Annotated in this window: 52 protein-coding genes, 1 pseudogene and 1 riboswitch; of the genes and pseudogenes, 32 read left to right on the top strand and 21 right to left on the bottom strand. The window is 63.0% G+C overall.

Features of this window, described 5'->3' with window-relative positions:
- Both HU738_RS24660 and HU738_RS24655 read right to left on the bottom strand, forming a co-directional pair.
- On the bottom strand, positions 1-976 hold a 976-nt coding region (locus HU738_RS24660), incomplete at its 3' end, for a hypothetical protein (RefSeq protein WP_217871508.1).
- 10 nt (positions 977-986) lie between these two features.
- Positions 987-1,475, bottom strand: coding sequence for an Hcp family type VI secretion system effector (locus HU738_RS24655; protein ID WP_186604684.1), 489 nt, complete (start codon positions 1,473-1,475; stop codon positions 987-989).
- Positions 1,476-1,933: 458 nt separating this feature from the next.
- On the opposite strand from HU738_RS24655, the gene hemA reads away from it, so the two are divergent.
- From hemA to HU738_RS24625, 6 genes are all read left to right on the top strand, one after another.
- The gene (gene hemA / locus HU738_RS24650; RefSeq protein ID WP_176506873.1) at positions 1,934-3,211 is read left to right on the top strand and encodes a glutamyl-tRNA reductase; all 1,278 of its coding nucleotides are present in this window, start codon (positions 1,934-1,936) and stop codon (positions 3,209-3,211) included.
- Positions 3,208-4,290, top strand: coding sequence for a peptide chain release factor 1 (prfA, locus tag HU738_RS24645; RefSeq protein ID WP_054887462.1), 1,083 nt, complete (start codon positions 3,208-3,210; stop codon positions 4,288-4,290). The genes hemA and prfA overlap by 4 nt, the downstream gene beginning before the upstream one ends.
- Positions 4,290-5,120, top strand: a complete 831-nt coding sequence (prmC, locus tag HU738_RS24640; RefSeq protein WP_186604682.1) for a peptide chain release factor N(5)-glutamine methyltransferase — start codon at positions 4,290-4,292, stop codon at positions 5,118-5,120. Before prfA ends, prmC begins: the two co-directional genes overlap by 1 nt.
- Positions 5,114-5,869, top strand: a complete 756-nt coding sequence (locus HU738_RS24635) for a molybdopterin-synthase adenylyltransferase MoeB (protein ID WP_054887464.1) — start codon at positions 5,114-5,116, stop codon at positions 5,867-5,869. The genes prmC and HU738_RS24635 overlap by 7 nt, the downstream gene beginning before the upstream one ends.
- Positions 5,862-6,659 (top strand): glutamate racemase, encoded by a 798-nt coding sequence (murI, locus tag HU738_RS24630; RefSeq protein WP_186604680.1) that lies wholly within the window; start codon positions 5,862-5,864, stop codon positions 6,657-6,659. The genes HU738_RS24635 and murI overlap by 8 nt, the downstream gene beginning before the upstream one ends.
- 103 nt (positions 6,660-6,762) lie before the next feature.
- Entirely contained in the window at positions 6,763-7,281 is a 519-nt protein-coding gene (locus HU738_RS24625) for an acyloxyacyl hydrolase (RefSeq protein WP_186604678.1), read from the top strand.
- Positions 7,282-7,344: 63 nt separating this feature from the next.
- On the opposite strand, the gene HU738_RS24620 is transcribed toward HU738_RS24625, so the two are convergent.
- The 5 genes from HU738_RS24620 to HU738_RS24600 all read right to left on the bottom strand — a co-directional run bounded on the left by HU738_RS24620 (position 7,345) and on the right by HU738_RS24600 (position 12,424).
- A complete protein-coding gene (locus HU738_RS24620; RefSeq protein ID WP_186604676.1) occupies positions 7,345-8,043 on the bottom strand; it encodes an SDR family oxidoreductase in 699 nt (232 codons plus the stop codon).
- Positions 8,040-9,482 (bottom strand): deoxyribodipyrimidine photo-lyase, encoded by a 1,443-nt coding sequence (gene phrB / locus HU738_RS24615; protein ID WP_186604674.1) that lies wholly within the window; start codon positions 9,480-9,482, stop codon positions 8,040-8,042. The genes HU738_RS24620 and phrB overlap by 4 nt, the downstream gene beginning before the upstream one ends.
- Entirely contained in the window at positions 9,473-10,372 is a 900-nt protein-coding gene (locus HU738_RS24610; protein ID WP_186604672.1) for a MerR family transcriptional regulator, read from the bottom strand. Before HU738_RS24610 ends, phrB begins: the two co-directional genes overlap by 10 nt.
- Positions 10,362-11,330 carry a YbgA family protein gene (locus HU738_RS24605; protein WP_176506867.1) on the bottom strand — a complete coding sequence of 323 codons (969 nt, stop codon included), beginning with the start codon at positions 11,328-11,330 and terminating at the stop codon, positions 10,362-10,364. The genes HU738_RS24610 and HU738_RS24605 overlap by 11 nt, the downstream gene beginning before the upstream one ends.
- Before the next feature lie 107 nt (positions 11,331-11,437).
- Entirely contained in the window at positions 11,438-12,424 is a 987-nt protein-coding gene (locus tag HU738_RS24600; protein ID WP_186604670.1) for an NAD(P)/FAD-dependent oxidoreductase, read from the bottom strand.
- A 187-nt stretch (positions 12,425-12,611) separates the two neighbouring features.
- Here HU738_RS24600 and HU738_RS24595 point away from each other — a divergent pair, with 187 nt between their 5' ends.
- Together HU738_RS24595 and hemH are read left to right on the top strand one after the other, a co-directional pair.
- On the top strand, positions 12,612-13,517 hold the full coding sequence (locus HU738_RS24595) for a TIGR01777 family oxidoreductase (protein ID WP_186604667.1): 906 nt from the start codon (positions 12,612-12,614) through the stop codon (positions 13,515-13,517).
- A gap of 13 nt (positions 13,518-13,530) precedes the next feature.
- The gene (hemH, locus tag HU738_RS24590; protein ID WP_186604665.1) at positions 13,531-14,544 is read left to right on the top strand and encodes a ferrochelatase; all 1,014 of its coding nucleotides are present in this window, start codon (positions 13,531-13,533) and stop codon (positions 14,542-14,544) included.
- Between the two features lie 45 nt (positions 14,545-14,589).
- Here hemH and HU738_RS24585 read toward each other — a convergent pair whose 3' ends face one another.
- A complete protein-coding gene (locus HU738_RS24585; protein WP_176506863.1) occupies positions 14,590-15,855 on the bottom strand; it encodes a uracil-xanthine permease family protein in 1,266 nt (421 codons plus the stop codon).
- Between the two features lie 2 nt (positions 15,856-15,857).
- Complete coding sequence (upp, locus tag HU738_RS24580) at positions 15,858-16,496, bottom strand: uracil phosphoribosyltransferase (RefSeq protein WP_054887475.1); 639 nt, start codon at positions 16,494-16,496, stop codon at positions 15,858-15,860.
- A 160-nt stretch (positions 16,497-16,656) separates the two neighbouring features.
- Between upp and HU738_RS24575 the strand changes: the two genes are divergently transcribed.
- The 4 genes from HU738_RS24575 to HU738_RS24560 all read left to right on the top strand — a co-directional run bounded on the left by HU738_RS24575 (position 16,657) and on the right by HU738_RS24560 (position 18,571).
- Positions 16,657-17,214, top strand: coding sequence for a hypoxanthine-guanine phosphoribosyltransferase (locus HU738_RS24575; RefSeq protein ID WP_176506861.1), 558 nt, complete (start codon positions 16,657-16,659; stop codon positions 17,212-17,214).
- Positions 17,215-17,216: 2 nt separating this feature from the next.
- Positions 17,217-17,690: a WbuC family cupin fold metalloprotein gene (locus tag HU738_RS24570; protein WP_054887477.1), complete on the top strand. Its 474-nt coding sequence runs from the start codon at positions 17,217-17,219 to the stop codon at positions 17,688-17,690.
- A gap of 52 nt (positions 17,691-17,742) precedes the next feature.
- Positions 17,743-18,213, top strand: coding sequence for a hypothetical protein (locus tag HU738_RS24565; protein ID WP_176506860.1), 471 nt, complete (start codon positions 17,743-17,745; stop codon positions 18,211-18,213).
- Between the two features lie 67 nt (positions 18,214-18,280).
- Positions 18,281-18,571: a PA4642 family protein gene (locus tag HU738_RS24560; RefSeq protein WP_176506859.1), complete on the top strand. Its 291-nt coding sequence runs from the start codon at positions 18,281-18,283 to the stop codon at positions 18,569-18,571.
- 55 nt (positions 18,572-18,626) lie between these two features.
- On the opposite strand, the gene mqo is transcribed toward HU738_RS24560, so the two are convergent.
- On the bottom strand, positions 18,627-20,132 hold the full coding sequence (gene mqo / locus HU738_RS24555) for a malate dehydrogenase (quinone) (protein ID WP_176506858.1): 1,506 nt from the start codon (positions 20,130-20,132) through the stop codon (positions 18,627-18,629).
- Between the two features lie 605 nt (positions 20,133-20,737).
- Complete coding sequence (locus HU738_RS24550; RefSeq protein ID WP_176506857.1) at positions 20,738-20,971, bottom strand: hypothetical protein; 234 nt, start codon at positions 20,969-20,971, stop codon at positions 20,738-20,740.
- A gap of 145 nt (positions 20,972-21,116) precedes the next feature.
- Between HU738_RS24550 and HU738_RS24545 the strand changes: the two genes are divergently transcribed.
- Entirely contained in the window at positions 21,117-21,701 is a 585-nt protein-coding gene (locus tag HU738_RS24545) for a YajG family lipoprotein (RefSeq protein WP_054887481.1), read from the top strand.
- Positions 21,702-21,771: 70 nt separating this feature from the next.
- Here the strand turns inward: HU738_RS24545 and HU738_RS24540 are convergent, their stop codons facing one another.
- Positions 21,772-21,978, bottom strand: coding sequence for a hypothetical protein (locus HU738_RS24540; RefSeq protein WP_176506855.1), 207 nt, complete (start codon positions 21,976-21,978; stop codon positions 21,772-21,774).
- 161 nt (positions 21,979-22,139) lie between these two features.
- Between HU738_RS24540 and HU738_RS24535 the strand changes: the two genes are divergently transcribed.
- Positions 22,140-22,400: a hypothetical protein gene (locus tag HU738_RS24535; RefSeq protein WP_099814241.1), complete on the top strand. Its 261-nt coding sequence runs from the start codon at positions 22,140-22,142 to the stop codon at positions 22,398-22,400.
- A gap of 33 nt (positions 22,401-22,433) precedes the next feature.
- Here the strand turns inward: HU738_RS24535 and HU738_RS24530 are convergent, their stop codons facing one another.
- Entirely contained in the window at positions 22,434-23,603 is a 1,170-nt protein-coding gene (locus tag HU738_RS24530; RefSeq protein ID WP_082433693.1) for a 1-acyl-sn-glycerol-3-phosphate acyltransferase, read from the bottom strand.
- Between the two features lie 124 nt (positions 23,604-23,727).
- On the opposite strand from HU738_RS24530, the gene HU738_RS24525 reads away from it, so the two are divergent.
- The 4 genes from HU738_RS24525 (at position 23,728) to HU738_RS24510 (ending at position 25,700) form a co-directional block, all read left to right on the top strand.
- A complete protein-coding gene (locus tag HU738_RS24525; RefSeq protein ID WP_008096588.1) occupies positions 23,728-23,910 on the top strand; it encodes a CPXCG motif-containing cysteine-rich protein in 183 nt (60 codons plus the stop codon).
- Positions 23,910-24,170, top strand: coding sequence for a putative signal transducing protein (locus HU738_RS24520; protein WP_186604663.1), 261 nt, complete (start codon positions 23,910-23,912; stop codon positions 24,168-24,170). Before HU738_RS24525 ends, HU738_RS24520 begins: the two co-directional genes overlap by 1 nt.
- Before the next feature lie 15 nt (positions 24,171-24,185).
- A complete protein-coding gene (locus HU738_RS24515; RefSeq protein ID WP_176506854.1) occupies positions 24,186-24,806 on the top strand; it encodes an SOS response-associated peptidase in 621 nt (206 codons plus the stop codon).
- Between the two features lie 78 nt (positions 24,807-24,884).
- Positions 24,885-25,700, top strand: a complete 816-nt coding sequence (locus tag HU738_RS24510; protein WP_054887487.1) for a M48 family metallopeptidase — start codon at positions 24,885-24,887, stop codon at positions 25,698-25,700.
- Between the two features lie 38 nt (positions 25,701-25,738).
- Here HU738_RS24510 and HU738_RS24505 read toward each other — a convergent pair whose 3' ends face one another.
- The 3 genes from HU738_RS24505 to HU738_RS24495 form a co-directional block, all read right to left on the bottom strand.
- Positions 25,739-26,320: a TMEM165/GDT1 family protein gene (locus tag HU738_RS24505; RefSeq protein WP_176506946.1), complete on the bottom strand. Its 582-nt coding sequence runs from the start codon at positions 26,318-26,320 to the stop codon at positions 25,739-25,741.
- A gap of 22 nt (positions 26,321-26,342) precedes the next feature.
- A riboswitch (yybP-ykoY riboswitch) is annotated at positions 26,343-26,532 on the bottom strand.
- A 39-nt stretch (positions 26,533-26,571) separates the two neighbouring features.
- Complete coding sequence (locus tag HU738_RS24500) at positions 26,572-27,570, bottom strand: methyltransferase (RefSeq protein WP_186604661.1); 999 nt, start codon at positions 27,568-27,570, stop codon at positions 26,572-26,574.
- Between the two features lie 63 nt (positions 27,571-27,633).
- Positions 27,634-28,599 (bottom strand): 2-hydroxyacid dehydrogenase, encoded by a 966-nt coding sequence (locus HU738_RS24495; protein WP_186604659.1) that lies wholly within the window; start codon positions 28,597-28,599, stop codon positions 27,634-27,636.
- A 162-nt stretch (positions 28,600-28,761) separates the two neighbouring features.
- Between HU738_RS24495 and HU738_RS24490 the strand changes: the two genes are divergently transcribed.
- From HU738_RS24490 to HU738_RS24455, 8 genes are all read left to right on the top strand, one after another.
- Positions 28,762-30,444 (top strand): fatty acid--CoA ligase, encoded by a 1,683-nt coding sequence (locus tag HU738_RS24490; RefSeq protein ID WP_186604657.1) that lies wholly within the window; start codon positions 28,762-28,764, stop codon positions 30,442-30,444.
- 329 nt (positions 30,445-30,773) lie between these two features.
- Positions 30,774-32,660, top strand: coding sequence for a DUF1302 domain-containing protein (locus HU738_RS24485; protein ID WP_186604655.1), 1,887 nt, complete (start codon positions 30,774-30,776; stop codon positions 32,658-32,660).
- A gap of 25 nt (positions 32,661-32,685) precedes the next feature.
- Entirely contained in the window at positions 32,686-34,050 is a 1,365-nt protein-coding gene (locus HU738_RS24480; protein ID WP_186604653.1) for a DUF1329 domain-containing protein, read from the top strand.
- 244 nt (positions 34,051-34,294) lie between these two features.
- Positions 34,295-37,012 carry a winged helix-turn-helix domain-containing protein gene (locus HU738_RS24475; protein WP_186604651.1) on the top strand — a complete coding sequence of 906 codons (2,718 nt, stop codon included), beginning with the start codon at positions 34,295-34,297 and terminating at the stop codon, positions 37,010-37,012.
- 164 nt (positions 37,013-37,176) lie between these two features.
- Positions 37,177-38,784, top strand: coding sequence for a tetratricopeptide repeat-containing response regulator (locus HU738_RS24470; RefSeq protein WP_186604649.1), 1,608 nt, complete (start codon positions 37,177-37,179; stop codon positions 38,782-38,784).
- Positions 38,781-39,473, top strand: coding sequence for a sensor histidine kinase (locus HU738_RS24465; RefSeq protein WP_054887496.1), 693 nt, complete (start codon positions 38,781-38,783; stop codon positions 39,471-39,473). Before HU738_RS24470 ends, HU738_RS24465 begins: the two co-directional genes overlap by 4 nt.
- 325 nt (positions 39,474-39,798) lie before the next feature.
- Complete coding sequence (locus HU738_RS24460) at positions 39,799-40,443, top strand: MBL fold metallo-hydrolase (RefSeq protein WP_176506848.1); 645 nt, start codon at positions 39,799-39,801, stop codon at positions 40,441-40,443.
- Positions 40,444-40,552: 109 nt separating this feature from the next.
- Positions 40,553-41,278 carry a YiaD family glycine zipper/OmpA-like lipoprotein gene (locus HU738_RS24455; RefSeq protein ID WP_027918343.1) on the top strand — a complete coding sequence of 242 codons (726 nt, stop codon included), beginning with the start codon at positions 40,553-40,555 and terminating at the stop codon, positions 41,276-41,278.
- Positions 41,279-41,337: 59 nt separating this feature from the next.
- Here HU738_RS24455 and pta read toward each other — a convergent pair whose 3' ends face one another.
- On the bottom strand, positions 41,338-43,425 hold the full coding sequence (gene pta, locus HU738_RS24450; RefSeq protein WP_186604647.1) for a phosphate acetyltransferase: 2,088 nt from the start codon (positions 43,423-43,425) through the stop codon (positions 41,338-41,340).
- Between the two features lie 31 nt (positions 43,426-43,456).
- A complete protein-coding gene (locus HU738_RS24445; RefSeq protein ID WP_054887499.1) occupies positions 43,457-43,759 on the bottom strand; it encodes a DUF3565 domain-containing protein in 303 nt (100 codons plus the stop codon).
- Between HU738_RS24445 and HU738_RS24440 the strand changes: the two genes are divergently transcribed.
- The 3 genes from HU738_RS24440 (at position 43,758) to HU738_RS24430 (ending at position 46,100) form a co-directional block, all read left to right on the top strand.
- Complete coding sequence (locus HU738_RS24440; RefSeq protein WP_054887500.1) at positions 43,758-44,243, top strand: FKBP-type peptidyl-prolyl cis-trans isomerase; 486 nt, start codon at positions 43,758-43,760, stop codon at positions 44,241-44,243. The two genes, HU738_RS24445 and HU738_RS24440, sit on opposite strands and share 2 nt — an antisense overlap.
- A 144-nt stretch (positions 44,244-44,387) precedes the next feature.
- On the top strand, positions 44,388-44,870 hold the full coding sequence (locus HU738_RS24435; protein ID WP_186604645.1) for a glutathione peroxidase: 483 nt from the start codon (positions 44,388-44,390) through the stop codon (positions 44,868-44,870).
- Between the two features lie 126 nt (positions 44,871-44,996).
- On the top strand, positions 44,997-46,100 hold the full coding sequence (locus HU738_RS24430) for an NADH:flavin oxidoreductase (RefSeq protein ID WP_186604643.1): 1,104 nt from the start codon (positions 44,997-44,999) through the stop codon (positions 46,098-46,100).
- On the opposite strand, the gene HU738_RS24425 is transcribed toward HU738_RS24430, so the two are convergent.
- Positions 46,069-47,283, bottom strand: coding sequence for a glycosyltransferase family 4 protein (locus HU738_RS24425; protein ID WP_186604641.1), 1,215 nt, complete (start codon positions 47,281-47,283; stop codon positions 46,069-46,071). The two genes, HU738_RS24430 and HU738_RS24425, sit on opposite strands and share 32 nt — an antisense overlap.
- 157 nt (positions 47,284-47,440) lie before the next feature.
- Here HU738_RS24425 and HU738_RS26455 point away from each other — a divergent pair.
- Together HU738_RS26455 and HU738_RS26450 are read left to right on the top strand one after the other, a co-directional pair.
- A pseudogene (locus tag HU738_RS26455) lies at positions 47,441-48,184 on the top strand (PAS domain-containing protein); the annotation flags it as partial.
- 162 nt (positions 48,185-48,346) lie between these two features.
- Positions 48,347-48,778, top strand: coding sequence for a methyl-accepting chemotaxis protein (locus tag HU738_RS26450; protein WP_371870296.1), 432 nt, complete (start codon positions 48,347-48,349; stop codon positions 48,776-48,778).
- 46 nt (positions 48,779-48,824) lie between these two features.
- Here HU738_RS26450 and HU738_RS24415 read toward each other — a convergent pair whose 3' ends face one another.
- Both HU738_RS24415 and HU738_RS24410 read right to left on the bottom strand, forming a co-directional pair.
- Entirely contained in the window at positions 48,825-49,214 is a 390-nt protein-coding gene (locus HU738_RS24415) for a hypothetical protein (protein ID WP_186604639.1), read from the bottom strand.
- Positions 49,215-49,337: 123 nt separating this feature from the next.
- Positions 49,338-49,841, bottom strand: a complete 504-nt coding sequence (locus HU738_RS24410; protein WP_186604637.1) for a hypothetical protein — start codon at positions 49,839-49,841, stop codon at positions 49,338-49,340.
- A gap of 219 nt (positions 49,842-50,060) precedes the next feature.
- On the opposite strand from HU738_RS24410, the gene HU738_RS24405 reads away from it, so the two are divergent.
- A partial coding sequence (locus HU738_RS24405) for a DUF6861 domain-containing protein (RefSeq protein WP_367616183.1) occupies positions 50,061-50,544 on the top strand: 484 nt, incomplete at its 3' end.

Here is a 50,544-nt window from a genome sequence, read left to right as displayed (position 1 = left end):
ACTTTATTACTCGCTCATACAGAATTTCGCCCAGATATGCTCCTCCGTCACTTCCCAGCTCTCCGCCGATCATTCCTCCCAAGGCTCCGCCCCCTACGCCGCAAGCGATCGCTCCAGGCCCACCCGATGCTATTCCCAAGACCACGCTGCAGGCTGCCATGCCAATCAGTTTTCCACCGTATGCGCCAATTAGGCCTCCTCCCAAGCTTCCGGCAAGTGAACCACTCTCAACAACGGTAGCTCTTTTGCATTCTTCCTCTCTCCCTTCTGTGCATGCTTTTTTGATTGATAGGCTTGTGCTTGCGACCTCGAGCGCAACGCCTATATAGACGCCTCTCTTGATCAGGTTGGCAGCCTTGCTAACTCCTGCGACCTTATCGGCATACCCTGCGATCTCACCAGCGTTCAAATAGCTTTTCGTGGAAAGGCCAAGGGTTCTTTTGATGGATCCTTTGTTTCGCAAGCTAGCACCAAACGCGGCCATTTTGCTCAACTGCTCATCCAGCCTGGCGAACAGCGCCGCACGCCTGGCATAGAATTGTTCGCGAGCCTTGAGTGTCCCTGAGCTCATGTGCTGCTGATACAGTTTTTCAATTTCCAGCAGCGTGTCCTGGATGGCCTTCAGGTGCCTACTCCAACCCTCGCTAACCACGCCTGCGCCCACGGAGGCATGGGCAAGCAGGCTCTTCAATAACTCGAAATTATCCAGAAAAAACTCGTCGGCTCCTTGCCCGCTGCGCATCAGCCCCATATGCGTCTGGGTAGCCTTCGCCATCAGATACGCCTCCTGGCTGGTACACGAAGGCGTCGACCAGTCGCCGACAATGACCAGTTCTCCGCTCCTGACCACATTGTTGTAGATGTGAGCATTCAGAATATCGAACTTGCTGGCCGAATGCCCGCTAAGCGCAAGGCCTGCCTTGAGTGTGTGGTAATTCTGCATTTTGGGGTTGATGAACGCGCGGGCTTCGGTCATGGCATCTTCCTTATGCGTGTTTCTTGTTGCCGATGCGGTCCCAGCCGCCAGCGATGTTGCCGCCGCCGGATCCGTCGATGCGTTTCTGCTGGGTATAGGTGGTCTTGATTCGGCCGTAGTCGAGTTGCACTACTTCGATCGGTACGCCATCGGCAGCGCTTTGTGTGTAATCGGCAATGATCACTTCTTCGAGAATGATTTCGTAGTACTTGAGCTTGTCGCCGCCCGCGCGACATAGCGCGAGTTTAACTTCCTTGAGATGCAGGCCTGCACAACTGGCTTCCATCAATTTGCAGCTGGCACTGTCGAGAAACTTGGTGAACCGGAAGTTGCTGACAGCGGTGCGGCCCGAGGAGGCGCCACCGGCGGAACTTGCAGTTGCTGAGGTACTTTGGCTGACGCCAAAATCGTAGCCAGTGACTTCAATCCATTTGTTGTATTTTTCATCCAGGGCTTCACCTGGGATTTCGTCGATTTGTATATATGCGTCAAATGCCATGCTTACCTCTCCTTGGCAATCAGTTAGGGGGAATGAATGATTGGCGGGGAACTTGGTCTGGTCAGTGATTGGCAAGGCTAGGCAGCGATATCGGGGAAGGCAATAGAGGGACATCTATTTGGGAAATGGACTACAAGGTTGTGGATAACTTCGGTCCGGATGTGTCGGGAAGTTTCATTGACAGGTGTTTTTTGTAGGAAAAATTACCCGCAGGCCGTGCAGTCACTCGGGGTGAGCAGCCTGGTGAGGGGGGCATGAGAAATTGGCTGTGCCTGCTCCGGCCTCTTCGCGGGCATGTCGGGTCGCCGCACCGCCGCTCCCACAGGTTTCGTGCTTGCCTCGGTCGTCGGCAGGGGCTCCTCGGGGCCAGGCCTATCACGACAATAGCGAACGGTGGTTGTTCTAGAACCTGCGAAAGAGGACAATTATCGGCTTCTCGTCACAACCAGCGATCTTGCATGGCCTTTCTTGCACTTGGTATCAACCATAAGACTGCCTCGGTAGACGTACGCGAGCGCGTGGCGTTTACCCCGGAGCAGCTGGTAGACGCCCTGCAGCAGCTCTGCCGACTGACCGCCAGCCGTGAGGCGGCGATCCTGTCGACCTGCAACCGTAGCGAGCTTTATATAGAGCAGGACCACCTGTCGGCCGATGCCGTGCTGCAATGGCTGGCCGAGTATCACCGGCTGAGCCTGGACGAACTGCGCGCCAGCGCCTACGTCCACGAAGAACACGATGCGGTAAGGCACATGATGCGGGTCGCCTCCGGGCTCGATTCGCTGGTGCTCGGCGAACCGCAGATCCTCGGTCAGATGAAGTCAGCCTATGCGGTGGCGCGTGAGGCCGGCACCATCGGCCCGCTGCTGGGGCGCCTGTTCCAGGCCACCTTCAGCGCCGCCAAGCAGGTGCGCACCGACACCGCGATCGGCGAAAACCCGGTTTCCGTGGCATTCGCTGCGGTCAGCCTGGCCAAGCAGATCTTCAGCGACCTGGGCCGCAGCCAGGCCCTGCTGATCGGTGCCGGCGAGACCATCACCCTGGTCGCCCGTCACCTGCATGAACAAGGTGTGCGCCGCATCGTCGTGGCCAACCGCACCCTGGAGCGGGCGAGCATCCTCGCCGAGCAGTTCGGTGCCCATGCCGTGCTGCTGGCCGACATCCCGCAGGAGCTGGCCAACAGCGATATCGTCATCAGCTCCACCGCCAGCCAGTTGCCGATCCTCGGCAAGGGCGCGGTGGAAAGCGCGCTGAAGCAGCGCCGGCACAAACCGATCTTCATGGTCGATATCGCCGTCCCGCGTGACATCGAGCCGCAAGTGAGCGAACTCGACGACGTCTACCTGTACACCGTCGATGACCTGCACGAAGTGGTCGCAGAAAACCTCAAGAGCCGCCAGGGTGCAGCCCAGGCCGCCGAAGAGCTGGTTTCGGTGGGCGCAGAAGATTTCATGCTGCGCCTGCGCGAACTGGCCGCGGTCGATGTGCTGCGCGCCTACCGCCAGCAAAGCGAGCGCCTGCGCGACGAAGAACTGCAAAAGGCCCAGCGCCTGCTGGCCAATGGCGGCAACCCCGAAGAGGTATTGGCGCAACTGGCCCGGGGCCTGACCAACAAACTCCTGCATGCCCCCAGCGTGCAGTTGAAAAAGCTCTCGGCCGAGGGCCGCCTCGATGCGCTGGCCATGGCCCAGGAACTCTTTGCCCTCAACGAGGGCTCGACGGACAAATCCCCGCAATGAAAGCGTCGCTGCTGAACAAACTGGAGATTCTCCAGGACCGCTTCGAGGAACTCACCGCGCTGCTCGGTGACGCCGAAGTGATTTCCGACCAGACCCGCTTCCGCGCCTATTCCCGCGAATATGCCGAAGTCGAGCCGGTTCATGCCGCCTACAAGGAATGGCGCAAGGTGCAGGACGACCTTGAAGGCGCCCAGGCGCTGCTCAAGGACGCTGACCCCGACCTGCGCGAGATGGCCGTCGAAGAAGTGCGCGAAGCCAAGGAGCAGCTGGTCGAACTGGAGTCCAACCTGCAGCGCATGCTGCTGCCCAAGGACCCCAACGATGGCCGCAACGTATTCCTCGAGATCCGTGCCGGCACGGGCGGTGACGAAGCGGCGATCTTCTCTGGCGACCTGTTCCGCATGTACTCGCGCTACGCCGAGAAGCGCGGCTGGCGCCTGGAGATCCTCTCCGAGAACGAAGGCGAGCACGGTGGTTACAAAGAGATCATTGCCCGTGTCGAAGGCGACAACGTGTACGGCAAGCTCAAGTTCGAGTCTGGCGCGCACCGTGTCCAGCGGGTGCCGGAAACCGAATCCCAGGGCCGTATCCACACCTCGGCCTGCACCGTGGCCGTGCTGCCCGAGCCCGACGAGCAAGCGGCGATCGAGATCAACCCGGCCGACCTGCGGGTCGATACCTACCGTGCCTCGGGTGCCGGTGGTCAGCATGTGAACAAGACCGACTCGGCGATCCGCATCACCCACTTGCCCACCGGCATCGTGGTCGAGTGCCAGGAAGAGCGTTCGCAACACAAGAACCGCGCCCGCGCCATGTCCTGGCTGTCGGCCAAGCTCAATGACATGCAGACCAGTGCCGCGCAGAACGCCATCGCCAGCGAGCGCAAGCTGCTGGTCGGCTCCGGTGACCGCTCCGAACGCATTCGTACCTACAATTACCCACAGGGGCGGGTGACCGATCACCGCATCAACCTGACCCTGTACTCCCTCGACGACATCCTTGCCGGTGGCGTGGAGGCCGTCATCGAACCGCTGTTGGCCGAGTACCAGGCCGACCAGCTGGCTGCCCTGGGGGACTGATGACCATCATTGCCAGCCTCCTGCGCAACGCGCAGCTGCCGGACTCGCCCAGCGAACGCCTGGACGCCGAACTGCTGCTCGCCGCTGCCATCGGCAAGTCGCGCAGCTTCCTGCACACCTGGCCCGAGCGCATCGTCAGCAGCGAAGATGCCGAGACCTACGCCAGCTACCTGCAGCGCCGCCGGGCCGGTGAGCCGGTGGCCTACATCCTCGGGCAGCAAGGCTTCTGGAAGCTCGACCTGGAAGTGGCACCGCATACGCTGATTCCGCGCCCGGATACCGAGCTGCTGGTCGAAACCGCCTTGGAGCTGCAGCCCGCATCGCCTGCCAAGGTCCTCGACCTGGGCACTGGCACTGGCGCCATCGCCCTGGCCCTGGCCAGCGATTGCCCGGCCTGGCAGGTTACGGCGGTGGACCGCGTCGAAGAGGCCGTGGCCTTGGCCGAGCGTAATCGCCAACGGCTGGGCCTGGGTAACGTCCGTGTGCTGGTCAGCCACTGGTTTGGCAGCCTCGCCGGGCAGCGTTTCGACCTGATTCTGAGCAACCCGCCCTACATCCGTGCCGAAGACCCGCACCTGGGCGAGGGCGACGTGCGTTTCGAGCCCAGCAGTGCGCTGGTGGCCGGTAGCGATGGCCTTGATGACCTGCGGGTGATCGTCGCCCAGGCGCCTGAGCACCTGGTGCCGGGTGGCTGGCTGCTGCTCGAGCACGGTTACGACCAGGCGGCGGACGTGCGTGCCCTGTTGACCGCACAAGGCTTCACCGAGGTGGCCAGCCGCAAGGACCTGGGCGGCCATGAGCGTATTTCACTGGGGCGTCTGGCATGTTGAGCGATCAGGAACTGTTGCGTTACAGCCGGCAGATCCTGCTGGCCCAGGTCGACATCGACGGCCAACTGCGGCTCAAGCGCAGCAAGGCATTGATCGTCGGTCTCGGTGGCCTCGGCTCGCCAGTGGCGTTGTACCTGGCGGCTGCGGGCGTGGGTGAGCTGCACCTGGCCGACTTCGACACCGTCGACCTGACCAACCTGCAACGCCAGGTCATCCATGACAGCGACAGCGTCGGCATGAGTAAAGTGGATTCGGCGCTGCAGCGGCTGCAGGCGATCAACCCCGAGATCGCGCTGGTCGCCCACCGCCAGGCACTGGACCAAGACTCCCTGGCCGCTGCGGTGGCTGCGGTCGACCTGGTGCTGGACTGCTCCGACAACTTCGGCACCCGCGAGGCGGTCAATGCGGCCTGCTTCGCAGCGGGTAAACCCCTGGTGAGTGGCGCGGCGATCCGACTGGAAGGCCAGTTGTCGGTGTTCGACCCGCGTCGTGACTACAGCCCTTGCTACCACTGCCTGTACGGCCACGGCAGCGAAGATGAGCTGACCTGCAGCGAAGCCGGCGTGATCGGCCCGCTGGTGGGACTGGTAGGTAGCCTGCAGGCGCTGGAAGCGATGAAACTGCTGGCCGGCTTCGGTGAACCGTTGATAGGCCGCCTGCTGTTGATCGATGCCCTCGGCACGCGCCTGCGTGAATTGCGGGTCAAGCGTGACCCGGCTTGTGCCGTGTGTGGCAAACGCGATGGCTGATCGCTCGGCGCCGGTCGGCGTGATGGACTCGGGGGTCGGCGGTTTGTCGGTGCTCGCCGAAATCCAGCGCCTGTTGCCCAACGAGTCGCTGCTCTACGTGGGCGATTGCGGTCATGTGCCTTATGGCGAAAAGTCTGCGGACTACATCCGCCAGCGCTGCCGGCGCATCGCCGAGTTCTTCCAGGCGCAAGGTGCCAAGGCAATGGTCCTGGCCTGCAATACCGCGACCGTGGCTGCGGTCGGCGACCTGCGCGAGCTGTACCCCGACTGGCCGTTGGTCGGCATGGAGCCGGCGGTCAAGCCTGCTGCGGCCGCCACCCGCTCCGGCGTGGTCGGCGTGCTGGCCACCACCGGCACCTTGCAGAGTGCCAAGTTTGCCGCCTTGCTCGACCGTTTCGCCAACGACGTGCAAGTGGTCACCCAACCCTGCCCGGGGTTGGTCGAGCTGATCGAAACCGGTGACCTCGGCAGCCCGCAGCTGCGCCAGTTGCTGCTGGGGTATGTGCAGCCGCTGCTGGCCGCTGGCTGCGATACCTTGATCCTCGGCTGCACCCATTACCCGTTCCTGCGTTCGCTGCTGGCGCAGATGGTGCCCGCCGATGTGGCCATCATCGATACCGGTGCCGCCGTGGCGCGCCAACTGCAACGCCTGCTGGCCGCACGCGATCTGCTGGCGGCCGGGCCGGCGCGTGATGCGGCATTCTGGACCAGTGGCGAACCGCAGGCCCTGAGTAACATCCTGCCGGTGCTGTGGCATAAGTCGAACGTTGTGCAACGCTTTCAGTTGTAAAAAAAATGTGAAAACAGCTGAACTATCGTTGCCTTGCCGATTTCTACCGATTTGCCTGACACAAGGCGAACACTAATAACAGCATCAGGAAAGGATGTTTTTCATGAGGAAGCTGATCGGTTTGGCGGCCGCTGCCGCGTTTACTCTGGGGCATGTGGTGGCAGCGCAAGCAGCCGATGTATCGTTTTCGGTGGGACAGACCGGTGATTCCACCATGGTTTACCGACTGGGCCTGCAGTCCAACTGGGATGCGAGCTGGTGGCAGACCAGCGTCGGTCGGCTGACGGGCTATTGGGACGGCGCCTACACCTACTGGGAGGGCGACGAGACCTCGAGCAACCATAGCCTTTCGTTTGCCCCCGTGTTCGTTTACGAGTTCGCCGGGAATTCGGTGAAACCGTATATTGAAGCGGGGATTGGTGTGGCGGCATTTGCCCATACCGAACTCGAGAGCAACAAGTTAGGTTCGGCGTTCCAGTTCGAAGACCGAATTGGCTTCGGCCTGCGTTTTGCCGGTGGGCATGAGGTCGGGATAAGGGCGATCCACTATTCCAATGCGGGGATCCAGACCCCTAACGATGGTGTCGAGAGCTACAGCCTGCATTACCGCATGGCGCTCTGATGATTGCTGTACCGGCCTCTTCGCGTGCTTGGCCGCGATGAGGCCGGGCCTGAAAAACGCAACTTAGCGGGATAACGGCCACAGGCTGCTGATATCCAGGACTTCCAGCACCAACTCCGGTTCGCGCAACGCCAAACGAGCGATCAGTTCATCTGCCGCACTGTGCGGCGTCCAGGCATCCGGAACCGCCTGCACGGAGGTCACCGGCGTTTTCAGCGACTGCGGTGCCACCACGGTCAGGTCAACCCCCAGCCCTTTCAACGCCTGGCGCTGCTCACGCGACCACTGTGGCAGATTGTTCCAGCCCGCCGAAACCTGGGTCGGTGAGTAGAGCTGCAAGGCCGAATAACGATTGAAAATCGCCATGACCTGCGGCTGATGCCCCTTTGCCAGCAACGGCTGTGCACTGGCCAGGCAATGCTCGCCAGCCAGCTGGTTGTCATTGACGATGGCCTCGAACACATCGCTGTCCGCCACGTCATCGGCCAGGTAATCACTGGCCCCACCGTTGATGATCAATACGTCCAGCGAACACCAGGCATGGCATATCTGTTCTGCCGCCCTGGCGGCCGTGCCGTCTTCATGCAGTTGCCAAGGCAGGCGCAACAGCCGGCCACCATGGCGCACGGCCAGTGCGTCCAGTTCCTCGCTGCCTTTGCCACTTGCGGCAACCCGGTGCCCTTGCTCGAGCAACCGCTCCACCAAGGCCAGACCCAGTCCGTTGCTGGCCCCCGTAACCCAGAAACTACGCGAGTTATTCAAGATGCTGCCCTCTGATCCTGCCGGCGTGGTAGGCCCTTGAAGGCTTCCAGTGCACGCTGGCGACTGCTGCCGAGATCGACAATCGGACTGTGATACGAATTATTAGCAAAAAGATCCGCTGACTTCACGGGCTGGTGGATGGATTTTTCGTCCAGCCCGCGCAATTCCGGTAGCCAGTAGCGAATGAAGCGGCCTTCGGGGTCGAACCGCTGCGACTGGGAAACCGGGTTGAAGATGCGGAAATAGGGCACTGCGTCGGTGCCGGTGGAGGCGCTCCATTGCCAGCCGCCATTGTTGGCGGCCAGATCACCGTCTATCAGATGGCGCATGAAGTGCCGTTCGCCCAGGCGCCAGTCGATCAGCAGGTTCTTGCTCAGGAACATCGCGACGATCATGCGCAGGCGGTTGTGCATCCAGCCGGTGTGCAGCAGTTGGCGCATGGCCGCGTCAATGATCGGGAAGCCGGTACGCCCCTCCTGCCAGGCCTTGAAATCGTCTGGCGCATCGCGCCAGGGCAGGGCTTCGGTCTGGGGGCGGAAGGCACGATGCCTGGAGACCTGTGGGTAACCCGTCAGGATGTGCTTGTAGAACTCGCGCCAGAGTAACTCGTTGATCCACGTCTGCACGCCGCTGCTGCCACTGTCGAGCTCGCCGCGGTTGCTGGCCAGCGCTGCGTGCAGGCATTGGCGGGGCGAGATCACGCCAGCAGCCAGGTAGGCAGACAGTTGGCTGGTGCCAGGTTTGGCCGGGAGGTCGCGCAGGTGCGCATAGTCTTCGACCGTTTCATCGATAAAGCGGGCAAGCCGCGCCTGCGCCTGGTCCTCACCGGCGGGCCAGTAATCACTCAGCGCAACGGCGGGCTTGTCGAAGCCATCGATATGCTCTGGGATCGGGTCGCTGGCGATATCCAGTGGCTGCTGGCGCTTCACCCGCGGGGCCAGTGTCGGCAGGCTGCGGTGCAGGTGTTCCAGGCAGACCTTCTTGAACTGGGAGAAGACCTGGAAGTAGTCACCGTTGCGAGTCACGATGGTGCCCGGGCGGAAGAACAGCTGGTCCAGGTAGCTGTGAGCGCGCACGCCGGCATCCTGCAGCAGCTTGCGCGTGGCTGCATCACGCCGCTCCTCGTTGATGCCGTATTCGTCGTTCCAGTGCACCGCTTCGATGTTGTGCCGCCGGCACACGTCGAGCAGGGTTGCCGGCGCCTGGTCCCACGTGTCGATCTTGCGCACCAGCAGTGGAATGTTCAGTTGCTCCAGTGCCTGGCGCAGCTGGCGCAGGTTGCGCAGCCAGAAGTCGACCTTGCAGGCAGCGTCGTCGTGGGCCTGCCATTGGCCGGGGCTGGCCAGCCACAAGGCCACGGTCGGGCCGCGTTCGCAGGCGACGCTGAGGGCGGAGTTGTCGTCGATGCGCAGGTCGCTGCGCAGCCAGATCAGTTGCATGGGGCACTCGTCTCTACAGGCAGGCGCACATTGCCTTGCAGCACACGCAATGCCGCCTGCGGGGTATCGAACAGGAAAAGGTCGGGCAGATCGAAAGCGTTCAGCTCGGCGTGGTGCAGGGCGAGGGTGGCGCCGCCCAGCAGCTTGGTCACGCCGATGCCCTGCAAGGTCCGCTGCAAGGTGCTGGCATCGATGCGTGGGCCAAGGTGCATCAGCACGGCCCGAGGTTGCAGGGTGGTCACGGCCCGTTGCAGCTGCGCGCCGCCCACCGGTTGTTCAAACACCTCTACGGGGATGCCGTTGCTGCTTAGCAGCCAGGCGCACAGCCACAGGCTTGGGTCGAACGGGCGCTCGCTGTCTTCGCAGAGCAGCACGGCCGGCCCCTGCAACGATTGATTATCGTGATACACCCGAGCCCCTAGCTTGCTGCGTAGCCAGGTATGGAAAAACACCTGTTCGAGGCGCGCGTTGAAGTGGCTGCGCCAGCGCACCGCGAGGGACGCCAGCAGCGGCAGCAGCAACTGTTCGCACAGCGTCACGGCGGGGTACAAGGCCATCACCTGGTTCAGTTGCTGGTCGAGACTGCGTTGGGAAAGGTGGGCAATGGCTTCGATCAACTGCAGCTGGCGCGGCTGCCAGTCGCCCATCGGCGCACGCTCCACCGGTTGATCGAGCAGCTCACGAACCTGACCGACCGAAGCACCGCGTTCAAGCCAGCCGAGTATCGCCTGGACCCGTTCCAGCTGGTCTTGCCCATACAAACGATGGCCTTTGGCGGTGCGTTGCGGCTTGAGCAAGCCATAGCGACGCTCCCAGGCGCGCAAGGTGACCGGGTTGACGCCGGTGCGCCGGGCCAGCTCGCCAATCGGCACAAGCGTTTCAGACAGCATTGCGCAGCCCCAGGCTGTCGGGGTGGGGCTGCAGGTATGTCTGTTGTTGCAGGTAAGGATCGGGATGTTTGCGCAGGTGATGCTTGAGCAGCGTCAGTGGCACCACCAGCGGTACTTCACCTTGCTGGTACTGGCCGATCAGGTGCTGCAGCTCAGCTTTGTCCTGCTGTGTCAGCGAGTCCTTGAAGTAGCCGCTCAGGTGCTGCAGGACATTGCCGTGGGTACCCCGGCTGGCGCAACGCCGCAGCGCTTGCATCAGCTGGCTGAAGTAGCGAGGCCCGATCTGCTCGGGGTCATCCTCCCGACTCATGCTGCCCAGCAGGCGGCCGAGCTGGCGATAAGCCTGGGGATTGTTGGCCATCAGCAGGTACTTGTAGCGTGAATGGAAACGCACCAGGGCGCCACGGCTCAACCCTTGCGCCAGCAATTGCTGCCAGTCGGCGTAGGCGTAGACGCGGCTGATGAAATTTTCGCGCAGCACCGGATCGTGCAGGCGTCCTTCCTCCTCGACCGGCAAGTCCGGGCGACGGGCGCAGAAGGCAGCGGCATAGGCCCCCATGCCGCCTTGCGGCGCAGGATAACCGTTTTCCTGATAGACCTTGACCCGCTCCAGGCCGCAGGAGGGGGACTTCTGCATGAAGATGTAGCCACAGATGTCATCGAGCTCATCGGCCATCTGTTCGCCGTAGTTGCGCAGGGGGGCGGTCAGGTCGGTCTCCGGGTTGCGCGTGCCGACCACGGCGGGTCGCGAGGGGTCGCCGACCAGTCGGATCGGGTCGCGTGGCACGCCCAGGCCGATGGCGACCTCAGGGCATACCGGCAACCAATCGAAGTGCGCTTGCAGTTGTTCACGGCACAGGTCGGAAGCCTTGTGCCCGCCGTTGTAGCGCACGCTATGGCCGGTCAGGCAGGCGCTGATGGCGATACGGGGCTTATGTGCGGGTGCAGGATCTGGCATGGCTGTCTCCGAAAACTTGTACAAGGAATCTATCACGTACAAGTTAATTCCAGCACAGCCAGAAAGTTATGCAAACTAGTATTTTTGTATAGCGCTGCCGCGCGAGGTTAATCCAGGTGCTCCAACAGCCGCCGCGCAGCTTCCTGGCCACTGAGCCAGGCGCCTTCGACACGGCCTGACAGGCACCAGTCGCCACAGGCATAGAGGCCTTGGTCGGCATCGGCCAGCGCTCCCCATTCGTGATTGCTGGTTGGCCGCGCATACAGCCAGCGGTGGGCCAGGGCGAAGCTCGGGGCCGGGACCACGCAGCCGATCAGCTCGGCGAATTCACCCCACAGGTGCTCGATCACTTCTTCCTTGGCCAGGTCGATGTGCTGCCTGCTCCAGTCGGATGTGGCATGCAGCACCCAGGTATCGAGGTGTTCTTCGCGGCCGGGTTTGCTGCGGTTGCGGGCCAGCCAGTCGAGCGCGCTGCCTTGCACGAAGCAGCCTTGCATCGGCGTCTCCAGTGGAGCCTGGAAGGCCAGGGCGACGGCCCAGGTCGGTTCCATCTGCACCCCGGCTGCCACGGCCGCGAGCTTCGGCGTGGCGGCCAGCAATTGAGTGGCCTGGGGCGCGGGTACGGCGATCACCACGCGGCTGAACGGGCCATGGCTGCACCCTTCGGTGTCCTGCAGGTGCCAGAATTGCTTGCCGCGGAACACTTCGGCGATACGGCAGCCGAAGTTCACCGTGACGTCCTTGAGCAGGCCGCGGGTGATGGCGCTCATGCGCGGCACGCCCACCCAACGGGTCTGTTCGTCGGGAGACGGGGTCAGTTCACCGTCCCGGTAGTTGTACAGCTGCGGCTTCCACTGCGCGGCCCAGCCGGCAGCGACCCACTGCTGCACCTGCTCGACGAAGCGCCGGTCACGGGCGGTGAAATATTGCGCACCCAGGTCCAGTGCGCCGGCTTCGCTGCGCTTGCTGGCCATGCGCCCGCCGCTGCCATGGCCTTTATCGAACAAGTGAACGGACTGCCCGGCCTTCTGCAGGGCCTGGGCGGCGGACAGGCCGGCGATACCGGCACCGATGATGGCAATAGGTACTGTCATGATGGCCTCTTCGAACCTTGCTGTAGGCAGACTACGCTGTCAGGTAAACCTGTACAATGCACAATCTTTGTATAAGGTTATTCCGCTTCATAGGCAACTTGGCCTATGGTTATCCGAGAGCGATAGGTCTGGAAAAGTGCCTTGTTCTTAAAAATAGACCATGGCCGCACGCTGCGAGGACACAGCCATGCATATATTGCTGACAGGTGGTACCGGGTTGATCGGCCAGCACCTTTGCCAGTACTGGCTGGGCAAGGGGCATCGCCTGACCGTGTGGAGTCGGCGCCCTGAACACGTCTCGCGATTGTGTGGCAGCGGGGTGCGCGGCATTGGCCGGCTGGAGGATCTGGGCCCTGATGAGCAGGTGGATGCAGTGGTCAATCTGGCCGGAGCGCCGATCGCCGATCGGCCCTGGTCGGCCGCGCGGCGCAACCTGCTGTGGGCCAGTCGCATCACCCTCACCGAGCAGCTGCTGGCCTGGCTGGGCAACCGTGAACAGCGCCCGGAGGTGCTGATTTCCGGTTCCGCCGTAGGCTGGTACGGCGATGGCGGCGAACGCGAACTGACCGAGGCCTCACCGCCGGTTCGCGAGGACTTCGCCAGCCAGCTGTGCATCGCCTGGGAAGAAACCGCCCAGCGCGCACAGCAGCTTGGCATTCGCGTGGTGCTGGTGCGCACCGGGCTGGTACTGGCCAGCGACGGTGGATTCCTGTCGCGCCTGCGCTTGCCGTTCAAGCTGGGGCTGGGCGGGCCATTGGGGAATGGCCGGCAGTGGATGCCGTGGGTGCATATCGACGACCAGATCGCCCTGATAGATTTTCTCTTGCAGCACAAGGATACCAGCGGTCCCTATAATGCCTGCGCGCCAGAGCCGGTCCGCAACCGCGATTTCGCCAAGGCGCTGGGGCGTGCGCTGCATCGGCCTGCATTCATGCCGATGCCCGGCTTGCTGCTCAAGGCCGGTCTCGGCGAGCTGTCGACCTTGCTGCTCGGCGGCCAGCGAGCGCGCCCGGTGCGCTTGCTGGCGGCAGGCTTCACGTTCCGCTTCAACGATCTGCAATCGGCCCTGGGCAACTTGTCCAGCCGCCTCTGACAAAGGACGCTGCATGACCGATCACGCTCTACTGCTGGTTAACCTGGGTTCGCCGGCCTCCACCTCGGTGGCCGATGTGCGCCGCTACCTCAACCAGTTCCTCATGGACCCCTACGTGATCGACTTGCCCTGGCCGGTGCGACGCCTGCTGGTGTCGCTGATCCTGATCAAGCGCCCGGAGCAGTCGGCGCACGCCTACGCCTCGATCTGGTGGGATGAAGGCTCGCCACTGGTGGTCCTGACCCGTCGCTTGCAGGCGGCGATGGTCGAACACTGGCCACACGGGCCGGTGGAAATCGCCATGCGCTACGGTGAGCCGGCGTTGCCCGAGGTGCTGGCGCGTCTGGCTGCACAAGGTGTGCGCCAAGTGACCTTGGCGCCGCTTTATCCGCAGTTCGCCGACAGCACGGTCACCACCGTGGTGGAACAGGCAAGGCAGACGTTGGCCGAGCGCCAGTTGCCGTTGCAGTTGCGCGTGCTGAAGCCGTTCTATGACCATCCTGAGTACATCAACGCGTTGGTCGCCAGCGCCCGGCCTTACCTCGAGCAGGACTACGACCATCTGTTGCTGAGTTTCCATGGCTTGCCGGAGCGGCACCTGAAGAAGCTGTACCCGACCGGCAAGCACGATCTGCGTTCAGCCGACTGCTGCCGCGATGCCAGCGCCGAAGTGCGTGCCGTGTGTTACCGCGGGCAGTGCCTGGCTACGGCCAAGGCCTTCGCGGCGAAGATGGGCATTCCGGATGGCAAGTGGTCGGTGTCGTTCCAGTCGCGGTTGGGGCGTGACAAGTGGATCGAGCCCTACACCGAGACGCGCCTGGACGAGCTGGCCAAAGCCGGGGTGAAGAAGCTGCTGGTGATGTGCCCGGCGTTCGTTGCCGATTGCATCGAGACGCTGGAAGAGATTGGCATGCGTGGCAGCGAGCAGTTTGTCGAAGCGGGCGGCAAGGAGCTGGTGCTGGTGCCGTGCCTGAATGATCACCCGGAGTGGGTGAGGGTGTTGGCGGGGATGTGCGAAAAGGCCTGAATCGAGGGGGCCGCCCTGCGGCCCCCTGGTGGCACGAGAGCGCCCCTACACATCCAGCTTCTTGTGCTTCCAGCCGTCATTGCCCGGCAGGATAAGGTTCAGCGCGATGGCCACGAGGGCACACAGCGCAATACCCTTCAGGCCCCAGTCATCCGGGCCGTCGCCGCTGCCGATCAGCACGCCGCCGATACCGAACACCAGGGTCACTGAAACGATTACCAGGTTGCGCGCTTCGGCCAGGTCGATCTTGTGGCGGATCATGGTGTTCATGCCCACCGCCGCGATCGAACCGAACAGCAGGCACAGAATGCCGCCCATGACCGGCACCGGGATGCTCTGCAGCAGCGCGCCGAACTTGCCGATGAAAGCCAGGGTGATGGCAAAGACTGCCGCCCAGGTCATGATCTTCGGGTTGTAGTTCTTGGTCAGCATCACCGCACCGGTCACTTCGGCGTAGGTGGTGTTGGGCGGGCCGCCGAACAGGCCGGCTGCGGTGGTGGCCAGGCCGTCACCCAACAGGGTGCGGTGCAGGCCGGGTTTCTTCAGGTAGTCGCGGCCGGTCACACTGCCGACTGCAATCACCCCGCCAATGTGCTCGATCGCCGGCGCCAGGGCGACCGGCACGATGAACAGAATGGCCTGCCAGTTGAAGGCCGGTGCGGTGAAGTTGGGGATTTCCAGCCACGGCGCGGCGGCGATCCTGGCGGTGTCGACCACGCCAAAGGCGAACGACAGGGCAAAGCCCACCAGCACGCCGGCAATGATCGGTACCAGGCGGAAGATGCCCTTGCCGAACACCGCGACGATCAGCGTCGTCAGCAGCGCAGGCATGGAGATCAGCATCGCGGTCTTGTACGGCAGCAGCACGCTGCCGTCACCGGCCTTGCCCATCGCCATGTTGGCCGCGATCGGGGCCATGGCCAGGCCGATGGAAATGATCACCGGGCCGATGACGACAGGGGGCAGCATGCGGTCGATGAAACCGGTGCCCTTGATCTTCACCATCAAGCCCATGAAGGTGTACACGAAGCCTGCGGCCATCACGCCGCCCATGGTCTCGGCCAGGCCGAACTGGCCCTTGGCGAGGATGATCGGGGTGATGAAGGCAAAGCTCGATGCCAGGAATACCGGTACCTGACGGCCGGTGACCAGTTGGAACAGCAGGGTACCGATGCCGGCGGTGAACAATGCCACGTTGGGGTCGAGGCCGGTGATCAGCGGCATCAGCACCAGCGCGCCGAATGCCACGAAGAGCATCTGCGCGCCCGAGACGACCTGGCGCCAGAGCGGGTCGTTGAAGCCGTCCTGCATGGTCAGGCGTCCTTCTGCTTGGTGCCGAAGATCTTGTCACCGGCATCGCCCAGGCCTGGGACGATGTAACCATGCTCGTTCAGGCGCTGGTCGATCGAAGCGGTGTAGATCTGCACGTCCGGGTGGGCTTTCTCCACCACTTCGATACCTTCCGGCGCGGCGACCAGCACCATGGCGCGGATCTCCTTGCAGCCGGCCTTTTTCAGCAGGTCGATGGTGGCCACCATCGAACCGCCGGTCGCCAGCATCGGGTCGATGATCAGGGCCAGGCGCTGGTTGATGTCTGGCGCGAGCTTTTCCAGGTAGGTGTGTGCTTCGAGGGTTTCTTCGTTGCGGGCAACACCCACGGCGCTGACCTTGGCGCCCGGGATCAGGCTGAGTACGCCGTCGAGCATGCCGATGCCGGCGCGCAGGATCGGTACCACGGTGATCTTCTTGCCGGCAATTTTTTCAACTTGTACCTTGCCGCACCAGCCGTCGATCTCGTAGCTTTCGAGGGGCAGGTCCTGGGTGGCTTCGTAGGTCAGGAGGGCGCCGACTTCCTGGGCGAGTTCGCGAAAATTCTTGGTGCTGATGTCGGCACGGCGCATCAGGCCGAGCTTGTGGCGGATCAGCGGATGGCGGATCTCACGAGTAGGCATAGGGGGCTCCGAAAGGCGGGCAAAAAAACCGCGCTAGATTAATCTATTCAGCCTTTGCTGTCGTGTAGTCCTTTTGCACGTTAGTCCATAAATGCTTGATCTGTGACGAGCGGATGCGTACCTTTGCCCGCTTTTCCAAAATGCACCCCTGGAGCGCGCCATGTCCGCCGATCTCGAGCACATCCGTCAAGTCATGCGCGAGGCAGACTGCCTTTACCACGAAGCTGAAGTCGAAGCGGCTATCGCCAAAGTCGGCGAGCAGATCTGCAAGGACCTGCACGACACCAACCCAGTGGTGTTCTGCGTGATGAACGGCGGCCTGATCTTTGCTGGCAAACTGCTGACCCACCTGCAGTTCCCGCTGGAGGTCTCGTACATCCATGCCACCCGTTACCGTAACCAGACCAGTGGTGGCGAGTTGTTCTGGAAGGCCAAGCCGGAAGTGTCGTTCATCGACCGTGACGTGCTGATCGTCGACGATATCCTCGATGAAGGCCACACCCTCAGCGCCATCATTGAATTCTGCAAGCATGCCGGCGCGCGCGCGGTGCACACTGCGGTGCTGATCGACAAGGACCACGACCGCAAGGCCAGCCCAGGCCTGAAAGCCAGTTATGCCGGCCTGCCGTGCATTGATCGCTATATCTTTGGTTACGGAATGGACTATAAAGGCTACTGGCGTAACGCTAACGGCATTTTCGCGGTCAAGGGACTGTAACCATGAGCCAGCCTGCATTCATCGACCAAACGTTGCTTACCGGGCTGGCGCAAAAAGCCGCCGATGCGCCGCGCCTGCGGCACCATCACAACTTCCATGAGATGGCAGACCCTTGCCACCGCCTGGCGATCGGCTTGCAACCCTCCACCTACATCGCGCCGCACCGGCACCTGAGCGACGACAAGGCTGAAACCATGCTGGTGCTCAAGGGCCGGCTCGGTCTGTTGCTGTTCGATGAACAGGGCGCGCTGACCGGCACCCGCATCCTCGAAGCGGGTGGCGAGTGCATGGGGGTAGACCTGCCGCCGGGCGTCTACCATGGTCTGGTGGCGCTCGACCCCAACACCATCATGTTCGAATGCAAGGCCGGCCCTTACCGCCAGTTGGTCGAGGGTGAGCATGCCGCCTGGGCGCCACGTGAAGGTGAACCCGGCGCGGCTGAATACCAAGCCTGGATGCTCGCGCAGTTCGATTGAGTTCTGCTGTTGCCCGCGTGCTAGAGTGCGCCTTCATGCCAAGGAGCCTCACATGCGTGCGATTCTTCCCCTGCTGCTGGCGGTGAGCCTGCCTCTCGCCGCCGCGCCGCTGCACAGCCAGTTCCTCCCGCCCGATGACCAGTCCCTGCGCCAGGAAGCGCCGACCGGCCAGCAGTTGCTGCAAGTAACCGACTACTCGGTGGTGGTGGGAGCACAGCGCCAGTCCGACCAACAGCCGATCCCGATCACGGCTTCGCTGCAGATGCGCCTGAAGGGCAAACCGCTGAGCAAGGGCGCGACCATCAGCCAGGTGCTGCTCAACTTCGATGGCGAGGCGGGCAAAAGCCTGAAGAAGCCAGTGTTCGACGAAAAGTCGCGAACCTTGAGCCTGAATTACCCGGTTAGCGATTACCGGGTGATCATGGACCTGCTGCGTAACGAGACCGTCTATGTGCAGTTCCTGACCTACGCCAACGGCCACATCTGGGCCGACCTGCACACCGGTACCGTACGTTCGCGTTGAGGCGTGCTGGCTGTGGGGGGTAAACTGCCGGCCTTCGAAATTCCTTGATGGTCAGTTGGAGCCGGCAATGCGCAAAGACAAGAAGCAGGTGATTGGTGACGAAATCAGCGACGACTACATCAAGTCGTTCCTACAGTTTGAGCCGGCCGATGGCGTAACCTCGCCTTCGCACCACAAGCTGATCAAAGGCTACCGCGGCCTGCGTGTCGATGACTTCGAGCGCTTCGTGGGCTTCTTCGTCGAGGCGGGCCTGGACCTGGATGGCAAGGACGAGCACGGCAAGACCTTCGTCGAGGTGATCGCCGACCAGCGCAATGCGCCGGAGTACATCGAGATCATCGCCAAGGCCCGCGGCTGATAACGCCCAGGCACAAAAAAACGCCCCGAGGGGCGTTTTTTCGTTTCAGGCCGGCTCAGGCATAGTGCTTGGCCGGGCTGTCTTCCACCAGCTCCAGCGCCACGTCGTTGTCGGCACTGATCTTGCGGTACAGTGCGGCATCGGTGGCCAGGGCCTTCTCGCGAGCCGGGAAGATTTCCTTGAGCTTGGCAGCCCAGGCACCTTTGGCCTGCTCGGGGAAGCAGCGCTCGATCAGCTCGAGCATGATCGACACGGTTACCGAAGCACCTGGCGAGGCGCCGAGCAGGGCAGCCAGGCTGCCGTCCTGTGCCGAGACCAGCTCGGTACCGAACTGCAGGATGCCGCCTTTCTTTGGGTCCTTCTTGATGATCTGCACGCGCTGGCCGGCCACTTCCAGGCGCCAGTCTTCGGCTTTGGCCTCCGGGTAGAAGCGGCGCAGGGATTCCAGGCGCTGTTCCATCGACTGCATCACTTCGCTGACCAGGTACTTGGTCAGGTCCATGTTGTCACGAGCTACGGCCAGCATCGGGCCGATGTTGCCCATGCGCACCGACAGTGGCAGGTCCATGAGCGAGCCGTGCTTGAGGAACTTGGTGGTGAAGCCGGCGTAAGGGCCGAACAGCAGCGAAGTCTTGCCGTCCACCACGCGGGTGTCCAGGTGTGGCACCGACATTGGCGGTGCGCCGACCGCAGCCTGGCTGTACACCTTGGCCTGGTGCTGCTTGACGATTTCCGGGTTGTCGCAACGCAGCCACTGGCCGCTGACCGGGAAGCCGCCGAAGCCTTTGCTTTCCGGGATGCCGGACATTTGCAGCAGCGGCAGTGCCGCGCCGCCAGCGCCGAGGAACACGAAGCGGGCGTCGACTTCGCGGGCGCCGCCGCTGTTGACGTCCTTGATGCTGACGGTCCAGCCGCTGCCGTTACGGCGCAGGCCGACGACTTTCTTGCTGTACTTGACCTGCGCATCGGCGCTGTCGCCCAGAATCTTCAGCAGCTTGTTGGTCAGTGCCCCGAAGTTGACGTCGGTGCCCTTGGCGACGCGGGTTGCGGCGATGTGCTGGTCGGCTGGGCGGCCTGGCATCATCAGCGGCATCCACTCCTTCATCACACCCTTGTCTTCGGTGTATTGCATCTCGGCGAAGGCGTGGTGCTGCTTGAGCAGCTCGAAGCGCTTCTTCAGGAAGGACACACCCTTGTCACCTTCGACGTAGCTCAGGTGCGGGACCGGGTTGATGAATGCACGTGCCGAGCCGAAGGTGCTCTTCTTGCTCAGGTAGGCCCAGAACTGGCGCGAGACCTCGAACTGGGCGTTGATGTGCACGGCCTTCTTGATGTCGATGCTGCCGTCTGCAGCCTGAGGCGTGTAGTTCAGCTCGCACAGGCCGGCGTGGCCGGTGCCTGCGTTGTTCCAGGGGTTGGAGCTTTCCGCGGCTCCGGAGTCCATTGCCTCGACGACCTCAAGCTTCAGGGTCGGGTCAAGCTCCTTGAGCAGTACGGCCAGGGTGGCACTCATGATGCCCGCGCCTACCAATACCACATCAACCGATTCGTTCTGCGCCATTTAACGCGTCTCCACAATCTACAGCTACCTAATTGACAGCATAGGACCACTGGGGTTGCCAGGATCGCCATGTCCGACTCTTCGCAGTTCTTGCAACTTCCGCGGACACCGCCAACCAGTCTTCGGGTTCAGTTATTGAACGCTGCCTGCCACGGGTGCGGCAATTCGACTTATGGTCAAGGTGTCGTGCGTGCGCTATGGAACGACCTCAGACACTCATCCGCAATGAGCGCTTCTGTCGCCTGTTCAGGGCTGTTCGGGACTCATCTGCCGCTTTTGCACATGCCAGACTGTTCATTTGCTCGCCACACTCTCGTGAAGTTGTGAAAAACCGTTTTTTCACGCTCTTTTGGAGACGTGAACCTCAAAAGGGGACTGCGCGATGGCAACCCACAGGTTCATGCAGTGCGAAGGGCCGGAAAAGCAGGCACGACAGCCGATGCAAGACCTGAGTGGAAGGCTCTCTGTGGGCGAAGCGGGTGTAGGTGCCGAGGTCAATCGACAGATGCGGGGCCCGATCAGGAGACGTCCTTATAATCGGGGGGAGATTATAACGATGTCGCGGGCAGAAAGGTCGTAATTCGTGGTTTTTATTGCAGCGTTTGTCAGGCTGCGAGGATGCGCTGGTGCCAACGGCGGCTTGCGCGGGCGCAAGCCCGGGCTTCGGCGGGCAATTCGCGGCCCAGCCAGGCGAGCTGGATTTCGCTGATCTGTACCCATCCGCTACCGCTCGGTGCCTGGCTGCACTGCTTGAAGGCCAGGCATCTGCCTTCGCCGTCCAGGCGAGCATAGGCGTTGTGACGCGGGCGTTGGCAGAGCAGTGTCCAGAGCGAGGCCATGGCGGTACGTCCTGTTCGTTTGGGCTTGGCGCAAGGATAAGGGCGCGGCCATGAAACGATTGTGACAAGCGGGTCGGACCGATGACTGGTCTGCGCCTGGCTGGGTATACTGTGGGCCTTCGCCGTATTTTCTGGAGAAACGCGCATGTTGCAACGTCTGTTGTTCGGTTTGATTGCCGTAGCCAGCCTCAGCCTGGTCGGTTGTGCCCACAGCCCGCAACAACTCAGCCCGCAACCCACGCTCAAGGCTCAGCTCGCACCGGTCGGCCACGGCCAGCCGGTGGTGGTCAAGGTGGTCGATGGGCGTGCTTCGCAGTCCCTGGGCACCCGGGGCGGCATGTACCCCGAAACCAGCACCATCAGCGTCAGTGGCAATGATGTCGTGCCCAAGCTGCAGGCCCAGGCCGAAGCCGCCGTGCGCCTGCTCGGCTTCACCCCGACGCCGAATGCCTATAACGCACCACAGCTGACCGTGACCCTGGCCGAACTGAAGTATCAGTCCCCTAAAGACAACCTGTACGTGACCGAAGCCACCATTGGTGCCACCTTCCGTGCCGATGTGCAGAATGCCAGCCGCCGCTACAGCGGCCGTTACGGTGCTTCGCTGGACCAGCGCTTCGGCATGGCGCCGAACCAGGACACCAACACCCAGCTGGTGGGCGATGTGCTGAGCGATGCGCTGACCCGCCTGTTCAAGGACCCGACCATCGGTCAGGTGCTGGGCGAATAAGCCTCAGGCTGCAAACGAAAAACCCGCTACCTGCGTGCCAGGTAGCGGGTTTTTTATTGCCTGGACAGACCTAGGCGGCTGCGATGTGGAAATCCAGCAAGCTGACGCCGGTACTTGCATCCACCTCGGGCAGGTTTTCGTGCATGTGCCCACCGAGCGCGCAGTAGACCAGCCACTGGCGGTCCTGGACATTGATGGCAAAACCATCGATCAACGCCTGCTGCTCATCGCTCTGGGCCACGAGATAGAGACGATCCTGGTTTTCGGCGTGCAGCATCAACAAGCTCCGGTACGGGAAAAGGCCAATAGCGTGGCCTGTCCTGATGACGAGCATGTGACAGGATGAAATCAAGTGACACTTTGTCGCCAAGCACGGGCGGCCGGGGCGGACTTCGGTAGAATGCCGGGCTTCGCTGTGGCTATGACCGAGGTTGCGTGATGTCGTTGCAAGTGCTCTGGGGCTTTCTTTCCGCCCACCCTACCAAGCTGATCAATCTGCTGGCGCTTTTGCTGACCTGCCCAGGCGGGTTGCTGCTGCAGAGTGCACGGCGGCGTGAGGCGATCACCCGCGAGCGTCTGGCGGTGGAGGAGGGGCCGGCGGATGTGTTCGCCCAGCGCGTGCCACGCTACTACTACATCCTGGGTTTTTCCTGCCTGGCCATGGCGCTGCTGCTGTCCTGGTTCAGCACCTGGATCTGAACGTACCGGGGCCGCCAGGCGGCCCCGCTCAGGTCAGGCCACAGGCGCCTGCTGCTTGACCTGATACTGGTTGCGCACTGGCGTCGCATATTGCAACACCAGGTAAGGCCGCTGCTCCTCGGGGCAGGCGTCCAGCCGCCGTTGCCATTCTTCCCTGGCCTTGGCCAGCTCTTCTGCCGGGAACACCTTCTCGGCGCTCGGCACCTGCAGTGCCTCGTCCTTCTCGCTCCACATCGCATAGGCCAGGTAGTGCACCGGGAACAGGCGGTAGCCGCCAAGGATCTGCCGGTCGGTTTCCTGTGCCAGCTGCTTGGTGTCCTCGTAGTACTCGGTCACTGGCGGGGCAAAGTTGATGTGCACCCGGCCTTTGTAGCCGGTGATGCCCTTGGCGATGCTGTTGTCGTCTTCGCCGGGGGCCTTCTTGTACGTGCCAGTGGTTGCGCGGATGTACAGCTCGCGGGCCTTGGCCTGGTCGCAGGGGTCGTATTCGTAGCTGATCGACACCGGGATCAGGTTCAGGCTCTGGATCACCGCACCGAACGGCTCGTCCTTGCGACTCATGTGGAACATCTTGAGGATTGCCGAATCGGTCCGGTCGTCACCGTCCTTGGCGCGGCCTTCGGCCTGGGCGATCCAGATCGACGTGCCGTCATTGCGAATCGAATGGTTGATATAGGCCGAGAGCAACTGGTAGGCCGCAAGCTTTTCCCGGCGGCCACTGATCGAGCGGTGCACGATGAAGCTCTTGTTCAGGCGCATCATGTCGCTGACGAACGGCTTTTGCAGCAGGTTGTCGCCGATGGCGATGCGCGGCGTCGGCAGGCCGGCATGGTAGACCGCGTAGTTGACGAAGGCCGGGTCCATGACGATGTCGCGGTGGTTGGCCAGGAACAGATAGGCCGTGCCCGACTTGAGCTGTTCGACGCCGGAGTAGGTGACGCCGTCGGTGGCGCGTTCGATGGTCTGGTCGACGTAGTACTCGACTTTGTCCTGCAGGGTCGACACGCAGGTGACGCCGGCGAACTCCTTGCGCAGGCGGCGGGCGATCAGCGGCTTGAGCAGCCAGCCGAGGGCGCCGGCTGCGCGCGGGAATTTGAAGTGGGTGAGGATATCGAGGAATGCCGGGTCGCTGAGCAGGCGTGCCAGAACGGCAGGGACCTCAGCATCGTCGTACGGTCGGATGGCATCGAATTCGCCCATCATGCTCTCTTGTTGGAAACGGCTAGGGTAATAAGGTAAGGGGTGGGGCCCGAAAAAACGGCTCGGGCACACTCAAGCCCTGTAAACAGACCGACAATTATACGCACAAGTCACCCCGGAGGCCGCGATGCTCGAACAAGCGTTCTACGATTGTCCTTATTGTGGTGAAGAAGTCGAAACGACAGTGGACCTGTCCGGGGGCGACCAGGAGTACATCGAGGACTGTCAGGTGTGCTGCAAGCCTATCCGCTTCGTGCTGCAGGTTCATGGCGAGGAATGGATGCTGGACGTCTACGGTGAGAACGACTGATGCGGCGGATCTACGAACCGGAAAACCTGATGGAAGCTGAAATGCTGGTGTGCATGCTGGCCAGCGAAGGCATCGAAGCGCACCTCGCCGGTCGCGACCTGATGGGCGGCGCGGGTGAGTTGCCATTGCAGGGGCTGCTCGGGCTTGCGGTGCCCGACGAACAGGCTGAATACGCACGGCAACTGATCGATGCGTACAATGGTGCCGAGCCGGTTGCCGGCGACGAGCCGGAGAGTCATCCCGGTACCTTGATCTGCTAGGTTCTGAAATCGCCCATGTGTGGACGTTACGCCCTGTTTCGCTGGCCCCAGGCGCTGGCCAGCCTGCCGGGTTTCCCCGCCGGCCAGCCGGCCCAATGGAATATCGCGCCTGGCGCTTCGGTGCTGATCCAGCGCCTGCTCGACGGCCAGCAGCAGTTGGCAAAGGCCCGCTGGGGGCTGACCCCTGCGTGGCTCACCGACCTCTCGCGCACCCCCGCTCACGCCCGGGCCGAGACCTTGGCCGAGCAGCCGATGTTCCGCGAAGCATTTCGCCAGCGCCGTTGCCTGATGCCCGCCAACGGTTTTTATGAGTGGCGCGGTACGGTGCGCAAACGGCCTTACTGGCTGACGCCGGGGGAGGGCGCTTCGCTGTATTTTGCTGCCGTCTGGGAGGCCTACCCGGTACAGGACCAGGTGTGGTTGAGTTGCGCGGTAGTGACCCAGGCCGCAATGAACCAGCGCCGGCCGCTGATTCTCGACCAGGCCGGCCAGGCTGCCTGGCTGGACCCGGACACCCCGTTGCCACGCTTGCACGAGCTGCTCGCCAGCCCACCGGCAATGCTGCGCGAGCGGGCCCTGGCGAACTTCGTCAACGACCCGAAACTGGACGCGCCTGAGTGCCTGACACCCGCTTAGGTAAAATCTTCCCTGCGGCTATGGCGGGTACAAGCGACTCAGCCTAGGATACGGCGCATGTAAAAAGGGAGTGTTTTCATGCGTAAGTCTTTTGTCGTCAGCCTATTGAGTGCTGGCATCCTGCTGGCCGGCTGCCAGGCGGTGAATACCACCAGTGGCGGTGCTGTCGGCGTCGACCGCCAGCAGTACATGTTCAGCATGCTTTCGACCGATGAGGTCAACCAGATGTACGCGCAGTCGTACCAGCAGACCCTCGGCGAGGCGTCGAGCAAGGGCGTGCTGGACAAGTCCAGCAACGATGCCAAGCGTGTGCAGGCCATCGCCAGCCGACTGATTGCCCAGGCGCCCAAGTTCCGCCCGGATGCGGCGCAGTGGAACTGGGAAGTCAACGTGATCAAGAGTGACGAGCTCAATGCCAACTGCGGGCCGGGCGGCAAGATCATCGTCTACACCGGGCTGATCGATCAGCTCAAGCTCACCGATGCGGAAATCGCCGCAGTGGTCGGCCACGAAATCGCCCATGCCTTGCGCGAGCACAGCCGCGAAGCGATGTCCAAGGCCTACGGCGTGCAGATGGCGCGCCAGGGTGCGGGTGCCTTGCTTGGCCTTGGCCAGGACAGCATGGCGTTGGCCGACGCCGTGGTGAACTATTCCATGACCCTGCCGAACAGCCGCGCCAACGAGAACGAGGCCGACCTGATCGGCCTGGAGTTGTCGGCGCGTGCCGGTTACGACCCGAATGCCGCGATCACCTTGTGGAACAAGATGAGCAAGGCCTCGGAAGGGGCGCCGCCTGAGTTCATGAGTACTCACCCGGCTTCGAGCAGCCGAATCGCCTCGTTGCAGGCGGCGATTCCAAAAGTGATGCCGTTGTACGAGGCCGCGAAGAAGTAAAACCACCAGGGGCCGCACAGCGGCCCCTGTTTTTCAGCTCAGCCCACCCAGCCACTGGTCTTCATCGCCGAGTACACGGCAACGATGGCCAGCACGAAGAACGCGGTAGCCGCCAGGCGACGAATCAGCGTCAGCGGCAGTTTCTCCGCAGCGAAATTACCCGCCAGCACCACCGGCACGTTGGCGATCAGCATGCCCAAGGTCGTCCCGACGATGACCAGGATCAAGTGCGGATACTGCGCAGCCAGCATCACCGTGGCCACTTGGGTCTTGTCACCGATTTCGGCCAGGAAGAACGCGATCAGTGTGGTCAGGAACGGGCCGAAGCGGCGGGCCGGATTCTCGTCATCGTCCATCTTGTCCGGCACCAGGGTCCACAGCGCCGTGGCAGTGAAGCTCGCGGCAAGCACCCAGTGCAGTACCGACTCGCTGAAGAAGCTACCGACCCAGGCGCCCACGGCGCCGGCCGCGGCATGGTTGGCCAAGGTAGCCGCGATGATGCCGGCGATGATCGGCCAAGGCTTGCGGAAGCGGGCGGCGAGGATGAGCGCGAGCAGTTGCGTCTTGTCGCCAATTTCGGCCAAGGCAACGATTGCGGTGGGGACCAGCAGAGATTCCAGCATCAGGTTTCCTACGGGGGCGGGTCGACACGGCTATGACACGTACAGCCTCCCCGCCCCGGGTAAGGTGTGCGTGTCATAGGTCTTGTCAAACCGAGGACCTGTCTGTGCAGGCCGCTGGGTCGCACGCGCCATGGCCTGTGGGCCAAGTATGTTGACGCGTACCGGGCGAGCAGGGCGCTCGCGGGAGACTACTCCCCTAGGACGGTGCGGATTCTGCCTAGCCGAAACCGTTTCGGCAAGCCCTGTTTTTAACCGCGTGTTGCCCGATAGATGCGGAAGCCATCGGCTTCGGCGCAGGTCTGGCAATTGCCCAAGGCACCTTCGATGAGCGGCTGATAGCGCAGGAAGCTGTTTGCCACGAGGCGCATTTCGCCACCTTTTCTCAGATGTTCGCCGGATTTTTTCAGCAAGTTTTCCGATGCCTGGTAGTTCGTGTGCACCCCGGTATGGAACGGTGGGTTGCTCAGGATCAGGCTCAGGTCGGCAGGTGCGGCATCGATGCCATCGCCGCTGATGACTTCGCCCTCAAGGCCGTTGGCCGCGAGGGTCAGGCGGCTGGCTGCCACGGCGAAGGCATCCACATCCAGCAGTGTGACCCGGCTTTGTGGATAACGCCGTTTGACCGTGGCACCCAGCACGCCAGCGCCGCAGCCAAAATCGAGCACGTGGCCGACAGGAAGATTGTCCAGATATTTGAGTAGCAGGGCAGTGCCGCGGTCCAGGCGGCCGTGGCTGAATACCCCCGGCAGGCTCACCACCTGCAGTGGGCCGTCTTCGAGATCGAGGGTGAAGCGCTCGGCCAGGCTCTCCAGCGGTTTGGCTTGCGGCGCGTGTTCCACGGTCACCTGCCACAGTTGGCAATGCCGCGCGCTGTCCAGCTTGCGCGGCTTGCCGAACGCCTGCAGTTGTTTGGCCGCGCCTTCGATGCCACCGCGTTTTTCACCCACCAGGTACAGCTCACCGCCTGCCAGGCGCGCAGCCAGGGCATTGAGCAGGTAGGCCGCCAGTTCGCGGGACTTGGGCAGGAACAGCACCGCCGTCTCGAAGGCTGCCGACGGCACATCGACGCCGTAGTGGCTGCGCCCCGCGAAGCGGCTGTCGAGCATGGCCTGGTCGCCGGCATGCCAGGTCCAGCCAAGGGCTTGGGGCAGCTGCCCGAGCAGGCCGTCGGCGGGGGCGCCGGCGAGCAGCAGCGGGCCCTGGAACAGCTCTGCCTGGCGGAGCAATACTTCACTGCGCGGGTCCATGGACGACGCCTCCTGAAAAAGTGGCGCAGTGTAACAGAGCCGGGCGCGGGACTGAGCTGGAGCTCAGCTGACCACGCGGCGTGGCTGGCCTTCGAAATAGGCCCTGGCGTTTTCGCTGAGCTGGCCGACGATGCGCTGGCGCGACTCCACCGCGCCCCAGGCGCTGTGCGGAGTGATCAGCAAGCGTGGGATGCCCTTCTCCAGCAGCGGGTTGCCATTGACCGGCGGCTCGACGCTCAGCACATCGGTGGCCGCGCCGCCGAGGTGGCCGCTGCGCAATGCGTCGGCCAAGGCCTGCTCGTCGATCAGGCCACCGCGGGCGGTGTTGACCACCAGAGCGCCCTTTTTCAGCAGCGCCAGTTCGTGGGCACCGATCATGTGCCGGGTGTGCTCGTTCAGCGGGCAGTGCAGGGTCAGCGCGTCGACCTGTGGCAGCAGTTCATCCAGCGCCAGGCGATCGTCACGGGCCGGGCGGCCAGGGATGTGCCCGCTCAGCACGCGCATGCCGAAGGCTTCGGCGAGTCGTGCCACCGCGCCGCCCAGTTCGCCATGGCCTAGCAGGCCGAGGGTCTTGCCTTCCAGCTCGATGATCGGGAAATCCAGCAGGCAGAACTGGCTGGCCTTGGCCCACTCGCCGTCGGCCACCGCCTGGTTGTAGTCGCACAGGCGTGTGGCCAGGGCCAGCAGCAGGGCGATGGTGTGCTGGGCCACCGAGGGGGTGCCATAGCCCTGGCAGTTGCAGACGGTGATGCCCTGTGCGCGGGCAGCTGCGAGGTCGACATTGTTGGTGCCGGTCGCGGCTACCAGGATCAGCTTCAGCTGCGGGTTGGCGGCCAGCGTGGCGGCATCGAGCATGACCTTGTTGCTGACCACCGCGACAGCGCCCTGCAGGCGTTCGGCGACCTGCTCCGGGCGGGTGGCGGCGAACAGTTCGAATTCGTCGAACTGTTGCTGCAACGGCGACAGGTCGAGGTCGCCAAGGTCCAGGGATTGGTGATCGAGAAACACGGCGCGGCGCAAGCTGGGCATCACAGGAGCTCCGGTGGCAGGGCAGGGGTTGGTCCGTCACTGCGCACAATGCCACTCATACCTGGCGACGCCAAATCATTCCTTCGGCTGATTTGACCGTCACATTGAGCAACTACAGTAGATCCAGACTTGTTCGGCATGCTTTTCAGAAAAGGGATCACCATGTTGCAGACCCGCATCATCAAGCCCGCCGAGGGCGCCTATAGCTTCCCTCTGTTGATCAAGCGCCTGCTGATGTCCGGCAGCCGCTACGAGAAGACCCGCGAGATCGTCTATCGCGACCAGCTGCGCCTGACTTATCCGCAGCTCAACGAACGCATTGCCCGCCTCGCCAATGTGCTGACCGACGCCGGGGTCAAGGCCGGTGACACCGTGGCGGTGATGGACTGGGACAGCCACCGTTACCTGGAATGCATGTTCGCCATCCCGATGATCGGGGCAGTGGTGCACACCATCAACGTGCGCCTGTCGCCCGAGCAGATCCTCTACACCATGAACCACGCTGAAGACCGTTTCGTACTGGTCAACAGCGACTTCGTCGGCCTTTATCAGGCCATCGCCGGGCAACTGACCACGGTCGACAAGACCGTGCTGATCACCGATGGCCCGGACAAGACCGCCGATTTGCCGAACCTCGTCGGTGAATACGAGCAACTGCTCGCGGCCGCCAGCCCGCGTTACGACTTCCCGGATTTCGACGAGAACTCGGTGGCCACCACCTTCTACACCACCGGCACCACGGGCAACCCCAAGGGTGTCTACTTCACGCATCGCCAGCTGGTGCTGCATACCCTGGCCGAAGCGGCGGTGACCGGCAGTATCGACAGCGTGCGCCTGCTCGGCAGCAATGACGTGTACATGCCCATCACGCCGATGTTCCACGTGCATGCCTGGGGCATCCCCTACGCGGCCACCATGCTCGGCATGAAGCAGGTCTACCCGGGCCGTTATGAGCCGGACATGCTGGTCAAGCTGTGGCGCGAAGAAAAGGTCACCTTCTCGCACTGTGTGCCGACCATCCTGCAGATGCTGCTCAACTGCCCGAACGCTCAGGACCAGGATTTCGGCGGCTGGAAGATCATCATCGGCGGCAGCGCCCTGAACAGTTCGCTGTACAAGGCCGCGCTGGCCCGTGGCATCCAGCTGACTGCCGCCTACGGCATGTCCGAAACCTGCCCGCTGATTTCTGCCGCGCACCTGAATGACGAGTTGCAGGCCGGCAGCGAGGATGAACGCGTTACCTACCGCATCAAGGCCGGTGTACCGGTGCCGTTGGTGGAAGCGGCGATTGTCGATGGCGAAGGCAATTTCCTGCCGGCCGATGGTGAGACCCAGGGCGAACTGGTGCTGCGTGCGCCGTGGCTGACCATGGGCTATTTCAAGGAACCGGAAAAGAGCGAGGAGCTGTGGCAGGGCGGCTGGCTGCACACCGGTGACGTCGCCACCCTCGACGGCATGGGCTACATCGACATCCGCGACCGCATCAAGGATGTGATCAAGACCGGCGGCGAATGGATCTCTTCGCTCGACCTGGAGGACTTGATCAGCCGTCATCCGGCCGTGCGTGAAGTGGCGGTGGTAGGGGTAGCCGACCCGCAATGGGGCGAACGCCCGTTTGCCCTGCTGGTGGTGCGTGAGGACAAGGCGATCGACGCCAAAACCCTGAAGGAACATCTGAAGCCTTTCGTCGAGGAAGGCCACATCAACAAGTGGGCGATTCCCAGCCAGATCGCTGTTGTTACTGAAATTCCCAAGACCAGTGTCGGCAAGCTCGACAAGAAGCGTATCCGCCAGGACATCGTCCAGTGGCAGGCCAGTAACAGCGCGTTCCTGTCTACCTTGTAAGCCCGCTCCGGGTCGCGTATCACGGTGCGCGACCCGCATGCTAGAGAGGCTGAGCCCTTGCCAAACGTAAAATTTCGGCCATGCTTCAGCACGGCCGATGCGCTGCCCGGGAAACGCCGGGGCGATTTGGCAGCAGGTGCGCAAATCACACTTTAGAGGGATCAAGCACCTGAGCCTGCTGGCTATAGTCGGGGCCAGGGGATTTTCAGGAATGGGGGAGGGCGGCACGCGCAAGACGTGCCGCTGCAGGGCAAACCTGCTCACCGGTCGCTCGAGCCGTTTCTGAAAGGACTCACTGCCATAACAATAAAGTACATGGAGTAGCGTCGATGAAATCTGCAAATCCGTTCTGGCGCCGGGCCAGGTTGCCCTTGGCCGTCAGCCTTGCTTCCACGCTCGCAAGTCCTGCTTTCGCTGTCAGTTTCAACATTGGTGAAATCGAAGGCCAGTTCGACTCGTCGCTCTCCGTCGGCGCCAGCTGGTCCACCGCCAACCCCAACAAGAACCTGATCGGGGTAAACAACGGTGGCAAAGGCCTGTCGCAGACCTCCGACGACGGCCACCTGAACTTCAAGAAGGGCGAAACCTTTTCGAAGATCTTCAAAGGCATCCATGACCTCGAACTCAAGTACGGCGACACCGGCGTGTTCGTGCGCGGCAAGTACTGGTACGACTTCGAGCTGAAAGACGAAGGCCGCGAGTTCAAGGACATCAGCGACTCGGGCCGCAAGGAAGGCGCCAAGTCGTCGGGTACGCAGCTGCTCGATGCCTTCGTCTACCACAACTACTCGATCGGCGATCAGCCGGGCTCGGTACGTTTAGGCAAGCAGGTGGTGAGCTGGGGTGAGAGCACCTTCATCGGTGGCGGTATCAACTCGATCAACCCGATCGACGTAGCGGCCTTCCGTCGCCCCGGTGCCGAGATCAAGGAAGGCCTGATTCCGGTCAACATGTTCTACATCTCGCAGAGCCTGACCGACAATCTGTCGGCCGAAGCCTTCTACCAGATCGAGTGGGACCAGACAGTCGTCGACAACTGCGGCACCTTCTTCTCCCAGCCTGACATCATCGCCGACGGCTGTACCGACAACCTGAGGGTGCTCAACAGCAGCCGCACGGTACCGGCCGCCGCCCAGCAGTTCCTGGCCACCCGTGGCGTGAACATCAACCAGGAGGGCGTGATGGTGGCCCGTGGCGCCGACCGCGATGCCCGGGACAGCGGCCAGTTCGGGGTGGCCATGCGCTACATGTTCGAGCCGCTGGACACCGAGTTCGGTGCCTACTTCATGAACTACCACAGCCGTGCGCCGATATTCAGCGCCACCGGCGCTTCGCCGTCGGTGTTCCAGGGCATTGCCGGGCTGCCGGCGCAGCTGCGCGCCCTGGCGCCGCTGATCGTTGCGGGCAACTCGAAGTACTTCGTCGAATACCCAGAGGACATCCGCCTGTACGGCCTGAGCTTCTCCACCACCCTGCCTACCGGTACCGCGTGGAGCGGTGAAGTCAGCTACCGGCCCAACGCGCCGGTGCAGCTGAACACCACCGACATCCTGTTCGCCGGTGTACGGCCACTGGGTGGCGCGTTGACCAACGCTTCGCTGCTCTCCGGCACTCCGGGGCAAGACCTGCATGGCTACCGTCGCAAGGAAGTCACGCAGTTCCAGACCACCCTGACGCACTTCTTCGACCAGGTGATGGGCGCCAGCCGCATGACCGTGGTCGGTGAGCTTGGGGTAACCCATGTGGGTGGCCTGGAGAATGCCCACGATACTCGCTACGGCCGTGACCCGGTGTTCGGCCCTGGCCCGCTGCCAGCTACCGGCGGTGCCGACACCTGTCAGGCGCTCAATGCCAGCACCATCGCCGGCGCCGGTGCCGGTGCCTCGACGGCCAACCTCAACCGCAAGTGCGAGAACGACGGCTACACCACCAGCACCTCCTGGGGTTACCGCGCCCGGGTCATCTGGGACTACAACGACGTGTTTGCCGGGGTCAATCTCAAGCCTAACGTGGCCTGGTCGCATGACGTCTCCGGTTACTCGCCTGGCCCTGGTGCCAACTTCGAGGAAGGGCGCAAGGCGGTCAGCCTGGGCCTGGATGCCGAGTACCAGAATACCTATACCGCCAGCCTGTCATACACCAACTTCTTCGATGGCAAGTACAGCACCGTGGATGATCGCGACTTCGTCGCGCTCAGCTTCGGCGTGAACTTCTAAGCGCATTGATCCAGGACGACACGAGATGAACAAGACCAGAAGTCTGTTGCAAGCCGGTGTATTGGGCCTGTCCCTGCTGGCGACCAGCGTCATGGCTGCGGTATCCGCCGATGAAGCGGCAAAGCTGGGTAGCACCCTGACCCCGATGGGCGCGGAAAAAGCCGGTAACGCCGATGGTTCGATCGGCCCATGGGAACCGCTGTCGAAGACCGCAGGCAGCGTCGATGCCAAGGGTTTCCTGTCTGACCCGTACGGCAGCGACAAACCGCTGTTCACCATCACCGCGCAGAATGCCGAGCAGTACAAGGACAAGCTTTCGCCGGGCCAGTTGGCGATGCTCAAGCGCTACCCGGATACCTTCAAGATTCCGGTGTTCAAGACCCACCGTGGCGCCACGGTACCTGACGATGTCTTCGCCGCCATCAAGAAGAACGCCACCGCGACCACGCTGGTCGAAGGCGGCAACGGCCTGAACAACTTCCAGACCGCCGTGCCCTTCCCGATCCCGAAAAGCGGCCTGGAAGTGATCTGGAACCATATCACCCGCTACCGCGGCGGCAGCGTCAGCCGCCTGGTGACCCAGGCAACCCCGCAGCAGAACGGTTCCTACAGCCTGGTGTATTTCGCCGATCAGTTCGTCTTCCGCGACAAGATGAAGGACTACGACCCGAACAACCCAGGCAACATCCTGTTCTACTTCAAGCAGGAGGTGACGGCTCCGGCGCGCCTGGCCGGCACCGTGCTGCTGGTGCACGAGACCCTCGACCAGGTCAAGGAGCCGCGCAAGGCCTGGATCTACAACGCCGGCCAGCGCCGGGTGCGCCAGGCGCCGCAGGTGTCTTACGACGGCCCGGGTACCGCAGCAGACGGCCTGCGTACCTCGGACAACCTGGACATGTACAACGGCGCGCCGGACCGCTACGACTGGAAGCTCGAAGGCAAGAAGGAGATGTACATCGCCTCCAACGCCTTCAAGCTGGATGACCCCAAGCTCAAGTACGCCGATATCCTCAAGGCCGGGCACATCAACCAGGACCTGACCCGCTACGAGCTGCGCCGGGTCTGGCATGTGGTCGCGACGCTCAAGCCTGGCCAGCGGCACATCTACGCCAAGCGTGACTTCTATATCGACGAGGATACCTGGCAAGCAGCGGTGATCGACCAATACGACGGTCGCGGTCAGTTGTGGCGTATCTCCGAGGCGCATGCCCAGCCGTACTACAACAACCAGGTACCGTGGTACACCCTGGAAGCCATCTACGACCTGCAATCGGGCCGCTATCTGGCGCTGGGCATGAAAAACGAAGAGAAGAAAGCCTACGACTTCGGCTTCACCGCCAGTAAAGCCGATTTCCAGCCAGCAGCCCTGCGTCAGTCGGGTATTCGTTGAGCTGAAACCGCAACGCCGTGTGATCCCCCAGAACGCCCCGGCTTGCCGGGGCGTTTCTGTGTGGCCGATAAAACCAGTGAATACCCCGCCAAAGCCCCGTCCCAGCCACTGTCTGTCAGCCATGTTGCTTTTTGTCGCAGTCTTTTCAGGTAAATGGCGCCCATCATCTTCAAATGCGTTGTATTACCCGCTAGTCTCGCAAACATCCGTACCGCCGTAGTTTTCCCACCAGAACGAGCCGGCCATGACAGATCTGTCCCGTACGCATGGATTCGCCAGTCAGGCCCTGGGCCTGCTGGACGGGCGTTTCTTCCGGCCGCCGCAGCCGGACGGCCACGTGCCGCGTGCACGTCTGTGCCAGCGCTTGCAGGGCGGGCTTGGCGGGCGCTTGTTACTGGTCAACGCCCCCGCAGGCTTTGGCAAAAGCTCCCTGGCCATCGAATTCTGCGAGTCGCTGCCCAGCCATTGGCGCAGCCTCTGGCTCGGCCTGAGCCAACGGGATGCCGACCCCGGCCGTTTCCTCGAGCGCCTGCTTGAAGGCTTGCAGCAGTACTGTCCGGCACTGGGCGGGCAGGCCATGGGCCTGCTGAAGATGCGTCAGCGCCACCAACCCTTTGCCTTCGAAGAGTGGATCGACAGCCTGCTGGACGAGTTGGCGCTCTACCTCCAGGCCGACACGCCTTTGCTGCTGGTGCTGGACGACTACCACCTGGCCCAGGGGCCGGTTCTCGATCGCTGCCTGCAGTTCTTCCTCAATCACTTGCCTGCTGGCCTGGTACTGCTGGTGACCAGCCGCCAGCGCCCGGACTGGCACCTCGCGCGGCTGCGCCTGTCACGGCAACTGGTCGAGCTTGGCGAGCAGGATCTGCGCCTGACGCCGGATGAATCACTGGCAGTGATTGGCCGCCAACCCACCGGGCTGCGCGGTCAGGCGCTGGATAACCTGATTCAGCGCAGCGATGGCTGGGTAGCGGGGCTGCGCTTCTGGCAGTTGGCAGCCAGCGAGGCGGGTGACGAGCATGCCTTGCCCCAGGCCCTCCATGGTGGTGAAGGGTTGATTCGTGACTACCTGCTGGAAGAAGTCATCGAGATGCTGCCGGCGGACGTGCAGGCGTTCCTGTTCGACACGGCCTGCCAGGAGCGCTTCTGCGCGGCGCTGTGCGATGCGCTGCGTGAGCGCCACGACAGCGACGCGATACTGCGTTATCTGCAGGCGCACCAGGTATTCCTGGTGCCGCTGGACGAGCATGGCCATTGGTATCGGTACCATCACCTGTTCTCTGACTTGCTGCGCAGTCGCCAGTCCAGCGAACCGCAGGCGCGCCTGCACCTGCGCGCCTGCCGCTGGTTCCAGGCCCAGGGGTTGCTCGACGAGGCGGTGGAACAGGCGTTACGCGCCGGCCACCTCGACGTTGCGGCTGACCTGGTGCAGAGCCTGTCCGAAGAGCAACTGCTGGCCGAGCAGAATGTGGGCATGCTGTTGCGCTGGAAGATGGACCTCCCCGACAGCCTGCTGATCAGCACGCCGCGGTTGATCGTGCTGTACAGTTGGGCGCTTGGCCTGGCCTGCCAGCTCGATGCCGCGCAAGAGCTGGCAAGTTACCTCAGCCGCTTCCTGCCCGCGCCTTCGGCCACTGCACAGAAGTCGATGCTGGCGCAGTGGCTGGCCCTGAGCGGAGTCATCGCCCGTGGTCGGGGTGACCGCGATCGGACCTTGGCCTATTGCGGCGAGGCGCTGCAGAGCCTGCCGTGCAAGCGCTATGGGCAACGCCTGGTATGCCTGTCGACGCTGTCCAACCTGGCCATTGCCGACGGCGACTTCTGGCGTGCGCGCGGCTGGAACCGCGAAGCGCTGGAGCTGGCGCAGCGGGTGGGTAACCCGTTGTTCGAGGCGCTGGCGCATTACGATCGGGCCCGGGTGCTGCATGCCCGCGGCGAGGTGTTGCGCGCGCTCGATGAGGTGCGCCAGGGTTTGCAGCGCCTGCAGGGGCTGTCGGCACAGCGGTTGTACGCAGTGCGGGCGCGGCTGACCTTGTACGAGGGCTACCTGCTGGTGGCGCGCCTGCATCCCACCCAAGGGCGTGCGCGCTTGCGTGCAGGGCTGGGCGAGGCGCGTGCCTGCCGTGACATCAGCGTGCTGATCGGCCATTGCGTGATCGCCTCGCTGGATGGCCGTGAGGGCCAGTATGCCGAGGCCTTCGCCGAACTGGCCGAGGCGGAGCGGCTGATGCACATCTGGGATGTGCCGCCGATTTTTTACCTGGCGATGATCACCCTGGTGAAGTGCGAACTATGGCTCGCGCAGGGGCGTATCGATTTGGCCGAGTCGTGGTTGCTGCGCCTGGGGCAGACCTATGGCGGCGAGCACCCTGCGGCAGCGCCCGAGTTCCACCCCTTGCTGCCGCTGCATATCGAACTGCAGCAGGCTTTGCTCGAGCGGGTGCAGCAGCGCAGCGAAGATGCCATGGCGCGGCTGTGCGCCCTGGCCGAACGCGGTCAGGCCAGTGGCGGGATGATGCTCACCCTGCATGCCCTTTGCCAGTGGATCGACCTGTTGCTGAGCGAGGGGCGTGAAGCACAGGCAGCGCGGCTGCTGCCCATGGCATTGAGCGCCGCTCGGGGTGGGGTGGTACAGCCCTTCCAGCGGCTGCTCGAATTGCATCCTGGCTGGCTGCGCGAGCAACTCCTTGCACAGCCAGCCTGCCAGGCCCAGGCCGAATTGCTGGGGCGCCTGCCCGAACCTGCGGTGCTTACAGCCAACGCCGCAGAGGCCTTGAGTGGTCGCGAGCTGGCGGTGCTCGAACTGATCGCCCAAGGTTGTTCCAACCAGCAGATCAGTGAGCGGCTGTTCATTTCCCTGCATACCGTCAAGACCCACGCCAGTCATATCAACAGCAAGCTGGGTGTGGAGCGTCGTACCCAAGCCGTGGCCCGGGCCAAAGCGTTGGGCTTGCTGGCCTGAAGCTGGCCGCAACGGTAAAATAATGGCGCTAGGCCATTACCCGGCGGTGGCGTGCGTCCGCTGCGTTCTCCACCCTCATCTTTCCTGGCTGGCTGCCGATATAGGTTTCGGCGGTATGCATCGCTTCGCGCCATTCACCCATCTTTCCAATACAGGTCGTGTTGATGCTGCAGTACGGGCAAAAGAGCTTTCTGATCGTCGACGACTTCACTGACTTTCGCACGTCGACCCGTTCCATGCTGCGCGAACTGGGCGTGCGCGATGTGGATACCGCTGACAGCGGCGAGCAGGCGCTGCGCATGTGCGGGCAGAAGCGCTACGACTATATCCTCCAGGACTTCCACCTCGGTGACGGCAAGAAGAACGGCCAGCAGGTCCTCGAGGACCTGATCCTCGACAAGCTGATCAGCCATGAATGCGTGTTCATCATGGTCACGGCCGAGAGCAGCCAGGCCATCGTGCTCAGTGCCCTGGAGCACGAGCCTGATGCCTACCTGACCAAGCCGTTCAACCGTGTAGGCCTGGCCCAGCGCCTGGACAAGCTGACCCAGCGCAAGACGCTGCTCAAGCCGATTCTGCAAGCCCTCGACCGTGGTCGCCCGGCCGAAGTGTTGGCGGCGTGTGCCGAGCTGTGCAAGAAGGACCCGCGTTTTGCCCCGTTGTGCCTGCGCTATCGCGCTGACGCGTTGCGTGACCTCAACCGCTTCGATGAGCTGGAGAAGTTTCTCAAGAGCATCCTCGCCAGCCGCCCGCAACCGTGGGTGTATGCGGCACTCGGCAGCCTGATGCACAAGCGTGGGCAAAATGCCCAGGCCCAGGGCGTCTACGAACAGGCGCTCAAGGCCTTCCCGATCATGCCCGGGCTGTACGATGGCATGGCCGAAGTGCTGGTCGCCCAAGGCGAAACCAAGCGCGCCCAGAGCATGCTCGAGGAGGCTGTCCGCCTGTCGCCCCTGGCGGTGCGCCGGCAGGCTGCACTGGGCAAGTTGGCGTTGGATAACGAAGATTTCGAAAGCGCCTCCAAGGCGTTCCGTCATGCGGTGAATCAGGGCCAGAGTTCGCGCTACAAGGATGCCGAAAGCAACCTTGGGCTGGTCCAGGCGTTGATGAGCAAGAACGCCGGCTTTGGCCTGGATGCGCGTGCCCGGGTCGAGATCAACACTGTGCTCAGTGAAGTGGCCAAGGACAACCTCGAAGACCAGGGCTTGCAAGTGCGTGCCCGGCTGATGAAGGCCGCCAGCCTGCAGCAGGCGGGCGACCCTGAGACAGCGGCCAAGCTCACCGAACAAGCCATGCAGCGGCTGGAGAAGATGGACCAGTTCTTCTCGGTCGAGGCGGCCTTGACCGTGGCCCGGCAACTGCAGGCACTCGGCCAGGAAGCAGCCGGCGGCAGCATCCTCAAAGGCTGCGTGGAAACCTACGGCGACGATCCCAAGGTCATGCAAAGCGTGGCCAAGCTGACCGACGACCCGGCCGTACTGGGTGCGGTCACCGAAGCGGTCGACCTCAACCGCCAGGGCGTGCGCAGCTACCAGGCCGGGCAACTCAACGAAGCCTTGCAGATGTTCCGCAGAGCGCTTTCGCTGCAGCCGAAGAACATCAGTATTGCGCTCAACACTGCGCAGGCCCTGCTGCGCATCGGTGGCGAGGTGACACCGCCGGCTATCCAGCAGGAATGCCGCGATTGCCTGACCCGGGTGGCCGGCATCCCGACCAGTGACAGTCGCTACGACCGCTACCGCAAACTGCACATCAAGGTCTTCGGTGCATGAGCCAGGATAACCAGGGGCTGGATTTCTCCACGGTGATCGCCTCCACCGTGCATGACCTGAAAAACTCGCTGTCGGCGCTGATCCAGTCCCATGACCAGTGGATGGCGCGGTTGCCTGAAGAATGGCGCAGCGGTACCGAGCAGGGCGTGATCGAGCATGAGTTCCGTCACCTCAACGGCATGCTGGTGCAGTTGCTGGGGCTTTACAAACTGGGGGTGAACCAGCTGCCGGTATGCCCGGATTACCATGAGCTGGATGATTTCATCGAGGCCCAGCTGGCCGCCCACCAGGAAGTGCTGCAGCACAACGACATCCTCGCCACCTGGCGTGTCGAAACCGACAACCCGCTGGGTTTCTTCGACCGCGAACTGGTGGCTTCGGTGATCGCCAACGTGATCACCAACGCCACCCGCTATGCCGGCCATACACTGTTGATCAGCATTGGCGAGGAAAGCGAGCAACTGGTCATCAGCGTCAACGACGACGGCCCGGGCTACCCGGCGCGAATGCTCGAGCGTCAGCAGGATTATGTGCAGGGTATCGACTCGCAGAGCGGCAGCACCGGGCTGGGGCTGTATTTCGCGGCGCGGATTGCGGCGCTGCATGAGCGTAACGGCGTGCGCGGGCGGATCGACATTGCCAATGGCGGGGTGCTTGGGGGCGGGTTGTTCAGGTTGTATTTGCCGTAGCGTCAGGGCCGACATGTGCCTGCCACACGCTATTCAGCGCCTGTGAGACCGAGCGCCGCCCGCGCGGCGCATCGCGGATAAATCCGCTCCTACAGTTTGTTGCAACGTGGCCATACCTGTGAGGCCATGATTGTCAGCTGGATGCACGGCTCAAGTCATGCGCCAAGGCTGGCAACCATGGCGTCACAGGTTCGGCACGTTGCAACAACTGTAGGATTTATCCGCGATGCGCCGCGCGGGCGGCGCTCGGTCTCACAGGCGCTGCAACTTCTAAGACATGCACCCCCTGACCACGCTACCATCCCGACAGTAGTCAGGAGCCCCCATGAACACTGCCCCCACCACACTGATCCGCGAAACCTTTCCTGTAGGCCCCTTGCAGTGCAACTGCACCCTGATCGGCGACCCGGTCAGCAAGAAGGCGATCGTCGTCGACCCGGGGGGTGACCCGGACAAGATCCTCGCCCGCCTGCAGGCCCATGGCCTGACCCTGGTGAGCATCATCCACACCCACGCGCACTTCGACCATTTCCTCGCTTCGGGCAAGCTCAAGGAGCTCACCGGCGCCACTTTGCACCTGCACAAGCAGGACCAGCCGCTGTGGGACAACCTGGAAATGCAATGCCAGATGTTTGGCGTGCCCTACACCCCGGTGCCGTCGCCAGACCGTTGGCTCGATGATGATGAAGAACTCGCCTGCGGTTGCGGTGTGGCCCTGCACACGCCTGGCCACACCCCAGGTTCGATGAGTTTCTGGTTCGCCGACGCCAAGCTGCTGATCGCCGGCGACACCCTGTTCCGCCGTGGCATCGGCAGAACCGACCTGTGGGGCGGCGACCAGCGCGCCATCGTGCGTTCGATCCAGGAACGGCTGTATCGCCTGGACGAAGATGCCATTGTGGTCACGGGCCACGGGCCGGACACCCGCCTGGGCGACGAGATGCGCGAGAACCCGTTCGTGCGGGCATGAAGCTGCATGAAAAGCCTTTCATGGAATTTTTCCGTATGCTGGCGATCCAAGCCTGGCACCGATCCCTCTGCGATCCGCCGCACACACGAATTTTTGTAGGAGCTTGTCCATGTTCACCATGCGTCGTCTGATTATCGTCGCAACCGCTGCAGCCCTGATGACCGGCTGCGCCGGGCAGAATCCTTATGACAGCCAAGGCCAGGCTCAGGGCGAGTCCACGGGGATGAGCAAGACCGCCAAGTATGGCGGCCTGGGCGCGCTGGCCGGTGCCATTGCCGGTGCCGCCATCGACCACAACAACCGTGGCAAGGGTGCGCTGATCGGCGCCGCCGCAGTCGGTGCCGCCGCTGCCGGTTACGGCTACTACGCCGACAAACAGGAAGCCGAGCTGCGCGCGAAGATGGCCAACACGGGCGTTGAGGTTCAGCGCCAGGGTGACCAGATCAAGCTGATCATGCCGGGCAACATCACCTTCGCTACCGACTCGGCCAACATTTCGCCGAGCTTCTACAACCCGCTGAACAACCTGGCCAACTCGTTCAAGTCGTTCAATCAGAACACCATCGAAGTGGTGGGCTTCACCGACAGCACCGGCAGCCGCCAGCACAACATGGACCTGTCGCAGCGCCGCGCCCAGGCAGTCAGCACCTACCTGACCTCGCAAGGCGTGGATGCGTCGCGCGTAACGGTACGTGGCATGGGCCCGGACCAGCCGATTGCCAGCAACGCCGACGCCAATGGCCGTGCACAGAACCGCCGTGTGGAGGTCAACCTGAAGCCTATTCCGGGTCAGCAGTATGACCAGCAGCAGGGCCAGGTTCAGCAGTACCCATAAGCCGTTCGGTACGGCGCAATAAAAAAGGGCAGGCCGGTGACGGTCTGCCCTTTTGCGTTTCAGCGGATGCTGCTGGCCTGAATCGCCGTGAGGGCGATGGTATGCACGATATCGTCCACCTGCGCCCCGCGTGGCAAGTCGTTCACCGGCTTGCGCAGCCCCTGCAGCATCGGCCCCAGGCTGACCCCGTCAGTGCTGCGCTGCACCGCCTTGTGGGTGGTATTGCCGGTGTTCAGGTCAGGGAACACGAACACCGTCGCCCGCCCGGCCACCTGGCTGTGAGGGGCCAGCTGGCGAGCGACTTGCGGATTGGCGGCGGCGTCGTACTGCAGCGGCCCGTCGATCAGCAGCCCTTGCTCCGCTGCCTGTGCCAGGCGCGTGGCTTCGCGCACTTTCTCCACTTCCTCGTCACTGGCCGAATCACTGGAGTAGCTGATCATCGCTACTCGCGGTGCGATACCGAAGGCCTGTGCCGATTCGGCGCTCTGCCGGGCGATCTCGGCCAGTTCGCTGGCGCTGGGGTGCGGGTTCATCACGCAGTCGCCGTACACCAGCACCTGCTCGGGGAACAGCATGAAGAACACCGACGACACCAGGCTGGCGCCGGGTGCGGTCTTGATCAGCTGCAGGGCAGGGCGAATGGTGTTGGCGGTGGAGTGCACCAGCCCCGAGACCAGGCCATCGACCTCATCCAGGGCCAGCATCATGGTGCCGACCACCACCGGGTCTTCCAGCTGCTGTTCAGCCATGGGCGCATTGAGGTTCCTGCTCTTGCGCAGGTTGACCATCGGCTCGACATAGCGCCCGCGAATCAGCTCGGGGTCGAGTATCTCCAGGTCCGCCGGCAGGGTGATGCCCTGGGCGCGGGCCACGGCTTCGACTGCCTCTGGCTTGGCCAGCAGCACGCAACGGGCGATGCCGCGCGCCTGGCAGATCGCCGCCGCCTGCACCAGCAGCGGCTCGGCGCCCTCCGGCAGGACGATGCGCTTGTTGGCCTGTTGCGCCCGCTGGATCAGCTGGTAGCGGAATACCGCGGGCGACAGGCGCATTTCCCGTGGGGTGCCGCAGCGCTGGTGTAGCCAGGCGGCGTCCAGGTGGCTGGCAACGAAGTCGGTGATGAATTCGGCCCGGTCACGGTCGTCCACCGGGATTTCGCGGTTCAGCGAGTTGAGCAGGTTGGCCGTGTCGTAGGAGCCGGTGCTGACCGACAGAATCGGCAGGCCGGCCTGCAGGGCGCCACGGCACAGGCCGAGGATGCGCGCATCGGGCTTGCTGTCGCTGGTCAGCAGCAGGCCGGCCAGGGGTACGCCATTGATCGCGGCCAGGCTCACCGCAAGGATGATGTCGTCGCGATCGCCCGGGGTCACCACCAGGGTGCCCGGTGTCAGCAGTGGTACGGTATTGGCCACGGTGCGGGCGCAGATGATGATCTTGTTCATCCGCCGCTGCTCATAGTCGCCGGCATTGAGCACCTGGGCACCCAGCAGTTCGGCCACGTCGCGGGTACGCGGAGCGTTCAGTTCGGGCTGGTAGGGAATGCAGCCGAGCAGGCGGAAGTCGTTGCCACGCAGCAGCGGCGAGTGCTCGCGCAGGCGGGTGGCGAAGTCGGCCATGCTCTCGTCGGTGCGCACCTTGTTGAGGATCACTCCCAGTACTTTAGGGTCGCGTGGGCCGCCGAACAGTTGGGCCTGCAGTTCGACCCGCCCGGACAATTCGCTGAGCACTTCGTTTTCCGGTGCCGAGACCAGGATCACTTCGGCATCGAGGCTCTTGGCCAGGTGCAGGTTGACCCGCGCCGCATAGCTGGCATGGCGGGTCGGCACCATGCCCTCGACCACCACCACGTCGTTGCCAATGCAGGCCTGCTGGTACAGGCGGATGATTTCTTCGAGCAACTCGTCCAGCTGGCCCTCGCCGAGCATGCGCTCGACATGGGCCAGGCTCAGTGGTACCGGAGGCCTGATGCCGTGGGTGCGGGCGACCAGTTCGGTGGAGCGCTCGGGGCCCGTGTCGCCGGGGTGAGGCTGGGCGATCGGCTTGAAGAAGCCGACCTTGAGCCCGGCGCGCTCCAGGGTGCGGACCAGGCCCAGGCTGATGGAAGTCAGGCCGACACCAAAGTCGGTCGGCGCAATGAAAAATGTCTGCATGCGTGCTTCTCGAAATAAGCGGTGCAAGGAATCAACGGCCAAGGGTAGCGCTATCGACCCCCTGTGCGCACCAGCCGCAAGCGAATGGCTGGCCGATGCGCTCGGCACGCTGCGCGGCGTCGAGCACCCATGGGCGTGCCTGCCACGGTGGCTGGTGGCGCAGGTGCTGGGTATGGCCGCAAGACAGCTCGACCACCCAGTGGCCTTCCTCGTCCTGGTGGAAGCCGGTGATCCGACTGATGGGTCGCCCCTCGTCCGCGCTGCGGTCGCAATCGGGCGATGCCTTGGTTACACTTGTCCGCTCTACATACTTTTGCAAAAGGTCTTGCCCCATGCTGATCGCCGCCAACAAGGCTGTCTCCATCGACTATACCCTGACCAACGACGCCGGGGAGACCATCGACAGCTCCGCCGGCGGTGCGCCGCTGGTTTACCTGCACGGTGCCGCCAACATCATTCCAGGCCTGGAAAAAGCCCTGGAAGGCAAGCAAGCCGGTGACGAGCTGGACGTTGCCATCGAGCCGGAAGACGCCTATGGCGAATACCTGGCCGAGCTGGTGAGCACCCTGAACCGCAGCCTGTTTGAAGGTGTCGACCAACTGGAAGTCGGCATGCAGTTCCACGCTTCGGCGCCGGACGGCCAGATGCAGATCGTCACCATCCGCGACATCGACGGCGACGACATCACCGTCGACGGCAACCACCCACTGGCTGGCCAGCGCCTGAACTTCAAGGTCAAGGTTGTCGACGTGCGTGACGCCAGCGAAGAAGAAATCGCTCACCGTCACATCCACGGTGAAGGTGGCCATCACCACTGATTTTCTGCGCTAAGCTCAGAAAGTCGCCAGGCGCTCGGACAAGCCGGCATGCCTCTCCCACGGGAGGCGCGCGGCTTGCAAGAGCGCCTTTTTAGTGGGCGCTGTTCGCCTCCTGCGGCAACCGGCAACCTGAAGGGGATCATCATGAGTGCATTTCACGACCTGACGTTGAAGGCGCTGAACGGCGAGGACCTGCCCCTGGCGCCGTTCAAGGGCCAGGTAGTGCTGGTGGTCAATGTCGCTTCCAAGTGCGGCCTGACGCCGCAATACGCCTCGCTTGAGAGGCTGCAGCAGCAGTTCAAGGGCAGGGGCTTCAACGTCCTGGGCCTTCCTTGCAACCAGTTCGCTGGCCAGGAGCCGGGCAGCGAAAAGGAAATCCAGGAGTTCTGCAGGCTGAATTACGGCGTGAGTTTCCCGCTGGGTGCCAAGCTTGAGGTCAACGGCCATGACCGCCATCAGCTGTACCGTTTGCTGGCGGGCGAGGGCGCGGAATTCCCGGGTGACATCACCTGGAACTTCGAGAAGTTCCTGGTGGGCAAGGATGGACGGGTGCTGGCGCGCTTTGCGCCGCGTACCGCACCGGATGATCCAACGGTGGTGCAGGCCATCGAGAATGCATTGAAGTGACCTGTTGGCCGGGAGTGTAATGCACCCCCGGCGATAGCCCGGAATCACCGAGATCAATAATGCTGGGCCAAGCTCCGTGCTGCCCCTAACCTCAGGCGCATCTCCCCCCGCAGACGGAAGCGCCCCATGCCCAGCAACCCGTTGTTCCAACCCTTCACCCTCGGCGCGCTCGAGTTGCCGAGCCGTGTCGTCATGGCGCCCATGACCCGCACCTTCTGCCCCGGCGGCGTGCCGCACGCTGGCGTGGTCGAGTACTACCGACGCCGTGCCGCCGCAGGCGTGGGGCTGATCATCACCGAGGGCACCACGGTCGGGCACAGGGCAGCCAACGGTTACCCCAATGTGCCGCGCTTCCACGGTGAGGATGCCCTGGCAGGCTGGAAGCAGGTAGTCGACGCCGTGCATGCCGAAGGGGGCCGTATCGTGCCGCAGCTGTGGCATGTGGGCATGGTACGCCGCCTGGGCACCGAGCCGGACGCCAGCGTGCCAGGGTACGGGCCGAGCGAGAAGGTCAAGGACGGCCAGGTGCTGGTGCATGGCATGAGCCATGACGATATTCGCGAGGTGATCGCTGCGTTCGCCCAGGCGGCCCGCGACGCCAAGGCCATCGGCATGGATGGCGTGGAGATCCATGGCGCCCACGGCTACCTCATCGACCAGTTCTTCTGGGACGCCAGCAACCGTCGCAGCGACGAATATGGCGGTGACCTGGCTGGCCGTTCGCGCTTCGCCATCGAGCTGATCCAGGCCGTGCGCGCTGCCGTGGGGCCGGACTTCCCGATCATCTTCCGTTTCTCGCAGTGGAAGCAGCAGGACTATAGCGCACGCCTGGTGGAAACCCCGCAAGCACTGGCGGCGTTCCTTGAGCCGCTGTCGGCGGCCGGTGTGGACATCTTCCATTGCTCGACCCGGCGCTTCTGGGAGCCAGAATTCGAAGGCTCCGAGCTGAACCTGGCCGGCTGGACCCGCAAGCTCACGGGCAAGCCGACCATCACTGTCGGCAGCGTGGGGCTCGATGGTGAGTTCCTGCAGTTCATGGTCGCTACCGACAAGGTGGCCAAACCGGCCAGCCTGGAAGGCTTGCTGCGCCGTCTGGGCGATGAAGAGTTCGACCTTGTGGCGGTTGGCCGTGCCCTGCTGGTGGATGGCGAATGGGCGCAGAAGGTACGCGAAGGGCGTGAAGCGGATGTGCTGCCGTTCAGCCGCGAGGCGTTGACGACCCTGGCTTGATCGCCAGCGCGGCGCCTGCCGGCTGGCTGCCGGCAGGTGCTGTGTGGCAGGCATTGAACAAGTGCGATTCGAACTGCTCGACGATCGCCGGCCAGCCTTGGCGGCTGGCGTGCTGACGTGCGTTCAGGCGCACTCGGCGCAGGGTTTCGTTTTCTTCCAGCAGCCAGCAGGCGGCATCGATGAATGCGCACTGGTCGCCAGGCATGGCCAGCGCGCCGCTGTGGCCATGGCGGATGTGCTGGGCTGCGGCAGCCTCATCGTAGGCGACCACGGCCAGGCCCGAGGCCATGGCTTCGAGCACCACGTTGCCAAAGGTTTCGGTCAGGCTCGGGAACAGGAACAGGTCGCCGCTGGCGTAATGTTCGGCCAACGCTTCGCCGCGCTGGGCGCCGCAGAACACCGCATCGGGCATCTGCTGCTCAAGGGCCGCCCGCTGCGGGCCATCACCCACCACCACAAGGCGCAGGCGCCGCTGTGGGTGAGTGCTCTGCAAGGCTTGCAGGCAGGGCTGCAACAGTGTCAGGTTCTTTTCCGCTGCCAGGCGCCCGACGTGCAGCACGGCGATGTCGTCCGCGTCGAGCCCCCAGTTTTCCCGTAGCGCCTGGCTGCGCTTGGCCGGGTTGAACAGGCCGGCATCGACGCCCCGGGCCATCAAGGCCAGGCGCTCGAACCCACGGCGTTCCAGCTCCAGGCGCTGGCTCACACTGGGCACCAGGGTGGCGGCGGTGCGCCGGTGGAACCAGCGCAGGTAGTGGGTCAGCAGGCGTGCCAGCAGGCCGAGGCCGTATTGCCCGGAGTACTGTGGGAAATTGGTGTGAAAGCCGCTGACCACGGCAACGCCCAGGCGCCGCGCGGCGCGCAGGGCGCTGAGGCCCAATGGCCCTTCGGTAGCGATGTACAGCACGTCCGGGCGCTGCCGGCGCCAGCGGCGCAGCAGCTTGTGCATCGACACTTCGCCCCACTGCAGGCCGGGGTAGCCGGGCAGTGCCCAGCCTCGGCAGAGCAATAGCCCCTGGTCATCATCCACCTGGGCCTCGTTGGCTTGCCGTGGGCGGACGATCTCGACCTGGTGGCCACGCTGTCGTAAACCTTCGCTGAGGCGGCCAAGGGTATTGGCCACACCGTTGATTTCGGGTGGGAAGGTTTCGCTGACAAGGCAAATGCGTAGGGCAGGTGTATTCATGACAAAAGTGTCCACCTGCTGCGTTGCGCTCACATGACAGCCTTGTGACGCGCAGGTGACGCCCGATTTTCGGCTTTTTGTGGTGTGTGAATATTTCTTTGCAGGGCGCTCAAGCCGCTCGCCGCGCAGCCGATGAAGATGCATCCGAATCGGTCTGATGCGCTCCGGGAGTGCGGTGATGTTCAACAGCAAGCTCAAGAAAGAAATCCAGCAACTGCGCGAAGAGCTGATGGCCGTCGAGCAGGTCAAAAGCAGCCTCGACAGCGAGATGCTGGTGCTGCAGCTCGACCCTCAGGGGCGCATCGAGCAGGTCAACGGCAATTTCGAGAGCGAGATGCTCTACCGTGCCGAGCAATTGATTGGGCGCAACATCGAAGAGATCGTGCCGACGCACGTGAAGAAGCTCGACTTCTACCAGCGCATGAAAAACGCCATTACCCGGGGCGAGCACCTCAATGGCGCATTCCGCCTGCTGCGCGGCAATGGTGAAGAAGCCTGGCTGCGCTCCATCCTGCAGCCGGTGAAGACGGTCGACGGGCGGATCAGGCATTTTTCCATGCACTCCAGCGACCTGACCCGCACCATCGAGACCTCGCGTGAGCACGAGAGCCTGATCAAGGCTTTGATGCGCTCCACCGCGGTGATCGAATTCAACCTCGACGGCGAGGTGTTGACCGCCAACGACCGCTTCCTGCAGACGGTGGGCTACAGCCTCGAGCAGGTGCGTGGCAAGCATCACCGCATGTTCTGTGAACCGGCTGAAGTCAATTCGACCGCCTACCAGGCCTTCTGGGACAGGCTACGCCGGGGCGAGTACGTGGCCGATCGCTTCAAGCGGATCGACGCCCATGGGCGCACCATCTGGCTGGAGGCTTCCTACAACCCGATCTTCGATGCCCACGACGTGCTGTACAAGGTGGTCAAGTTCGCCACTGTGATCACCGAGCAGGTCAATCAGGAGCTGGCAGTAGCCCAGGCTGCCGACATTGCCTACAACACCTCCCTGGAAACTGACAGCAGCGCCCGTAAAGCCACCGATGTGGTGACTCAGACCGTCGACGTGATGCGTGGGCTGGAAGGCTCCATGCAGGATGCTGCCGACGGCATCCAGGCGCTGGACAGGCAGTCGAAGGTGATTGGCGCCATCATCAAGACCATCAGCGACATCGCCGGGCAGACCAACCTGCTGGCGCTCAACGCCGCCATCGAAGCCGCCCGCGCCGGCGAGCAGGGCCGTGGCTTCGCTGTGGTCGCCGACGAAGTGCGTCAGCTGGCCTCGCGTACCAGCAGCGCGACCGAAGAGATCGCCAAGGTGGTGCAGCAGAACGAACAGCTCGCCCAGGCGGCGGTAGACATCATCGACACCAGCAAGCGCCAGGCCGAGCAGGGGCTGGCGCTGGCGGCGGATACCGGTGGGGTGATCGTCGAGATCCAGGAGGGGGCGAAGAAGGTGGTGGATGCGGTGGGGCAGTTTTCCAGCCAGCTGAGCCACTGACGGCTTGGCGGGAGGGGCGCAGGCTGGCCCTTCCCGCCGTGGCTGGTCAACCGGCCTGTTCGGTTTCCTTGATATGCCGGTAGACGGCCGAGGCGGCATCATGCACGGCCGCCAGGTCGACCTTGACATGGTACTCCTCGCCGTTCACGCCACGCTCACTGAAGATGCCGCCGTCAGGCCCTATGGTGGGCGCTTCACTGTTCAGCACGGCGTCGACCAGCAACTCCACCAGCGGTTTGCTGTAGTTGACTGCTCCAGTGCTCGCATCCCAAGTGGTGTAGTGCAGTTGCTCGATCGGCTCATGGATGTCGTTGGCTGCCAAGGCGTCTCGCAGTCGCCAGATGACGCGGTGCTCGGCGATGATCGCCCCATGTTCATGTTCAGGCCTGCCGGCCAGCTCCACGAAGTCTCGCGATTTGACGTCGATGAATTCCATCTTTGATCTCCGGTGATAATGACTCGAGGCTGCGTCGAGTCGGTTTGCAGCCGAGCAGGCGCTGTGCAAGCTGTCGCTATTGATTGAACAAACGGGCTGGCCTGCTGGGCCAAGCTGTGATTTTCAGACGATGGGCGCCATTTTCATCATGCGTCGGAATGTTTCTTCCACGGCGGTCCAGAGTTTCCCCTCATCGTCAGCGAAGAGCGTTCCGTCAAATTCGAACTTGTCGATGTCCGCCTTCTCCAGTGTTCCCGCTATGAGGGCCCAGATCAGGTAAGTTCTCAGGGATGACTTGTCGCCCTTTGCGTCATATACATAGCAGGCGGCATTTTCATAACCGTCCAGGTCCTGTTCTGCCAGGGCGGTAATGAACGTAGTGTGAACGTGCATCTTTACCTGTTCAAAAGCCGCGAACTCTTCGTCATTGAGATCGCGCCCTTCCTTGCCTTCCTGAAAAAGACGCGCCAGCGGGCCCTGTGGGTCAATCGGGCCTACCGGAACTTCCGGCTCTTCAGTTTCCGGCTCGGGAGATACTTCTCGGTCGTCAACCTCAGTTTCTACAGGTTCGCCGTCCCCGGTAGTCTCGGCCGGTAGTAGTTCCTCGAACTTTTCATCGTCAATCATCTGGTGGTCCTCTTGAAATGAACGCCAGTCGTTGGCGGGTATGATTCAACGATGAATTGATAGCGCGCTTGCTCTAACTATCTACCCCATGTCTGCTTTCGGGGTCTTGCTCACAAATGCTGTAACTACGATTAGACTTTTCCTACAGCCGACTCAGGAATTTCCCATCCTCACTCCATGATGTGATTCCCCTGCACAACACTGGCAGGGAGACGCCTCATGCTGCTCTGGCACATCGTGCCCACCTGGCGCGATATCGAGACACGCATCACCGATGAAATGGGCTATCAAGGAGGTGCCCATTTCCGTACTTACCTCAACGAAGCAGTGCCGTCAGTGGCCCTCAACCTGCGCCGCGTGGACAGCGTGCGGCGCGCTTTCTACGAGGCCGAATCGAAAGCCGGCCAGCTGCTGCGCCAGCGCTTCGCCGACCTCGATATCAAAAGCATCCTCAACGACCTGCTCGGCGTCGCCGAGCAAATGGCGATGATCGTCGCAGGCACTGCCCTCACCGGCGGCCTGCTCGGCGCCGGCATCGGCGCATTCGCCGGCGGTGCCGGTGCCATTCCCGGCGGCGTAGCCGGCACCGCCATCGGCTTCAAGGTCAGCGGCTGGATCCTCGGCGTGCTGGGCATCGCCTCGCTCGCCGAGTTCTTCGTCGACGGCTTGCCGCGCATTGGCGAGTACTACCTGCAAGGCATCG

The organism is Pseudomonas vlassakiae (assembly GCF_014269035.2).
GTDB lineage: Bacteria > Pseudomonadota > Gammaproteobacteria > Pseudomonadales > Pseudomonadaceae > Aquipseudomonas > Aquipseudomonas vlassakiae.
This window is presented reverse-complemented; position numbering and strand designations above follow the sequence as displayed.

Coding starts and splice junctions, on each gene's coding strand:
- HU738_RS24585 (WP_176506863.1), bottom strand. CDS start 15,855: ATGCAGGACGGCTTCAACGACCCGCTCTGGCGCCAGGTCGTCTCGGGC.
- HU738_RS24565 (WP_176506860.1), top strand. CDS start 17,743: ATGCGTGCGATTCTTCCCCTGCTGCTGGCGGTGAGCCTGCCTCTCGCC.
- prfA (WP_054887462.1), top strand. CDS start 3,208: ATGAAAGCGTCGCTGCTGAACAAACTGGAGATTCTCCAGGACCGCTTC.
- phrB (WP_186604674.1), bottom strand. CDS start 9,482: ATGCAACTGATCTGGCTGCGCAGCGACCTGCGCATCGACGACAACTCC.
- HU738_RS24655 (WP_186604684.1), bottom strand. CDS start 1,475: ATGGCATTTGACGCATATATACAAATCGACGAAATCCCAGGTGAAGCC.
- HU738_RS24445 (WP_054887499.1), bottom strand. CDS start 43,759: ATGGGGCAAGACCTTTTGCAAAAGTATGTAGAGCGGACAAGTGTAACC.
- HU738_RS24415 (WP_186604639.1), bottom strand. CDS start 49,214: ATGGAATTCATCGACGTCAAATCGCGAGACTTCGTGGAGCTGGCCGGC.
- HU738_RS24540 (WP_176506855.1), bottom strand. CDS start 21,978: ATGCTGCACGCCGAAAACCAGGATCGTCTCTATCTCGTGGCCCAGAGC.
- HU738_RS24430 (WP_186604643.1), top strand. CDS start 44,997: ATGCCCAGCAACCCGTTGTTCCAACCCTTCACCCTCGGCGCGCTCGAG.
- HU738_RS24635 (WP_054887464.1), top strand. CDS start 5,114: ATGTTGAGCGATCAGGAACTGTTGCGTTACAGCCGGCAGATCCTGCTG.
- HU738_RS24455 (WP_027918343.1), top strand. CDS start 40,553: ATGTTCACCATGCGTCGTCTGATTATCGTCGCAACCGCTGCAGCCCTG.
- HU738_RS24600 (WP_186604670.1), bottom strand. CDS start 12,424: ATGACAGTACCTATTGCCATCATCGGTGCCGGTATCGCCGGCCTGTCC.
- HU738_RS24560 (WP_176506859.1), top strand. CDS start 18,281: ATGCGCAAAGACAAGAAGCAGGTGATTGGTGACGAAATCAGCGACGAC.
- HU738_RS24605 (WP_176506867.1), bottom strand. CDS start 11,330: ATGCCAGATCCTGCACCCGCACATAAGCCCCGTATCGCCATCAGCGCC.
- HU738_RS24525 (WP_008096588.1), top strand. CDS start 23,728: ATGCTCGAACAAGCGTTCTACGATTGTCCTTATTGTGGTGAAGAAGTC.
- HU738_RS24410 (WP_186604637.1), bottom strand. CDS start 49,841: ATGATTGACGATGAAAAGTTCGAGGAACTACTACCGGCCGAGACTACC.
- HU738_RS24460 (WP_176506848.1), top strand. CDS start 39,799: ATGAACACTGCCCCCACCACACTGATCCGCGAAACCTTTCCTGTAGGC.
- HU738_RS24575 (WP_176506861.1), top strand. CDS start 16,657: ATGTCCGCCGATCTCGAGCACATCCGTCAAGTCATGCGCGAGGCAGAC.
- HU738_RS24435 (WP_186604645.1), top strand. CDS start 44,388: ATGAGTGCATTTCACGACCTGACGTTGAAGGCGCTGAACGGCGAGGAC.
- HU738_RS24595 (WP_186604667.1), top strand. CDS start 12,612: ATGCATATATTGCTGACAGGTGGTACCGGGTTGATCGGCCAGCACCTT.
- murI (WP_186604680.1), top strand. CDS start 5,862: ATGGCTGATCGCTCGGCGCCGGTCGGCGTGATGGACTCGGGGGTCGGC.
- HU738_RS24490 (WP_186604657.1), top strand. CDS start 28,762: ATGTTGCAGACCCGCATCATCAAGCCCGCCGAGGGCGCCTATAGCTTC.
- HU738_RS24500 (WP_186604661.1), bottom strand. CDS start 27,570: ATGGACCCGCGCAGTGAAGTATTGCTCCGCCAGGCAGAGCTGTTCCAG.
- HU738_RS24530 (WP_082433693.1), bottom strand. CDS start 23,603: ATGATGGGCGAATTCGATGCCATCCGACCGTACGACGATGCTGAGGTC.
- HU738_RS24570 (WP_054887477.1), top strand. CDS start 17,217: ATGAGCCAGCCTGCATTCATCGACCAAACGTTGCTTACCGGGCTGGCG.
- HU738_RS24485 (WP_186604655.1), top strand. CDS start 30,774: ATGAAATCTGCAAATCCGTTCTGGCGCCGGGCCAGGTTGCCCTTGGCC.
- HU738_RS24545 (WP_054887481.1), top strand. CDS start 21,117: ATGTTGCAACGTCTGTTGTTCGGTTTGATTGCCGTAGCCAGCCTCAGC.
- HU738_RS26450 (WP_371870296.1), top strand. CDS start 48,347: ATGCGTGGGCTGGAAGGCTCCATGCAGGATGCTGCCGACGGCATCCAG.
- hemA (WP_176506873.1), top strand. CDS start 1,934: ATGGCCTTTCTTGCACTTGGTATCAACCATAAGACTGCCTCGGTAGAC.
- HU738_RS24475 (WP_186604651.1), top strand. CDS start 34,295: ATGACAGATCTGTCCCGTACGCATGGATTCGCCAGTCAGGCCCTGGGC.
- HU738_RS24510 (WP_054887487.1), top strand. CDS start 24,885: ATGCGTAAGTCTTTTGTCGTCAGCCTATTGAGTGCTGGCATCCTGCTG.
- HU738_RS24480 (WP_186604653.1), top strand. CDS start 32,686: ATGAACAAGACCAGAAGTCTGTTGCAAGCCGGTGTATTGGGCCTGTCC.
- mqo (WP_176506858.1), bottom strand. CDS start 20,132: ATGGCGCAGAACGAATCGGTTGATGTGGTATTGGTAGGCGCGGGCATC.
- HU738_RS24535 (WP_099814241.1), top strand. CDS start 22,140: ATGTCGTTGCAAGTGCTCTGGGGCTTTCTTTCCGCCCACCCTACCAAG.
- HU738_RS24625 (WP_186604678.1), top strand. CDS start 6,763: ATGAGGAAGCTGATCGGTTTGGCGGCCGCTGCCGCGTTTACTCTGGGG.
- HU738_RS24550 (WP_176506857.1), bottom strand. CDS start 20,971: ATGGCCTCGCTCTGGACACTGCTCTGCCAACGCCCGCGTCACAACGCC.
- upp (WP_054887475.1), bottom strand. CDS start 16,496: ATGCCTACTCGTGAGATCCGCCATCCGCTGATCCGCCACAAGCTCGGC.
- hemH (WP_186604665.1), top strand. CDS start 13,531: ATGACCGATCACGCTCTACTGCTGGTTAACCTGGGTTCGCCGGCCTCC.
- HU738_RS24440 (WP_054887500.1), top strand. CDS start 43,758: ATGCTGATCGCCGCCAACAAGGCTGTCTCCATCGACTATACCCTGACC.
- prmC (WP_186604682.1), top strand. CDS start 4,290: ATGACCATCATTGCCAGCCTCCTGCGCAACGCGCAGCTGCCGGACTCG.
- HU738_RS24465 (WP_054887496.1), top strand. CDS start 38,781: ATGAGCCAGGATAACCAGGGGCTGGATTTCTCCACGGTGATCGCCTCC.
- HU738_RS24515 (WP_176506854.1), top strand. CDS start 24,186: ATGTGTGGACGTTACGCCCTGTTTCGCTGGCCCCAGGCGCTGGCCAGC.
- HU738_RS24470 (WP_186604649.1), top strand. CDS start 37,177: ATGCTGCAGTACGGGCAAAAGAGCTTTCTGATCGTCGACGACTTCACT.
- HU738_RS24520 (WP_186604663.1), top strand. CDS start 23,910: ATGCGGCGGATCTACGAACCGGAAAACCTGATGGAAGCTGAAATGCTG.
- HU738_RS24425 (WP_186604641.1), bottom strand. CDS start 47,283: ATGAATACACCTGCCCTACGCATTTGCCTTGTCAGCGAAACCTTCCCA.
- HU738_RS24495 (WP_186604659.1), bottom strand. CDS start 28,599: ATGCCCAGCTTGCGCCGCGCCGTGTTTCTCGATCACCAATCCCTGGAC.
- pta (WP_186604647.1), bottom strand. CDS start 43,425: ATGCAGACATTTTTCATTGCGCCGACCGACTTTGGTGTCGGCCTGACT.
- HU738_RS24610 (WP_186604672.1), bottom strand. CDS start 10,372: ATGCTGTCTGAAACGCTTGTGCCGATTGGCGAGCTGGCCCGGCGCACC.